Origin of the sequence: Streptomyces mirabilis, assembly GCF_018310535.1 — a bacterium.
In the GTDB taxonomy this organism is placed as follows: Bacteria; Actinomycetota; Actinomycetes; order Streptomycetales; family Streptomycetaceae; genus Streptomyces.
In genome coordinates this window covers 2238941-2295382 of record NZ_CP074102.1, presented here as the reverse complement: position 1 = coordinate 2295382, position 56442 = coordinate 2238941, and the positions used below count along the sequence as shown (strand labels likewise).

The following is a 56442-nucleotide window of genomic DNA, read 5'->3' as shown; positions in this document are numbered from 1 at the left end:
CGACCTGCGCCTCAACTCCCGTACGGGATCCGTCGACGTCGACCAGCGCACCGGCCTGGTCACCCTCGACGGTGACCCGCTGCGCTCCGAGCCCGCCGACTCGGTCTCCCTCAACCGCCTCTACTTCCTCTGATGAAGGTGCACGCCATGACCCCTGCCGCCGACGGTTTCCGGATGCCCGCCGAGTGGACCCCGCACGAGCGCACCTGGATGGCGTGGCCGGGCCCCAACCCCACCTTCGACAACCCCGACGACCTCGCCGAGGCGCGCGCGGCCTGGGCGGCGGTGGCGCGCGCGATCCGCCGGTTCGAACCGGTGACGGTCGTGTGCGGGCCGGGCCAGTCGCAGGCGGCCCGGGCGCTGCTCGGCCCGGACGTCGACACCGTCGAACGCGAACTCGACGACGCCTGGATGCGTGACATCGGCCCCACCTTCCTCACCAACGGAAAGGGCGAACTGGCCGCCGTGGACTGGACGTTCAACGGCTGGGGCGCCCAGGACTGGGCTCGCTGGGAGCACGACGCCAAGATCGGCGCGTATGTCTCGGACCTCGCGGGGGCGAAGACGTACGCCTCGAAGCTGGTCAACGAGGGCGGTGCGATCCACGTCGACGGCGAGGGCACCGTGCTCCTGACCGAGACCGTGCAGCTCGGCCCCGAGCGCAACCCCGACTGGACGCGCGAGCAGGTGGAGGCGGAGATCCACGCCCACCTCGGCACCCGCAAGGCGATCTGGCTGCCGCGCGGGCTGACCGGCGACTACCCCCCGTACGGCTTCGGCACGCTCGGCCATGTCGACATCGTGGCCGCCTTCGCCCGCCCCGGAGTCGTGGTCGCGCACTCCCAGCCGGACCCGGCGCACCCCGACCACGAGGTGACGAAGGAGGTCATCGGCCTGCTCAAGGCCGCGACCGATGCGCGCGGGCGCCGCCTGGAGGTCGTCGAGGTCCAGGCCCCGACGATCCTGGAGGCCGACGGCCACTGGGCCGACCACTCCTACATCAACCACTACCTCTGCAACGGCGGCGTGGTCCTGTGCGGCTTCGACGACCCGCGCGACGAGCTCGCGGCCGGCATCTTCCGACGGCTCTTCCCCGAGCGGACGGTGACACTGGTGGACGCACGTACGATCTTTGCCGGAGGCGGTGGCATCCACTGCATCACCCAGCAGCAGCCGAGGATCTGAACCAGGAGTCGCACGTGGCAGGGGACAGCGCGCCGCGGAGGAAGAACGCGCCTCCGCGCGAGGACGTGCTGGCCGCCGCCATGGACATGATCGCCGAGCGCGGTCTGGAGAAGCTCACCATGGCGGCGCTCGGCCGCGAGGTCGGTATGAGCAGCGGTCATCTCCTCTACTACTTCCACTCCAAGGACGAACTGCTGCTGCAGACCCTGGAGTGGAGCGAGGGGCGGCTCGGCGCCGAGCGCGGCCGGTTGCTCGCCGCGCGGGGCACCGCCCGGGAGCGGCTCGACGCGTACGTCGACCTGTACGTCCCCGACGGCCACCGCGACCCGCACTGGACGCTCTGGCTGGAGGTCTGGAACCGCTCGCAGAACGCCGACGACGACGCCCGCGAGCGGCAGGTCGCCATCGAGGGCGCCTGGCACCGCGACCTGGTCGCGCTGCTCGCCGAGGGTGTCTCGCGCGGCGAGTTCCGGCCGGTCGACCCGGACCGCTGCGCCGCCCGGCTGCGGGCCCTCCTCGACGGCTTCTCCATCCATGTGGCGATCGGACTGCGCGGCACGGACAGAGAGCGGATCCTGCTCCACGTAAGGGAGTTTCTGGACGAATCCCTGAGCTGACGGTCACTTGCCGTGGCTGCGCTCCCGCCTGTGAACGCAATGAACAAAACGTGAGGCGCCCTTGTCGCGGCCGTGATCAGCGGGCACGTTACGGCTCATGGCACTCACGGGACGAGAGCACTGGAAGAAGATCTGGGTCGGCTCGGCGGGCAACATGGTGGAGTGGTTCGACTGGTTCGTGTACGCGAGCTTCGCCACCTACTTCGCCGGAGCCTTCTTCCCCGACGACAACCCCACCGCCCAGCTCATGAACACCGCGGGCATCTTCGCGGTCGGCTTCTTCATGCGCCCGGTCGGCGGCTGGCTGCTCGGCCGGATCGCCGACCGCAGAGGCCGCAAGACCGCCCTGACGCTGACCGTCACCCTGATGTCGCTGTCGGCGCTCCTCATCGCCTTCGCACCGACCTACGCGGTGGCGGGCTACGGCGGCGCGGCCGTCCTGCTTGTCGCCCGCCTGCTGCAAGGACTCTCGGTGGGCGGCGAGTACGCGGCCAGCGCCACCTACCTCACCGAGGCCTCCGCCCCCGAGCGGCGCGGCTTCGCCTCCAGCTTCCAGTACGTGTCGATGACCGCGGGCCAGATCCTCGGCCTCGGCCTGCAGATCATCCTCCAGCGCACCCTGTCCGACGACGCGCTGCACAGCTGGGGCTGGCGCATTCCCTTCATCGTGGGCGCGCTCGGCGCGGCCGTCGTGTTCTATCTGCGGCGCACGATGCTGGAGACCGAGGTGTACGAGGAGGCCGCGTCCGACGAGGAGCGCGGCACGATGCGCGCGCTGTGGCAGCACCGGAGGGAGGCCTTCCTGGTCATCGCGCTCACGATGGGCGGCACGGTCGCCTACTACACGTACACCACCTACCTGACGAAGTACCTCTCCAACTCGGCGGGCCTGCCCAAGGAGACCGCGACCCTCGTCTCCTTCACCGCGCTGATCGTCTTCGCCTGTCTCCAGCCGCTCGCGGGCCGTCTCTCCGACCGTGTCGGCCGCCGCCCGCTGCTCATCACCTTCGCGGTGGGCTCGACGTTCCTGACGGTCCCGATCATGACGATGCTGCGGCACGTGGGCAGCTTCTGGCCCGCCCTCGGCCTGGCTCTGCTGGCCCTGGTGGTGGTCACCGGCTACACCTCCATCAACGCCTGTGTGAAGGCGGAGCTGTTCCCGACCGGCGTCCGCGCCCTGGGCGTCGCCCTCCCGTACGCCATCGCCAACGCCCTCTTCGGCGGCACGGCCGAATACGTCGCCCTGTGGTTCAAGGACGCGGGCATCGAGTCCGGCTTCTACTGGTACGTGGCGGGCTGCGCGGCGGTGTCGCTGGTGGTCTACGTCACCATGCGGGAGACCCGCGACCTGGACCTCAACCGGGCCGGCCCCGGCCAGGAACCCTCCTCGGAGCCCAGGGCGCGGCTCGCATCCTGAGACAACCCGTGAGCACGGGGGCGGTATGTGCCAGACTGCCCCCGTGCTCTCGTTCGCCATGATTATTGGCAGCAGGCGCGCCGGTCCGCAGTGACCGCCACGTACCACCACGTACGGGCGGACATCGTCGTCCTCGACCCGCGCGCAGACCTCTCGCACCCGCGAGAGGTTTTTCGTTTTCCTGGCCCACCTCAAGCCGGGAAGGGAGCGCGAGGGATCATTGGAGGACGGTGGAGCCGGTCATTCCGGTACAGACCGAGATCCAACATCAGGAGCCGAACACCATGACCGAAACCAGCGAGCTCGACGATTCGTTCCACGTCTTCGACACGACCCTGCGCGACGGCGCGCAGCGTGAGGGCATCAACCTCACCGTGGCGGACAAGCTGGCCATCGCACGGCACCTGGACGACTTCGGGGTGGGCTTCATCGAGGGCGGCTGGCCGGGCGCCAACCCGCGCGACACCGAGTTCTTCGCCCGCGCCCAGCAGGAGATCGACTTCAAGCACGCCCAGCTGGTCGCGTTCGGCGCCACCCGCCGCGCGGGCGGCAAGGCGAGCGAGGACCCGCAGGTCAAGGCCCTTCTCGACGCCGGCGCCCAGGTGATCACCCTGGTCGCCAAGTCCCACGACCGCCACGTCGAACTCGCACTGCGCACCACCCTCGACGAAAACCTGGAGATGGTCCGGGACACGGTCTCGTACCTGCGCGAGCAGGGCCGCCGGGTCTTCGTCGACTGCGAGCACTTCTTCGACGGCTACCGCGCGAACCCCGAGTACGCGAAGGCGGTCGTCCGCGCGGCCTGGGGGGCGGGCGCCGACGTCGTCATCCTCTGCGACACCAACGGCGGCATGCTCCCCGCCCAGGTCCAGGCGGTCGTCGCCACGGTCCTCGCCGACACCGGCGCCCGGCTCGGCATGCACGCCCAGGACGACACGGGCTGCGCGGTCGCCAACACCCTGGCCGCCGTCGACGCGGGCGCGACCCACGTCCAGTGCACCGCGAACGGCTACGGCGAACGGGTCGGCAACTCGAACCTGTTCCCGGTCGTGGCCGCCCTGGAACTGAAGTACGGCAAGAAGGTCCTCCCGGACGGCGCCCTGCGCGAGATGACGCGGATCTCGCACGCGATCGCCGAGGTCGTCAACCTCACCCCCTCCACGCACCAGCCGTACGTCGGCGTCTCGGCCTTCGCCCACAAGGCGGGCCTGCACGCTTCCGCGATCAAGGTCGACCCGGACCTCTACCAGCACATCGACCCCGAGCAGGTCGGCAACACCATGCGGATGCTGGTCTCCGACATGGCGGGCCGCGCGTCCATCGAGCTCAAGGGCAAGGAACTCGGCATCGACCTCGGCGGCGACCGCGAGCTGGTGGGCCGCGTCGTGGAACGCGTCAAGGAGCGCGAGCTCAAGGGCTACACGTACGAGGCGGCGGACGCGTCCTTCGAACTCCTGCTCCGCGAGGAGGCGGAGGGGCGGGCACGCACGTACTTCCAGGTCGAGTCCTGGCGCGCGATCGTCGAGGACCGCCCCGACGGCACCCACGCCAACGAAGCCACCGTCAAACTCTTCGCCAAGGGCGAGCGCATCGTCGCCACGGCGGAGGGCAACGGTCCGGTGAACGCGCTCGACCGTGCCCTGCGGGTCGCCCTCGAAAAGATCTACCCCCAGCTCGCCAAGCTGGAGCTCGTGGACTACAAGGTCCGCATCCTCGAGGGCAAGCACGGCACCCAGTCCACCACCCGCGTCCTCATCTCCACCTCCGACGGAGCGGGGGAGTGGTCCACGGTGGGCGTCGCGGAGAACGTGATCGCGGCGTCCTGGCAGGCGCTGGAGGATGCGTACACGTACGGCTTGCTGCGCGCGGGCGTAGAGCCGGCGGAGTAGCCGACCGCGCCCGCTCAGCTCCCCGCCCACCCGATTCGTTTGTCTGCGGGTGGGCGGGGGCTGGTCGCGCAGTTCCCCGCGCCCCTGGCGGGGTTGAAGGGGCGGAGCCCCTGGGGATGATGGGGGTCCCCCCTGCTCGAGCGAAGCCGAGAGCTTGGGGGAGGGTAGGGGCGGCGGGGGCGAGGAAAGAGGGCGAGCTCTGTCAGCGCAGCGCCCACTTCTGATTGGCCGCCCCCGTGCAGGACCAGATCTGCGCCCGAGCCCCATTCACCGCAGAGTTGTCCGTCACGTCCAGACACTTCCCCGCCGCCGCGTTGACCACGTCACCCGTCGACCCGTTGTACGACCATCGCTGCGCCCCGGTCCCATTGCAGTCGTAGAGCTGAACCTTCGCCCCATCAGCCGTGGACGCCGACGTGACGTCGAGGCACTTGCCCAGCGCCTGGACCGACCCGTCCCCCGCCACCGTCCACCGCTGGGCGTCCGAGCCATTGCAGTCGTACAGCTGAACCGCCGTACCGTTCGCCGACGACCCCCCGGCCACATCGAGACACTTGCCCGCGAGCCCCACGAACGCCCCGGTCTGTCCACCCCCACCGACCTGCTCCCCAGCCCAGGTGAACGTCGCGGACGTCTTCCCCGGCAGTGAGTACGTCGCGTGCTGCGAGCCCCAGTTGATGGTCACGGTCTTCGCGGACGAGGAGTCGTTGTAGGCGATCAGCGCCTTGGAGCCGTCAGGATTCCGCCACGCCACGTTCGGCACGGACGTACTCGCCGTAGAGGCCACCCGCTGCGCCCCCGGCCGCACGAACTTCGTCAACTGCCCCATCGTGTAGTACTCGATCGTGTAGTCGACCTGCCCACTCGCCCCGTCCCCGTTGTGAACGGTGATCAGCCCGGAGCATGTCCCGCACCCCCCGTTGTGCGGCCCCCGGTTCTGATCGACGGCCAGCGACCACTTCGTCACCGACTTCGCCCAGTTCCGTGTGTAGTCGACGATGTTGAGCATGTCCTCGCGCTGCTGGTTGGCGATCCAGGTGCCACCGGAGTGCTCGGTCCCGAAGGCGTCCACCCCCGGGTACTGGTTGTGCACGCTCGTCTGCTTGCCCACGTCCCCGCCGTACCCGTGCCAGGCGATCCCCCCGAAGTTCGGATGCGCGCGCACGGCCGCGTCGTCGACGGTCTGAGCGGCGTACGAGTCGTACACGTCCCAGTTCCAGTCGTGCGCCAGCACCTTCGTGGACAGCCCCGCGGCCTGCAGCTTCGGCAGCAGCTCACTCTTCGTGAAGTACGCGAGCCCCGACGCGTTCCAGCTCATCGACGGGTACCCCGAGCAGCACGTCGGCTCGTTCTGCGCGGTGACGTAGGAGACCGGCACCCCCTGGTCCCGGTACGCCTGGAGGTACTTCACGAAGTACGAGGCGTACGCCCCGTAGTCCTCCGCCTTCAGCCAGCCCCCGTTGAGCTGCCCGCTGTCCTTCATCCAGGCGGGCGCCGTCCACGGCGAGGCCATCACGGTGAGCGAGGGGTTCAGCTGGAGCGCCTGCTTGGTCAGCGGCACCACATCGGCCAGATCGTGCGCGATCGAGAACGACGAGAGGGACGGGTCGCTCTGCCCGGCCGGCACGTCGTCGTACGTGTACCCGTACCGGGCGAGATCGGACGCGCCCATCGGATTCCGCAGGAACGAGAGCCCGATGCCCTCCGTCGGCGAGAACAGTTTCCGCATCGTCGCGTCCCGGGTGGCCGCCGACAGCGCCCCGCTGCTGTTCATCAGCCAGGCCGCGGTGTCGGTGAAGGACGCGCCGCCACCCGTGAAGGTCTGGTAGCGGGTGTTCTCGTCGACGGTGATGTTCTCGCCGCTGCCACCGGTACCGGCCTGGAAGGCGAACGGCGTCTGGGCCTGCAGCCCGCGGACGACATGGCGTCCGCCGTCGTCGTCCGTCGTGGTCAGCCAGGCCGTGACGGGTTCGCCCGCGGCGTGCGCGGGCGCCGCCGTGACGGCGGTCAGCCCGGCGGTGGTGAGCAGTCCGGCGAGAAGAAGCCGGACCGCCCGTGTGGATCTCCTCATGACGCGTCGCCCTTCTGGGTGTGGGGGAGGGGGCGTGCGAGCCGTGAGTAAATGACGGCTTCGGGTCCACGTCAAGGGGTCTCGCGTTCAGGGCGTGAAAGAACAACTGCCCTGATCCGGCCGCACATTGCCCGTGTACCGGTTCTGACGTGAAGTCTTGACGGCCTCCCGGGACGCCAGTTAACTCACGCCGTGATCTAAGTCGTAAGAGACCAACCGGAGATGCCGTCAGGCGCCCGGTCAGGGAACACCAGGGACTACGTAGAGTCGAGGGAAGGTCCATGCGAAGAACCGCCCTGCTCGCCTCCGCCGCTTTGCTCACGGGGCTGCTGCCGCTCCTTTCGGCCGGAGCGGCCACGGCCGACGAACCGGCCCCCGTCCCCGTCGACCGCTTCGAGGGCGAGGTCCCCTTCGCCAATCCCCCCGCCGGGGGCCTGTTCACCTGGGGCGGCGACGCCGACGACCCGCCCGCGCTCGCGCTGACCACCCGCACCGACGCCCCTGAGGGCACCAAGGTCCTCACCGGCACTTACGACATCAGCGGCTACGGCGGCTTCACCCACGACTTCGCCTTCGACCAGCCGGCCCACGACTGGTCGGCCCACAAGGGCATCCGTTTCTGGTGGGACGGTCAGAACAACGCCAAGAAGGTCGCTTTCGAGATCAAGGACGGCGGCGCCAACGGCGAGGCCTCCGAGCTGTGGACGACGTCCTTCACCGACGACTTCACCGGCTGGAAGCAGATCGAGATCCCCTTCACCGACTTCACCTACCGCACGGACTACCAGCCCGTCGGCGGCATCGACCAGGTACTCGGCCTCACCCAGATGTGGGGGTACGCCCTCACGCTCCCGGTCGGCGTCAAGGGCCGGTTCGCCATGGACGACGTCGAGTTGTACGGCAAGGCCGACCAGTCCCTGCGCGCCTCCGTCACCACCGACTCCGCCGTCCACCCGGTGAAGGAGGGAGCGACGGCGACAGTGAAGCTCTCCGTCGCCACGACCGGAGCCGCCCCGATCGACGAACCTGTGACCGTCGCCTACGAGAGCGCGGGCGGCAGCGCTGAGCCCGGCAAGGACTACACACCGGTCAAGGGCGAGATCACCTTCCCGGCGGGCACGGCCTCCGGCGCCACCCGCACCATCCAGGTCCCGACGCTGCGCGACAAGTCCGCCGAACCCGCCGAGACGATCCCCCTGAAGCTCACGGTCACCGGCGCGAAGGCCCCCGCCGAGACCCCGCAGATCGTCATAGACGCCCACGGCCTGCCGTACCTGGACCCGAAACTGCCCGTGAAGAAGCGGGTCGCCGACCTCGTCTCCCGCATGTCCCTGGAGGAGAAGGCCGGGCAGATGACCCAGGCCGAACGCGGCGCGCTCACCGCGCAGGGCGACATCGCCACGTACGACCTCGGCTCGCTCCTGTCCGGCGGCGGCTCGACCCCGACGCCCAACACCCCCGAGGCATGGGCGAAGATGATCGACGCCTTCCAGCTTCGGGCACAGGCGACACGGTTCCAGATCCCGCTGATCTACGGCGTGGACGCGGTGCACGGCCACAACAACCTCACCGGCGCGACGATCATGCCGCACAACATCGGCATCGGCGCGACCCGTGATCCCCGGCTGGCCGAGCGGACAGGCTCCGTGACGGCGGCCGAGGTGCGCGCCACCGGCATCCCCTGGGACTTCGCCCCCTGCCTCTGCGTCACGCGCGACGAACGCTGGGGCCGCTCCTACGAGTCCTTCGGCGAGGACCCCGCGCTCGTCGAGTCCATGGAGACGATGATCCAGGGCCTCCAGGGCGCCGCCAACGGCAAGGACCTGAAGGACAACGACAAGGTACTGGCCACGGCCAAGCACTTCGTCGGCGACGGCGGCACGGAGTACGGCTCGTCCACGACGGGCTCGTACACCATCGACCAGGGCGTCACGAAGGTCACCCGGCAGCAGTTGGAGGCCGTCCACCTGGCGCCGTACCAGACGGCGGTCGACCGTGGCATCGGCTCGGTCATGCCCTCCTACTCCTCCCTCGACATCCTCGGCGACGGCCAGGGCCCGGTGAAGATGCACGCCCGGGCGGACATGATCAACGGCGTGCTCAAGGACCGCATGGGCTTCGACGGATTCGTCATCAGCGACTGGCAGGCCATCGACCAGATCCCCGGCGACTACGCGTCCGACGTCCGTACGTCGATCAACGCGGGCCTGGACATGATCATGGTTCCGTACGCCTACAAGGACTTCCGTACGACGCTGGTCGACGAGGTACGGGCGGGCCGTATCAGCGAGGCGCGGGTGAACGACGCCGTGTCCCGCATCCTCACCCAGAAGTTCAAACTCGGCCTGTTCGAGAAGCCGTACGCGGACACGAGCGGCGCGGCGGCGATCGGCTCCGCCGGTCACCGGGCGGTCGCCCGTGAGGCGGCGGCCAAGTCCCAGGTCCTCCTGAAGAACGCGGCCGGCGTACTGCCCCTGAAGAAGTCCCAGAAGGTGTACGTGGCCGGTTCGAACGCCGACGACCTCGGCAACCAGACCGGCGGCTGGACGATCACCTGGCAGGGCGCGTCCGGGAAGCACACGGACGGTACGACGATCCTGCAGGGCATGCGCAATGCCGGCGGTGACGTCACCTACTCGAAGGACGCCTCGGCGCCGACGTCCGGCTACGACGTGGGTGTGGTCGTCGTGGGCGAGACCCCCTACGCGGAGGGCGTCGGCGATGTGGGCAACGGCAACGACCTCGCCCTGACCCCCGCCGACCAGGCCGCCGTGGACAAGGTGTGCGCCGCCATGAAGTGCGCGGTCCTGATCGTCTCGGGCCGCCCGCAACTCATCGGCGACCGCCTGGGTGAGATCGACGCCCTGGTCGCCTCGTGGCTGCCCGGCACGGAGGGCGACGGCGTGGCGGACGTGCTGTACGGCAAGCGCGCCTTCACCGGCCAGCTTCCCGTCACCTGGCCCAAGTCGGAGAGTCAACTCCCGATCAACGTCGGTGACGCGTCCTACGATCCCCAGTTCCCCTACGGCTGGGGCCTGACCACACTCACGAAGGTCCCCGGGGGCGGCGAGGCCACGCTCAGGGCCCTCACCCTCCTCGCCCGGACCGCGGACCGAACCGGCTCGGCGCGACTGGGCCGCGCCGCGGTCACCCAGGCCCGCCTCCTGGTCCAGCAGAGCACGGGCTCAACCATCACCCCCGCACTCGCCAAACCCTTCGCGGAAGCCGATCACCTACTCCTGACCGCCCACTACACCCAGGCACTGACGAAACTCCTGGAGGCATACCGAGCCGGCTGACCCCACCGCCCCCACCCGCCCGCGCGGCCTTCGGGCTGCGGGCGAGTGGGGGCTGGTCGCGCAGTTCCCCGCGCCCCTGGAGGGGCGCTACGCGCTACGCGCATCCCCAGCCCGTCCGGCGTTCGAGGACGAGGCCGTTCAGGCCGATGTGGGGATCTGGGGGCGGAGCCCCTGGGGGTGGGAATCGATAGGGGCGGCGGGGGCGAGAACCCCTCGGGCCACCCCACCCCCACCGGCCCCGATGCCCAGTTTTGCGCACGTTCAGGTAGCTTCGGAGATATGAAGGCCGCACTGATCCGAGGGCTCCCCGGACTGCTGATCGCGCTGACACTCGCCGCCCTCACGGCACTCACCCTCACCGCACCCCCCGCCCACGCGGCCACAGACGTGGGAACAGTGGCGGCAGCCCTCCGCAAGAGCCCCGTCTACGTGGACCCGGCAGCCTCCGCACAACTCTCCAAGGCAGACGCCGACACCCTGGCCAAGAAGATCAAGAACGCGAACAAGCCCGTCTTCGTGGCCGTCCTCCCCGCGGACTTCCCCACCCAGAACCTCTTCCAGAACCTCCGCACCGACACCGGCATCACAGGCCTGTACGCCATCAGACTGGGCACCCGCTTCGACGCCCGCGCCGACACCGCGGTCACGCCCCGCACCGCTGTCCAGAACCTCGTCACCAGCGTCCAGGGCGAACCCGCGAAGACCCAGCTGAACAACTTCGCGGACCGCGCCCTGGCCAACATCAACGGCTCGGCCCCCAAGAGCTGGAGCTCGACCGACGGGAACGGCGTCTCCACCGGCGCCCTCATCGCGGTGGCCGCGGTAGCCGTGGCGGGCGGCGCGGGCGCCTACACCCTCGTACGCCGCAACCGCCGGCGCAAAGAGCGGGAACAACAGGAAGCACTGGACAAACTCCGCGTGGTCGTCGACGAGGACATCACCGCGTTCGGCGAGGAACTCGACCGGCTCGACTTCCACCCCGCCGAGGCCGGCGCCGACGACGCGATGCGCGCCGACTACGAACGCGCGCTCGACGCCTACGAACAGGCGAAGTCGTCCATGGCCGCGGCCCACCGCCCGGAGGACGTACGCGCCGTCACCCAGTCCCTGGAGGACGGCCGCTTCTCCCTCGCGCTCCTGTCCGCCCGTCGCGAGGGCAAGCCCCTGCCCGAACGCCGCGCCCCCTGCTTCTTCGACCCGCGACACGGCCCGTCGGTCGCCGACGCGACCTGGACCCCGGCAGGCGGCGCTCCCCGCGAGGTCCCGGTCTGCGCGGCGGACCAGGCCCGTCTGGCGGACGGCCGCGCCCCGGCGGTCCGCGAGGTCGACACCGACTACGGCCGCCGCCCGTACTGGGACGCCGGACCGGCCTACGGCCCCTGGGCGGGCGGCTACTTCGGCGGCGGCCTCCTCCCCGGACTCCTCGTCGGCACCCTGCTCGGCAGCGTGATGGCCACTCCTTCCTACGCGTCCGACTACGGCTCCGGTTACGGAGACTTCGGCGGCTACGGCGGCGGTGACGTCTCCGGCTCCGACTTCGACCCCGGCGACTTCGGCGGCGGCTTCGGGGACGGCGGTGGCGGCGACTTCGGCGGCGGCGGAGGAGGAGACTTCGGCGGCGGCTTCTGAAGCGGAGCCTCCCGAGAAGAAGGCCGCTAAAGCGAAGGCCTCCGAAGCTCGGCCGTCCCGGACGAAGGCTCCTGAGGCTCCGTATCCGCGAGGCGGTCCATCAGCGCCCCTGCCAGCCGCAGCACCTCGCGCTCGGTCTCGTTCAACGTGCCGAGCGCCGCCGCCAGCCAGGCATCCCGCTCAGCCATGTCCCACTCCAGCGCCCGCAGCCCCTCCACGGTGAGCGTCAGCACGGACTGGCGCCGGTCCGCGCTGTCGGCCGTCCGCGCGATCAGCCCGTCCGCCTCCAGCTCGGCGAAGACCCGGGTCAACGACTGCGGCCGCTGCCGCTCGGCCGCCGCGACCTCGCCGGGCGTCGCCGCCCCGTGCCGACGCAAGTGCCCCAGCACCCCCAGCTGATTCGGACTGAGGCCGCCCTCGCCCCGCTCCTGCCGCAGCCGCCGATTGAGGCGGACGACACCACGTCGGATCTGGGCGGCATAGGAAAGATGGTCCACCCTCTTATCGTAATCTAAAACTTACTATTTATCAGCCTTGATCCCTCTACTATCGGCACCATGCCCGTCAAACACATACGCAATGCTTACGAAGCAGCGCTGACCATGACGGCCGTGCTGCTCTCCTACTCCCTCGCCCTGTGGCTGGAGGACACCGCCGCACTGCACACGGACGTCCTCGTCCTCGCGGTCGCGCTGACCCTCACCCTGGCCCGCACCCAACGGACCGCCGGTGCCCGCGGTCGCCTCATGGCCTGCGTCCTGCTGCCCGCCCTGGCCGGTGCGGCGACCCTGCTCGGCCACCTGATCGCCGACCACTACGCACTCGGCGCCGCGGTGTTCACCCTCGCCATCTCCTTGCCCATCTGGATCCGCCGCTTCGGTCCGGCCGCGACGAAGGCGGGCACGCTGATGACGTTGCCGCTGGTCGCCCTGCTCGTCGTCCCCGGCCCCGCGCTGCCGCCCAGGGCCCAGAGCGCGCTGGTGAGCTGGGGCTGGTCGGCGGTGATCGGGCTGCTGGCATGCGGCTGCGTCTGGCTGGTCCAGATGTCCGCCGACCGCCTCGGCCCCTGGCAGCCCGACCCGGAGCCGCACCGCCTCCGACGAGCCTCCCGACTGCGCCCCGTCCCCAGCACCCGCATGGCATGGCAGATGGCCGCCGCCGTCGCCGCGGCCTTCACCCTCGGACGGCTCCTCTTCGACCACCACTGGCCGTGGATGGTCCTGACCGTGTACGTGGTCGCGAGTGGCAACCGCGGCCGCGACGACGTCATACGCAAGGGAGTCGAGCGCCTGGTCGGCGCCTGCGCCGGCACACTGCTCGCCACCGCGGTGGCCGCCGCCGGCATCACGGGCCGGACCTCCGTCGTCCTGATCTTCGCCGTACTGGCCGTCGCCCTGTGGCTGCGTCCGCTGAACTACGCCTACTGGGCCGCCGGCATGACCACCGCCCTCTCCCTCCTCCTTGGCTACTTCGGCCAGGACGCGCAGGACCTGCTGCCCACCCGTCTCGGGGCGATCGCGGTCGGCGCGGTCCTGGCGGTCGCGTCGGCCTGCTGCGTTCTGCCGGTCCCGCGCCGCCGCACACCGGCCCCCAGCCCCGCCTGACTAACCCCGCCACCCCTGTCCACGCAGTCCCTCCCCACTCGGTCTCATCCCACGCATGTCCTCCCCCCGCGGATCCTGGCGCCCGAACGCCTCCGGGGCCGCCGCACGCGGCACGACCAGCCCCGTCTCGTACGCCGTCACGACCGCCTGCGTACGGTCGCGCAGCCCCAGCTTGGACAGCACCCGGCTGACATGGGTCTTCACGGTCTCCTCGCCCACCTGAAGCCGCGCGGCGATCTCCGGGTTGGACAGCCCTTCCGCCAGCAGCCGCAACACCTCCGTCTCGCGCGGGGTGAGCACGCCGAGCGCCGTCCCCGTCGGCGCCCTGGGTTTGAGCCGGGCGAACTCGGCGATCAGCCGACGGGTGATGACGGGCGCGAGCAGCGCCTCCCCGGCGGCCACGACCCGTACCGCCTCGAACAGCCGCTCCGCCGTCACGTCCTTCAGCAGGAACCCGCTCGCCCCGGCCACGAGCGCGTCATACACATGCTCGTCCAGATCGAAGGTGGTGAGGATGAGTACGCGCGGCGCGTCCCCGGCCTCCGGCTCCATCAGCTCGGCGGTGGCCTGGATCCCGTCCATGACCGGCATCCGTACGTCCATGAGGACCACGTCGGGACGCCGCTCCCGGCAGACCCGCACCGCCTCGGCGCCGTCGCACGCCGTGCCGACGACGGTGAAGTCCGCCTGGGTGGCGAGAAGTCCGGCGTACCCGGCGCGCACCACCTCGTGGTCGTCGGCCACCACGATCCGCACGGCAGGGACCGGTCCTTCGGCTACCGAGGCCTCTGCGGCGGTCGTCATACGAGAGCCTCCGCCCGCACCGGCAGCCGCGCCTCGACCAGGAAGCCACCGCCACGCGCCGGCCCGGTGCGCAGGGTGCCTCCGACCGTGGCGGCCCGCTCGCGCATGCCGAGCAGGCCGTGCCCGGCGGTCGGGGACGCGGGCCCCGGCCCGTTGTCGCGCACACGGATCGCCAAGTCGTCCTCCCGGTAACGAAGTTCGACGTCGACGGCGGCACCCGGAGCATGTCGGCGAGCGTTGGTGAGGGCCTCCTGCACGATCCGGTACGCGGTGACCTCGATGCCCGGGTCGAGCGGGGCGACCGGCCCGCTGACGATCAGCCGCGTACGGGAGCCGGAGGCGTCCCGGGACTCGTCGATGAGCTCCAGGAGCTGGCGCAGCCCCGGCTGTGGACGCCGGTTGACCCCCGTGTCGGCGTCCTCCCGCAGCACCCCCAGCAGGCGCCGCATCTCCGTCAGCGCGGTCCGCGCGGTGTCCCCGATGGCGAGCAGCCGGGTGGCGCCGTCGGCCGGGAGCCCTGCGGTGGTCAGCCTGGCCGTCTCGGCCTGCACGGCGATCATCGAGATGTGGTGCGCGACCACGTCGTGCAACTCCCTCGCGATACGTGCCCGTTCACCCCGTGCGGCGTGGGCGAGGAGCGTGTCCGCGAAGGCCCGCTCCGTCGCGCTGTGGGCCAGCGCGGCGCTGCGGACGTGGTGCGTGATGCCCGTCGCGGCCGCCGCCGAGGCGAGCGTGGCCACCAGCACGGCCATCACCCGGGTGGTGAGGTCGTCCTGGCTGACGAGGGCCAGCACGACGTACGGCACGACGAGTATTCCGCTGAGCCGGGGCGCCCCCGCCCGTCCCAGCCAGTACACCGAGGCCAGCTGGGCCGCCACCCCCGCCAGCGTGAGGGTGCGGAACGGCGCCAGCGCCAGCACGCCCGCCGAGGTCACGGCCACGGCGGCCCCGGCCCGCGCCGGCAGGACCCGGTCGGCGCCCAGTACGAAGGTGAGCGGAAGGGTGGTGCAGACCCCGAGCAGCAGGGCGAGCGACAGGTTCTCGCGCAGGCCCCCGAGCCGGATCAGGACCTCGGCGCAGGCGAGGAGCGCGAGGGCAGCCGGGTAGGTCACGGAGGCGGGGAAGTGCCGCAGCAACTTCCGCACCCCCGCGATTCCTTCGCCGTGTCGCGCCGTGTCCTCGCCCATGCCGCCATTGTGCCGTCGGACGCGCCGCAGCGCGTCACCCTGGGGTTTCTCCCTCACACGGGGGACCCGGCCGACGGTCCGTCCCTCGTGACAGGGGCGCCGAAGACGGCTCCGTGGCGGGACGACGGCGAGGCCCGCCCGTCCCTAGTCTCGCTGGCATGAGCGATGCAACGATCGAAGTCCAGGACTTGCGCAAGCGGTTCGGGCGGACCGTCGCGGTCGACGGACTCACCTTCACCGTCCGGCCGGGACAGGTCACCGGTTTCGTGGGTCCGAACGGGGCGGGCAAGTCCACCACCATGCGGGCCGTGCTCGGCCTGGACACCCCCGACGAGGGGCGCGCGCTCATCGGCGGCCGTCCCTACCACGCCCTGCGCTCACCGCTGTTGGAGGTCGGCGCGCTCCTCGACGCGGCCGCCCTGCACCCGAGCCGGCGCGGACGCGACCATCTGCGCTGGCTGGCGCACTCGCACGGGCTGTCCCTGCGCCGGGTCGACGAGGTTCTCGAACAGGTCGGCATGGACCAGGCCGCCCGCCGCCGCGCGGGCGGCTACTCACTCGGTATGCGCCAACGCCTGGGCATAGCGGCCGCGTTGCTGGGAGACCCTCCGGTCCTCCTGCTCGACGAACCGGTCAACGGCCTTGATCCCGAGGGCATCCAGTGGATCCGCGGCCTGCTGCGCCGGCTGGCCGGGGAAGGCCGCGCCGTCCTGGTCTCCAGCCACCTCATGAGCGAGCTGGAGGACACCGCTCACCACCTCGTGGTCGTCGGCCGTGGCCGCCTCATCGCGGACACCTCTGTCGCCACCCTGCTCGCCGCCGCGTCCGGCGACCGCGTGGCCCTGCGCACGGGCGCCCGCACGGAGGCGATGGAGCTGCTCACCCGGGAGGGCGGCACGGTCGCGGTCACCGGAGCCGACACCCTCACGGTCACCGGTCTGCCCGCGGAGCGGATCGTCGCGCTGCTCGCCGCGGCCGGCGTCCCCTTCGCCGAGGTCGGCGCGCACCGGGCGTCGTTGGAGGAGGCGTACATGGAGCTCACCCGGGACGCGGCGGAGTTCACGTCGATTCCGGACCCGACGGACGGCGAGGTGCCCCGATGACCTCGACCGTCACTCCCTACCGTTCCCCGCTCAAGCCCGCCCGCGAGGGATTCGGGCGCCTGTTGCGCGCGGAATGGAGCAAGTTCTGGACGGTGCGCGTGTGGGTGCTGGCGCTCGTCGTGGCGGCGGCGGTCACGGTCGCCATCTCCCAGCTCGCCGCGAGCGGCTCCGTCGACGATTCCAACGAGCACCCGGTCACCGTCGGGCCCGACGGCACCCGCGTCAACGACAGCTTCCACTACGTCCACCAGTCCCTCCCGGCGGACGGCAGCGTGACGGTCCGCGTGTCCGACCTGAAGGGCGGCGCCGGCCGGGACCCGGAGCCGTGGGCGAAGGCCGGCGTGCTGGTCAAGGCGAGCACGAAGGCCGGCAGCCCGTACGCGGCCCTGATGCTCACCCCCGACCACGGCGTCCGCCTCCAGTGGAACTTCACGCACGACAAGGCGGGCAGTGCCGCCTCCGGTACGGCCCCGCACTGGCTGCGCATGACCCGCTCGGGCACCCGCCTGACCGGATACGAGTCCTCCGACGGCGCCCACTGGACGAAGGTCGGCTCGGTCACCCTGCCGGAGCTGCCGAAAACGGCACAGGCGGGACTGTTCGTCGCCTCACCGCTGCACAGCAACCTGCGCCGCTCGTTCGGCGGCACGTCGGAGACGGCCGGCGGCACGACCGCCGGAGCGACCTTCGACCACCTGGCCCTGAGCGGCGCCACCGCGACCGGCTCGGCCGCCTGGACGAGCACGGACGTGGGCGCCCCCGATCCGAGTGACCCGGACACCCCGCAATCCGGCCCAGCCCGCGCCGAGCCGGGCACCACCACCGTCTCCGCGACCGGTGTCTACACCCTCACCGGCCAGGGCGACATCGCCCCCGACGAGACCGGTGGCGACAGCGTCCAGATGAGCTTCCAGGGCGTCTTCGTGGCCGTCCTCTTCATGGTCGCCCTGGGGGCCCTGTTCATCACGACCGAGTACAAGCGCGGCATGATCCGTACGACGTTCACGGCGACCCCGCGCCGGGTGCGGGTCCTCGCCGCGAAGGCCCTGGTGATCGGGGGCGTCACCTTCGCCGTCAGCCTGCCCGCCACGGCGATCACCTTCCCCCTGGCCCAACGCACGATGCGTGCCCACGGCTTCGCGCCACCCGCCTACCCCGACCTGTCACTCCTCGACTCACCCGCCCTGCGGGCGGTGGTGGGCAGCGCGGCACTGCTGTCCCTGGTGGCAGTCCTCGCCCTCGCCCTGGGAGCGATACTCCGCAACAGCGCGGGCGCGATCACGGCCGTCGTGGTCCTTGTGATCCTCCCGCAGATCCTTGCCTTCGCCCTCCCGCTCCCGATCGCGAACTGGCTGCTGCGCGCGACCCCGGCGGCGGCCTTCGCGGTCCAGCAGGGCGTGACGTACTACCCCCAGGTGCAGCACAACTGCCTCCCGGAGAGCGGCTGTTACCCCATGGCCCCGTGGAACGGCTTCGCCGTTCTGTGCGCGTACGTGGCCGTGGCGCTCGCTCTCGCGGCCTGGCGCCTGCGCAGGAGGGACGTATGAGGCGCGCACGGCCGGTACTCCGCGCCCACCCCGCAGGGCCCTCGCTCCGTGCCCACCCCGCACAGGCCGCACTTCGCACACTCCACGCCGAGTGGACCAAACTCCGCACGCTGCCCAGCAGCTGGCTGCTGCTGGCCGCCACGGTGGCCCTGACCTTCGCCGTGGGCACGGCCGCGGTGTCCTCGGTCAGCACCCGCGAGTGCGCGAGTGCCGCGGCCTGTCACGAGGACACGGTGAAGCTCGCCCTGACGGGTATGTGGCTCGGCCAGGCGATCGTCCTCGTCCTGGGCGCCCTGTCGATGGGGGCGGAGTACGGCACGGGCACGGTACGGACGACGCTGACGGCGATCCCGCGCCGGGCGACGGTCCTGGTGTCGAAGGCGGCGGTGCTGGCCGCGGCGACGGGCATCGCGGCCGGCACGGCGATCCTCGCCTCCCTCGCCACGGCCCGCTGGATCCTCCTGGCCAACGGCTTCACCCCCGAGGCGGGCTACCCCCTCCTCTCCCTCACCGACACCCCCACCCTCCGCGCCGCCTTCGGCTCCACCCTCTGCCTGATCCTCATAGCCTTCCTGGGCCTGGGGCTGGCGGTGCTGCTCCGCGACAGCGCGGCGGCGATCACCACGGGCCTGGGAATCCTCTACGTGGTCCCGCTCATGTCCGACCTCCTGGGCTCACCCACCTGGAAGGTCCGCCTCGAGCGCTGGGCCCCCATGCCGGCGGGCCTCGCCATCCGCGCGACGAAGGACCTCACCCGCCTGCCGATCGGCCCCTGGCCGGGGCTGGGGGTTCTGGCGGCGTACGCGCTGGGGGTGCTGCTGGTGGGCGGTGCGATATTCGCACGCCGGGACGCGTAGCCGGGAAATGCGTGGCCCGGAGGGCGCCTTCACGCCTAGCCTCGATCTTCATGAGCACCCTGCAGACGATCCATGACGTGCCCGTGATGATGTGTGCCGCCGAGGGCGAGACCATCGGAGGCGAGGGCGACGCCCTGGATCTCATCGGGAACGCCGCCTACCAGGGTGCCCAGTGGGTGGTCATTCCCGCCGAGCGGCTCGACGAGACGTTCTTTCAGCTGCGTACCCGCGTGGCCGGTGACATCGTCCAGAAGTTCGCCAACTACCGAGTGGCACTCGTCGTCCTCGGAGACATCTCCCGTCACACGGAGGCCAGTTCGGCGCTGCGGGACTTCGTCCGTGAGTGCAACCGGGGGCGACAGACCTGGTTCCTCACCGATGTCGAGGAACTGCGCGAACGGCTGAAGGGCTGACGGCGGAAGGGCCACTGGCTGAAGGGCTGGGCGTGTTGTGCCGTGGCGTTGTCGGAATCCGACCTCATGACCGTTCCGGCTTTCGGGCGAGGAATGTGGCGACCGTCCTCTTGGCTCCTTCGCCGGGCTCCTGCACCAGCCGCGCGGTGACGACGAGCCCGGCCTGCTTCAACAGCTCGGCCACCCGGTCCGGCGGCACCAGGTAGGACTCGAAGGACACCGGATGGCCCCCGTACGCCTGCGTGGGACGCAGACGTTCTCCGGCCCCCACATAGCCGGCGATCATCAGACGGCCGCCGGGCGCGAGCGTGCGACGGAACTCGGCGAACACGACCGGCAACAACTCCGGTGGCGTGTGGTGGACGGAGTAGTAGGCGAGGATGCCGCCGAGTCCGTCGTCCTCGAGAGGCAGCTCGGTCATCGACCCGACGGTGAAACGCAGACCGGGGTTGGCCCGACGGGCCAGTTCGACCATCGCGGGGGAGAGGTCGATGCCGAACGTGGGCACCCCCAGCTCGGCGAGGTAGGCCGTCACCAGGCCGGGCCCGCATCCCAGGTCCGCGAGGGCGCCGGCGTCGGCCGTCCGCACCGTCTCGGCGAACGCGACGAGCATCGCGCGGGACAGCGGATCCAGCTGCGCCGGGGTCTTGACCTGTTCGGCGTAGTCGGCGGCCACCCTGTCGTACGACTCCCGGACGGCGGCAAGGTAGGCGAGATCAGTCACGCGGGCGACTGTAGGGGAGGGCCCGCTACCTCCGTAACCACCAGGGCGTATGCGGGAGGTGACGTCATCCCCCACGCGTGGCCCCGTGGTACCTCGGTACTACGGGCCGCACCTCATTGAGCTCCCGGGTACCACGGATCCCGGCCCGCGGGCCCCTAGCGTGGCGAGTGAGCAGTCTGGCGGGGTCAGACCCCCCGAGCGTGAGGGAAGAACGATGATCGAGGCACATCAGCTGACGAAGCGGTACGGGGAGAAGACGGCGGTCGACCGGCTCGACTTCGTCGTCAAGCCCGGCACGGTCACCGGCTTCCTGGGCCCGAACGGCGCGGGCAAGTCCACCACCATGCGCATGATCGTCGGACTGGACGCGCCGTCCGGCGGCAGCGTGACGGTCAACGGCAAGCACTACGCCGAGCACACCGCGCCGCTTCAGGAGGTCGGCGCGCTGCTGGAGGCAAAGTCGATCCACCCGGGCCGCTCCGCGTTCGACCACCTGATGGCGCAGGCCTACACCCACGGCATTCCGCGCCGCCGGGTGGAAGAGGTCATCGAGCTGACCGGTCTGCAGTCCGTGGCCAAGAAGCGCGCGGGCGCCTTCTCCCTCGGCATGGGCCAGCGGCTGGGCATCGCCGCTGCGCTCCTCGGCGACCCGGCCACCATCATGCTCGACGAGCCGGTCAACGGACTGGACCCCGAGGGCGTGCTGTGGATCCGCAACCTCCTGACCGGACTCGCGGCGGACGGCCGTACGGTCTTCGTCTCCTCGCACCTGATGAGCGAGATGGCACTGGTCGCCGACCACCTGATCGTCGTCGGCCGTGGTCGCCTGCTCGCCGACACCACCGTGCAGGAGCTGGTCCAGCAGGCGGGCGGTGACACCGTGACCGTGGCATCCGACCAGTCGGCCCGCCTGCGCGAGGTCCTGGCCGGCCCCGGCGTCGAGATCACCGGCGAGGTCGGCTCCGAGGAGCTGCACGTGACGGGCCTGTCCGCGCGGGCCATCGGTCTCAAGGCCGCCGAACACGGCATCCCCCTCTTCGAGCTCAGCTCCCGGACCGTCTCGCTGGAACAGGCGTTCATGGACCTGACCCGTGACGCCGTCGAGTACCACGCCACCGCCACCGTCGAGGCCCCCGGGAGGGCGGCATGAGCACCATCACCGTCACCGACAGCTCCGCGCCCGCACCGGCGCGGACGGCACGTCCGGAGTACAAGGTCACCGGCCGACGCGTACTGCGCTCGGAGTGGGCCAAGCTGTGGTCGCTGCGCTCCACGTGGATCACCCTCGGTCTGGGCCTGCTGTTCCTGGTCGCGTTCGGCGTGATCGCCGCCGCGCACTACAAGTCCCAGATCAACTCCGGTGAGCGGCTGCGCCCGGACGACGCCACGGCCACCGCGCTCAGCCTTTCCGTGTTCGGCACGAACTTCGCCCAGCTGGCGCTCGGCGTCCTGGGCGTGCTGGTCACCGCCGGCGAGTACTCCACCGGCATGATCCGCTCCACCCTGGCCGCCGTCCCGCGCCGCCTGCCGGTGCTGTGGTCCAAGGCGTCGGTGTTCGGACTGGTCGCCCTGGTCGTCTCCACCATCGGCGTCTTCGTCGCGTTCATGATCACCAGCGGGATAGTCTCCGGTACCCCCGCGGCCCTCACGATCTCCCACTCCGGTGTCGTGCGCAGCCTGCTGGGCGCGGGCCTCTACCTCGGCCTGGTCGGCGTGATCGGCACCGCCCTGGGTGCCCTGCTGCGCTCGGTCGCCGGCGGCATATCGGTCCTGGTCGCCTCGCTGATGCTGATCCCCGGCCTGATCTCGCTGCTGCCCACCTCGTGGCAGGACAACATCAGCCCGTACCTGCCCAGCAACGCGGGTCAGTCGATGTTCGCGCTCACCCACGACTCGACGACCCTCGCGCCCACGGCCGGGCTCCTGGTCTTCCTCGGCTGGACCGTGCTCGCCCTGGCGGGCGCCGCCTACCGCCTCCTGCGCACTGACGCCTGACGCCTGACGCCTGTTGGAGAGACACCCGGAGATACACGCGGACGGGAAGGCGGCCGGACACACAATGGACAGGTGATACCCATGAACGCGGACCAGTGACCCCCATGAGCATCGACGACACCGCCCACCCAGGGGCACCCTCCGACCTGCCCCTCGCGGAGGCGGAGCTCCCGTGGAACCACCCCCTGGCCCGTGGGCTGTCCCAGCTCGGCCGACGGCTCAAGCAGGGCGACCGGAACCATCCATGGGTCCTGGACACGAGCGTGATCGTGGTTGTGGCGCTGATGTTCTGCGTGCCGGACCTGGTGCACGACGGCGACGGCCGACGGCACGCCTTCGACACCCAGGTCACCCACCTGCCCTGGCCGGTGACCGTCGCGCTGCAGGCCGGACTGGTCCTGCCGCTGCTGTGGCGGCGCCGAAGGCCGTCACTCGCCTTCGTAGTGATCGCCGCGGTGCTCTTCCTCCAGGTGGCGCTGGGAGTCTGGCTGCGCGCCGATGTCGCCCTGCTGATCGCCCTCTACAGCCTGGTGCTGCACGGACAGCTCCGGCGGCTGCCCGTGGCCTGCGCGGTCACCGCGGCCGCCCTCGGCCTTGTCGCCCTGCGGCTGCCGTCCGCGGTGTCCGTCCTGGACGCGCTGTTCTTCCTGTTCAGCACGATCACCGCGGCGGTCGCGCTGGGTCTGGCCGTACGCATCCGGCGCGCCCAGCTCGCCGTCCTGCGCGACCGCGCGACCCGCCTGGAGATCGAACGCGACCAGCGCAGCAAGCTCGCCGCCGCCGCCGAACGCACCCGGGTGGCCCGCGAGATGCACGACATCGTCGGGCACAACCTCTCCGTCATCATCACGCTCGCCGACGGTGGCGCGTACGCGACCGACATCGCACCGGAACGCGGCAAGCAGGCCCTGCTGCTCATCGGTGACACCGGGCGTCAGGCACTGGGCGAACTGCGCCGCATGCTCGGCGTGCTGCGCGAGCAGACCCAGACCCCCGCCGCGCCCCAGCTCAGTCCCCAGCCGGGCATCGGGGACATCGACGCCCTGTGCGCCCGGATCCGCGCCGCCGGTCCCCAGGTCGTCTACCGCACGGGCGGCGAGCTGGACACCCTGGACCGCGGGGTCCAGCTGACGGTGTACCGCATAGTGCAGGAAGCACTCACCAACGCCCTCAAGCACGCGGGCCACGACACCCGCGTCGAACTCGCGGTCGGCGTCAAGGACACGCGGCTGCACATCGACGTCCACGACACCGGCCGGGGCGACGGTACCGTCCGTCCGGGGCCGCCTCAGGAGGAAGGACACGGACTCGCCGGCATGAGAGAACGCGCAGCCCTCTACAGCGGGACCGTCACCGCAGGACCCGCCCCGGGCGGAGGATGGACGGTGCGGGCCAACCTCGACCTCACTCCCCTGGCCGAGACCGAGACCGATGCCACCCCGCCGGCCGCCACGGGCGGTGCGGTGTGACCACCGTGCTCATCGTGGACGATCAGCCACTGCAACGTCTCGGCTTCCGGATGCTCCTGGAGAGCACCCCCGACACCGAGGTCGTCGGCGAGGCGGCCCACGGCGCCGACGCCGTGCGCAGGGCCGCCGAACTGCGCCCGGACGTGATCCTCATGGACGTACGGATGCCCGGCATGGACGGCATCGAGGCCACCCGTCGGGTGGTCGCCTCCGGTGACCGCTCCCGCGTCCTCATCCTGACCACGTTCGACCTGGACGAATACGCCCACGCGGCGCTGCGCGCGGGAGCCAGCGGATTCCTCCTCAAGGACGCCCACCCCGAGGAACTGCTGGCGGGCATCCGCGCGGTCGCGGCGGGCGACGCGGTGATCGCCCCCGCACTGACCCGCCGCCTCCTCGATACCTACGCCAAGCACCTGCCCCGGGATTCGCCGGGCCAGGCGGATCAGCCGGGTGGGTCGGGTCCAAGGACGGCGGACGACCCCCGGGTGCGCGCTCTCACCGAGCGGGAGTACGAGATCTTCGTCGCCATCGGCCAGGGCTGGAGCAACAGCGAGATCGCCGAGCGTCTGGTCGTCGCGGAATCCACCGTGAAGACCCATGTCGGCCGGGTCCTGGCGAAAGTGGGAGCCCGCGACCGCGTCCAGGCGGTCATCCTCGCCTACGACCTCGGCCTGGCCCACCCGAACCCACCCGATTAACTCGGCTTGACTCGGCGGCGGAGCGACGTACGCGGGCATGCCGAGCGCCCGCCCTCCCGCTGGGGGAGTCAGAGGGCGGGCACGCTCAGGGCACCGGCGGGAGTCGACGGATCAGGCCTTCTTGATCGCCGAGATGTCGAAGGTGAGCTTGATCTTGTCGGAGACGAGGACGCCACCGGTCTCCAGGGCCGCGTTCCAGGTGAGGCCCCACTCGGAGCGCAGGATCTCCGCCTTGCCCTCGAAGCCGACGCGCTCGTTGCCGAAGGGGTCCTTCGCGGAGCCGTTGAACTCCAGGTCGATGGAGAGCGGCTTGGTAACGCCGAGGATCGACAGGTCGCCGGTGATCCGGTAGTCGTCGCCGCCCAGGGCCTCCGCCTTGGTGGAGCGGAAGGTCATCGTCGGGAACTCGTCGATCTTGAAGAAGTCGGAGCTCTTCAGGTGGCCGTCACGGTCCGCGGAGCCCGTCTCGATGCTCTCCATCTTGACGTCGATCGTGGCGGTGGACTTGGACGGGTCCGTGCCGTCCAGGTGCAGGGTGCCGTCGAAGTCCTTGAAGTAGCCCTTGACGTTCGTCACCATCGCGTGACGGGCGACGAAACCGATCTCCGAGTGGGACGGGTCGATCGTGTAGTCGCCGGTGAGCGCCGCGAGTTCGGGGCTCACAGCGGCGGGGGTCGTGGTCGCGGCGGCGGGGGTCTCGGTGGTCTTGCGGCCGAAGATGCCCATGACGTGCTCCTAGGGGGACGGGTCGCGGTTTCGTCGGGAGTCGAGAGCCGCGGCAGAGAGTTTGTTGAAGATTCAACGAGGCCAACAAGGGAGACAGTAGACCTATTCCGTTCAAGTTTCAACATCATCCGCCATGTGTTTACGACGTTACGTCGCGGTTCGCCGACACGCTTCCTGATGGTCACCCCCCGCTCTCGCGCGGTGACGGCCGTGATCACGCGTGGGTGCTGGCCGCGCGGCGTCTTGTGGAAGCCGAAGAGGTCGTGACGGCCTGCGTATCCTCGCCTCCAAGGCCGCCCGGTACCGGCCGGTCCACGTTTCGGACCGCGGGCTGATACACCTGGACGCGGGTCGGGCCGATGGCCCGGTGTACGCCGAACGGGTCTCGTCCAAGGCTCCGTGTCACTCTAGGGATGGCATGGGACCCTCACGAATGTGAGCGGGCTCTCAGCCCGCGGCTTTGTGTGACCTCTACAAGCCAGATGCCCTCTGAGCAGTCAGATCGCCTGCATGCCGTCGCGGTTCTGTTCAGGGGTACCAGGAAAACAGGCCGGAGACTGTACGGAGTCGACGGCCCGCTTTTCTTGTTCGACTTCGTATGGTCGCTACATGACCGTTTTGGATGAGGCCGCACCCTCAGGCGAACCCACGGACGCACGCGGGCGCGTGGCCGAACTGCACGCGATTCGTGCGGCGGCGCTGCGAGGACCCAGCGAGAAGGCGACCGAGGCGCAGCACGCCAAGGGCAAGCTGACCGCCCGGGAGCGCATCGAGCTGCTTCTCGACCCCGGGTCCTTCCAGGAGGTCGAGCAGCTGCGCCGGCACCGGGCGACCGGGTTCGGCCTGGAGGCCAAGAAGCCGTACACCGACGGTGTCATCACCGGCTGGGGCACGGTGGAGGGCCGCACGGTCTTCGTCTACGCGCACGACTTCCGCATCTTCGGCGGCGCGCTGGGCGAGGCCCACGCCACGAAGATCCACAAGATCATGGACATGGCCATCGCGGCCGGCGCGCCGCTGGTCTCCCTCAACGACGGCGCGGGCGCCCGCATCCAGGAGGGCGTGAGCGCGCTCGCCGGGTACGGCGGCATCTTCCAGCGCAACACCAAGGCCTCCGGCGTCATCCCGCAGATCAGCGTGATGCTCGGCCCGTGCGCGGGCGGCGCCGCCTACAGCCCCGCCCTGACGGACTTCGTCTTCATGGTCCGCGAGACCTCGCAGATGTTCATCACCGGCCCCGACGTCGTCAAGGCGGTCACCGGCGAGGAGATCACCCAGAACGGGCTCGGCGGCGCCGACGTCCACGCGGAGACCTCCGGCGTCTGTCACTTCGCGTACGACGACGAGGAGACCTGCATCGCGGAGGTCCGCTACCTCCTGTCGATGCTCCCGCAGAACAACCGCGAGAACCCGCCGCACGTGGCTTCGCAGGACCCCGCGGACCGCCGTTCGGACGTCCTCCTGGACCTGGTCCCGGCGGACGGCAACCGGCCCTACGACATGACGAAGGTCATCGAGGAACTCGTCGACGACGGCGACTACCTGGAGGTCCACGAGCGCTGGGCCCGCAACATCATCTGCGCGCTGGCCCGTCTGGACGGCCAGGTGGTGGGCATCGTCGCCAACCAGCCGCAGTCCCTCGCGGGCGTGCTGGACATCGAGGCCTCCGAAAAAGCTGCGCGCTTTGTCCAGATGTGTGACGCTTTTAATATTCCGATCGTCACCCTCCTGGACGTTCCCGGATTCCTGCCCGGGGTTGACCAGGAGCACGGCGGGATCATCAGGCACGGCGCCAAGCTGCTGTACGCGTACTGCAACGCGACGGTGCCGCGGATCTCGCTCATCCTGCGCAAGGCGTACGGAGGTGCCTACATCGTCATGGACAGCCAGTCCATCGGGGCCGACCTCACCTACGCCTGGCCCACCAACGAGATCGCCGTGATGGGTGCGGAAGGTGCGGCCAACGTCATCTTCCGCCGGCAGATCGCCGAGGCCGCCGACCCCGAGGCCATGCGCGTACGCATGGTCAAGGAGTACAAGGCCGAACTCATGCACCCCTACTACGCGGCAGAGCGGGGCCTGGTCGACGACGTCATCGACCCGGCGGAGACCCGCGAGGTGCTGATCCGCTCCCTGGCCATGCTGCAGTCCAAGCACGCGGACCTGCCCTCCCGCAAGCACGGCAACCCCCCGCAGTAACCCTGCGGATCCTCCGCGGTACCGCCGCGGAAACCTCTCTCACGGAGACTGAAACCTATGGACACCCCTGACATCCGCGTCGAGAAGGGCCACGCCGAGCCCGAGGAAGTCGCCGCCATCACGGCCATCCTCCTGGCCCGCGCCGCCGCCCAGCCGGACATCACCCCGACCCACCGTGGCCGTGCGAAAGCCGGCTGGCGCCGTCTGGAGCGCGAGCCCGGCTTCCGCGCCCCGCACAGCTGGCACGGCTAGCCCGCGGCGCCTCAGCAACGGGGAAGGGCCCGCTCTGTGAAGAGCGGGCCCTTCCCTTTGTCTTCGTCCCGGAGCAAAAGAAGGGGCGCCCCCTCCATTCGGTGGAGGGGGCGCCCCTTCTTTTGCTCCGCCGCGCGCAGGCGCTACCGCAGACGTGCCATCAGAGCGTGCTCGACCAGCGTGATCAGCGCCGACTTCGCGTCGGCGCGGTGCCGGGCGTCCGTCGTGATGATCGGCGTGTCGGGGCCGATCTGAAGGGCTTCACGCACCTCGTCCGGGTTGTAAGGCTGATTGCCGTCGAAGCCGTTGAGGGCGATGACGAACGGCAGGCCGCTGTTCTCGAAGTAGTCGACCGCGGGGAAGCAGTCGGCGAGACGGCGGGTGTCGACCAGGACGATCGCGCCGATGGCGCCGCGGACCAGGTCGTCCCACATGAACCAGAAGCGGTCCTGACCGGGGGTGCCGAACAGGTACAGGATCAGGTCCTGGTCCAGGGTGATGCGGCCGAAGTCCATGGCGACGGTGGTCGTCGTCTTGTCTCCGGTGTGCGTGAGGTCGTCGATGCCCGCGGACGCGGACGTCATGACGGCCTCGGTACGCAGCGGGTTGATCTCCGAGACGGCCCCGACGAACGTGGTCTTGCCCACGCCGAAGCCGCCCGCCACCACGATCTTCGCGGACGTGGTGGAGCGGGAAGGCCCTCCGCTAGAGCTTGCGAAGTCCACTGAGCACCCTTTCGAGCAAAGTCACGTCTGGCTGGCCGCCGGCGTTCTCGTCGCCGCCGGGCTGATGGATGGCGACCAGGCCCGCCTCCGCCAAGTCGGCGACGAGAATCCTGGCCACGCCGAGAGGGATCGTCAGCAGCGCCGAGATTTCGGCCACCGACTTGATCTCCCGGCAGAGGTTGCAGATCCGCTGATGTTCGGGCAACTGGCCCTGCATCTGGTGCGGTTGTGCGGTGGTGTGCACCAGTGCCTCGATGGCGAGCTGGTAGCGGGGCCTGGTGCGGCCGCCCGTCATCGCGTACGGGCGCACCAGAGGGTTGTTCGACGATCCCGCGGGCGCCGCCTCGGGAGTGCGTCGCTGCGGTTGCACAGGCTGGATGCGCGGCGCCGGCGGCTGGTCGTACGGCGAGGGGCCGGGGCCCTGCGGTGCGTACGGCTGCTGGCGCCGGTGGCTCGGTGCGGAGGGGAAGTTGAATCGGTTCGGGTTCTGAGAACCGTCGCCCTGGCCCTGCCCCTGGCCGGGGCCGTACGACCAGTTGCCCGAAGACGAACCGCCTGGGGGTGTTGCCACTTTCTCCTCCTCCGACTGTGCCGGGCACCCATCACTGTGGGACCGCGTCCCGAAACCTTACGGCCCCGGGACGCCAATACGCACGGTCTGTCTGTTAGTTGAGAAGGCTCCCTTGGAGCTCCGCTCGAAGATCCGGGGTCAGAACCGTACCCGCACGGTCCACCAGAAGGGCCATCTCGTACCCGATGAGACCGATGTCCGCTTCGGGATGTGCAAGGACCGCGAGCGAGGAACCATCGGAAATGGACATGAGGAAGAGGAATCCTCGCTCCATCTCCACAACTGTCTGGTTCACGCTGCCGCCCTCGAAGATGCGGGACGCGCCCGCGGTCAACGAGGTCAGCCCGGACGCGACGGCCGCGAGCTGGTCGGCGCGGTCACGGGGAAAGCCTTCGGACATCGCCAGAAGGAGTCCGTCGGCGGAGACCACCACCGTGTGGGACACCCCGGGGGTGTTGTCCACGAAGTTGGTGATCAACCAGTTGAGGTTCTGCGCCGCCTGGCTCATCGGGCTCACACTAACGCTCCTGGTTGTAGGTGCTGTCAGGACCGAAGCCCTGGCCGTTCGTGTCACTACCTGCATTGCGTCCCTGCTGGACGCCGCGGCGCAGGTTGCTCAGCCTGCCCCGGATGTCCTCGGGAGCGCGGGAGACCTGGGGGCCGCCCTGTGGGGTCGTTTCCGCGGTTCCCTCGACCAGATTGGCCTTGGGCACCCGCCGGGGGAGACCGGACGAGGTGACCCCGCCCGCCTTGGGCTTCTTGAGCTGCTCGGCGCGCTGCCAGCGGTTGTCGTTGGACGTACGCCAGTCGCCGTCGCCATTGCTCGCGGTGGCCGCGGGCGGTGCCTGAACCCCCTGGGTGCCATGGTCCACGGGCCGCTGGCCGTTGGTGCCGCTCGCGGTGGATCCGCGGCGCGGCAGTCCTGCGTCGGTCAGCTCGTGGGGGGCGGAGGAGGTCGGTCCCGGACGGCTGAAGCCTACGCGGTCCTGCTCACTCACGTCAGCGGCCTGCGAAGATTCCGCTTCGGGAGCGTACTCGGACGGGTAGCCGTTCCGGTACGAGTCCTGCTGCGGCCAGTCGTCCTGGTAGGACGGCTCGTCGAAGGTCGGGAAGGTGTCCGAAGCGGAACTCCGGGCTCCCGTGTGCTCCTCCTGGACCGGCTCCGCATACGCGGGTTCCGGGTAGCCGCCGTTCGACGGGAAGTACGTCTCGTCGTACGTCCCCTGCTGCGGCTCCTCGTACGCCGTCTGCTGGTCGTACGAGGCCTGCTGCTCCTCGTAGGCACCCTGGCCGTTGTCGTACCCGGGCTGCCCGTTGTCGTACGCGGGCTGGGGGGCCTCGAAGTCCTCCTGGTACCTCGGCGGCTCGATGGCCTCCGGCTGGCCCTGTGCCTGGGCCTCCAGGGCCGCACGGCGCTCCTCACGCATCAGCGAGCGCCCGACGGGGTCCAGCTCCCGGATGTCGTCGGGGACCTCCGTGTAGCGGCTGTCGTCGAATCCGAGTTCGGCGGCGGTGCGCATCGGCTGGGCCTGGGACTGGAAGGCCTGCTCCGGCTGGAAACTCTGCGGCTCCGGGATGATCTGCGAGACGGTGAACTCGTCGCGCTGGAGCTGCTGTTCGCCGCCGCCACCACCGTGGGTGATCGCGTCGGGGAGCATGACGAGCGAGGTCGTACCGGCCTGCTCGCCGGAGGGGCGCAGCTGGACGCGGATGCCGTGCCGGTCGGACAGTCGGCCGACCACGAACAGGCCCATGCGCTGCGAGATCGCGGCGTCCACGGTCGGCGGGTTGGCCAGCTTGTGGTTGATGTCCGCGAAGTCCTCGGCGGTGAGGCCGATGCCCTTGTCGTGGATCTCGACCATGATGCGGCCGTCGGGCAGCCGGGTCGCGGTGACGCGGACCTTGGTCTGCGGGGAGGAGAACGTGGTGGCGTTCTCCAGGAGCTCGGCGAGCAGGTGCACGAGGTCGGTCACGGCGCGGCCGTGGATCTCGGCCTCCGGGACGCCGGAGAGCTCGATGCGCTCGTACTGCTCCACCTCGGAGGAGGCGGCGCGCAGCACGTCCACGAGGGGCACAGGCTGGTCCCAGCGGCGGCCGGGCTCCTCGCCCGCGAGGACGAGGAGGTTCTCGCCGTTGCGGCGCATACGGGTCGCGAGGTGGTCCAGGCGGAAGAGGTTCTCCAGCTGGTCCGGGTCGGCCTCGTTGTTCTCCAGGTCGGTGATCAGGGTCAGCTGGCCCTCGATCAGGGACTGGTTGCGGCGCGACAGGTTGGTGAAGATCGCGTTGATGTTGCCTCGCAGGAGGGCCTGCTCGGCGGCGAGCCGGACGGCCTCGCGGTGGACCTGGTCGAAGGCGCGGGCGACTTCGCCGATCTCGTCCGTGGTGGTGATCGGGATCGGTTGGACGCGGGTGTCGACGCGGCCCGGGTCGGTGCGCGAGAGCTGGTCGACCAGCATCGGCAGACGCTGCTCGGCGACCCCGAAGGCCGCGTTGCGCAGCTGGCGCATCGCGCGGCTCATCTGGCGGGCCATGAGGCCGGCCAGGATGAAGGCGGCGAGCAGGGCGATCACAACGATCGCGCCGTTGATGTAGGCCCGGCGCTGGGCGTCGGAGGCGATGCTTCCGGCGTCGTTGACGGCCCGGTCGATGAGTTCCTTCTCGACCTGGCTGTAGCCCTGGAACTTGAGGGTGGCGGCAGCCATCCAGGTCTCGGGAGTGATGCCCTGAGCGGCGAGCTGGGTGGGCGTGGCGCCGCTGGCGATCGCCTGGATCATCTTGTCCATGGCGGGCGGCGTCACGAAGGTCCCGCCCGCGGCCTCGGTCTTGCTCTTGGCCGCGGCCAGCTGGCTCTTGCCCTCGGCGGTCTTCTGCTCCATGACCGTGGTGAGCCGGGCGTAGTCCGCCTCGGTACCACCGGAGACGTACTCCTGAAGAGCGATGTTCTCCAGGTACGCGTACGAGGTGAAGGAGGTGACCTGCTGCGCGTGGTTCTTCGTGTCGGTGCTGGGCTTGACCAGCAGGTGGGTGCCGATCGAGCGCTGCAGCGACTCGGCGCCCTTGGCGAGCGCGATGGCGTACACCGAACGGCCGTAGCTCGTGATGTTGCCCGTGCCGAGGCCGAGTTCGTTCGAGAACTCCATCAGCAGGTGCTCGACGGTGACGTAGCCCTCTTCGGTCTTCACCGGGTCCATGGACTTGGTGAAGGCGGCCTTGCGGATCTGGTCCAGCTGGGGCTCGGCCTTGATCACCAGGCCCAGCCGACGCTCAAGGCCCTGCTTGGCCGGCATGCCGACGACTTCCTTGTGGAAGGCGTCGGCCATCTGGTCGGTGGTCGCGCGGACCGTCTTGACCGTGGCGTTGTTCCGGTCACCCTTGAGCAGTGGCTCGGCGGACACGTCGCGCTCGTTGAGCAGAGCCTCGGCGTAGTCGCTGGAGGCCGCCACGATCTTGGCGACCTTCTCGGCGTCGCGCGCCTCCTGCCAGGTGTCGATCGAGTTCTTCACCTGGAAGCCGCCCATGATGAGGCCGACGATCACGGGTATGAGCAGGATCGCGTTCAGCCTGGTGGGTACGCGCCAGTTACGGGGGGACAGACGACCGCCGCTCGGCGCGGGCGCCGGCGTGGGCTCCGGGACGGGCACCTGTGCGGGCGCCGCGCCGCGCGGCGGCGGGGTGAAGTTGCCCCGTGCCGACGGCTCGGGACCGTTCTTGCTTCGCCTCACTCGACCAACAACCTCTCGGCGTCGGCACCTACGTTGTGCCGCGGTGTCTCCAGCGCCCTTGACTACTGGGCAGTTCAGCGCATTCCAGCACGTCAGGCAGCGCCCTTCCAAACACTCGGAACGGCTGGTTCCGGGTGACGTATCCCCTAGATAAAACGGTCATAAAGAGCGAGCCCCGTCAAAAGACGGGGCTTTTGTGAGCGCAGCGACACCGAATGAACGCGATGCGTGTCGGTGTCCACCGAATTCCATGTCGAAACGTTATGAACACTGTGGCCGACCGTGTCAAACGACACAGCCGGCTCCAATGTCCCTACGACAACTGTCTTATGAAGCTGTCGACTTGAGTGCTACCGCAGACGTGCCATGAGCGCGTGCTCGACCAGCGTGATCAGCGCGCTCTTCGCATCCGCACGGTGCCGGGCGTCCGTCGTGATGATCGGGGCGTCCGGTCCGATCTGGAGCGCCTCGCGCACCTCTTCGGGGTTGTAGGGCTGGTGTCCGTCGAAGCCGTTGAGGGCGATGACGAACGGCAGGCCGCTGTTCTCGAAGTAGTCGACCGCGGGGAAGCAGTCGGCCAGACGGCGGGTGTCGACCAGGACGACGGCGCCGATGGCGCCGCGGACCAGGTCGTCCCACATGAACCAGAAGCGGTCCTGACCGGGGGTGCCGAAGAGGTACAGGATCAGGTCCTGGTCCAGGGTGATGCGGCCGAAGTCCATGGCGACGGTGGTCGTCGTCTTGTCTCCGGTGTGCGTGAGGTCGTCGATGCCGGCGGACGCGGACGTCATGACGGCCTCGGTGCGCAGCGGGTTGATCTCCGAGACGGCGCCGACGAACGTGGTCTTGCCCACGCCGAAGCCGCCCGCCACCACGATCTTCGCGGAGGTGGTCGTACGACCTCCGTCAGAGCTTGCGAAGTCCACTGAGCACCCTTTCGAGCAAAGTCACGTCCGGCGCGCCGCCGTTGTTCTCATCGCCGCCAGGCTGGTGAATGGCGACGAGTCCGGCCTCCGCGAGGTCCGCGACGAGGATCCTGGCCACACCGAGCGGCATGGACAGGAGGGCCGATACCTCGGCCACCGACTTGACCTCACGGCACAGGTGGCAGATCCGCTGGTGCTCGGGGAGCAGCCCCATCAGCTGCGCGGGGTCGGCCGTAGTGCTGATCAGCGCCTCGATGGCGAGTTGGTACCGCGGCCGGGTCCGGCCGCCGGTCATCGCGTACGGACGTACCAGCGGCTGGTCGCCCTCGTCCCCGTACGGCTGTGCGTACGGATCATGAGAGGCGGTGGGCGGGGTCATGAATCCTCCGGGCGGGACAGCAAGTCGGTCATTCGTGCCGTCTGTTGGGGCCGGTGGGGGGATTGTGGCGGCCGGACGGTGATTTCGTGCAGTCTCTAGAACCAGGGCCCTTTAGTGGAGCAGACTTCCCTGGAGTTCAGCGCGCAGGTCCGGCGTGAGTACGGCACCCGCCCGATCGACGAGCAGCGCCATCTCATAGCCGACGAGCCCGATGTCGCATTCCGGGTGGGAGAGGACCGCCAGGGACGAGCCGTCCGAGACGGACATGAGGAAGAGGAAGCCGCGCTCCATTTCCACGACCGTCTGAGCCACCGTGCCGCCCTCGAAGATCCGGGAGGCCCCGGCGGTCAGCGAGGTCAGACCGGAGGCGACGGCCGCAAGCTGGTCGGCGCGGTCGCGTGGGAATCCTTCGGACATGGCCAGAAGGAGCCCGTCGGCGGACACGACGACGGTGTGGGACACCCCGGGGGTGTTGTCCACAAAGTTGGTGATCAACCAGTTCAGGTTCTGTGCCGCCTGGCTCATCGGGCTCAACTAACGCTCCTGCTGGTGAGTGGGGCTGGGGAAGCTGCCGGTCTGGCCGGTACCGGCCTGTCGACCCTGCTGAATGCCCCTACGGAGATTGGTCAGCCGGCCGCGTACGTCATCAGGCGCACGGGAGACCTGCGGACCAGTTTGGTGCTGTTGCTGCTGTGCCGTGCCCGCGACGAGGTTGGCTCGCGGGACGCGGCGCGGCAGGCCTGAGGTGGTGACCCCGCCCGCCGACGGTTGACGGACGCGTTCTGCCTGCCGGACGAGGTCGTCGTTCGGCGAGGTGCGCCAGTTGGCGGAGGCCGGTGCGGCGGCCGGCCGTTGCGGTGGTGCTGTGGGGGTCTGCGGCGGCTGCTGCGAGGGCTGCGAGCCGTTGGTGTGGACGCCGTTGTTCTGGGCGCCGTTGTGAGCTCCGTTGAGGGAGCCGTTCTGGGCGCCGTTCGCCTGACCGTGGAACCAGTTGGTCTCCAGCGTGTCGTACAGCGGCGTACGTCCGTCACCGGGGCCCGTCGCCGGAGGCAGCGCCTCGGGCTCCTGCGGACGCGTGGGCCGCTGCTGCGGAGGCGCCGGACGCTCGAACTGGCCGGTGGACGAGGGGTCCTGGCGGTTGCCGTAGCCGGGCGTCGCGAACTGGCCGGTCGACGACGGGTCCTGGGAGGCGCCGTAGCCGGGCGTCGCGAACTGGCCCGTGGACGACGGGTCCTGGGAGGCGCCGTAGCCCGGGGTGGCGAACTGGCCCGTCGTGGACGGGCTCGGGGCGGCCGGAGCCGTGCCCGAGGGGCCGTACACGTCGGGGCGGACGAACTGACCGCTGCTTTGCCCGTTGTTCTGCGACGCGTTCATGCCGGGGCGCGGGGCGTCGAAGTCGGGACGGGGGAATCCCGAAGTGGCGGCGGGACCCTGGCGGTCGTCGATCCGCGGCATCTCCGAGGTCGCGGCCGGGTCCTGCCGGTCGTCGATCCGGGGCATGCGCGAAGTGGAGTCGGGTTCCTCGTGACCGCGCGGGGCGTCGAGGGATGCGCGCGGCACCGGCGGCTGCGCGTTGTCGTCGCTCCAGCTCGGCCGGGACTGCTGCGGGCTGCCGCCCGGCAGCTCGGCACGCGGACCACCGCGTCCGGGCAGTTGCGGCCTGCGGCGGCCGCCGCCCTTGTTGCCCGCGGGCTGCTGCGGAGGAGCGGCTGCGGGGCCGCTGTTGTCACCGAAGTCGAAGCCCTGGCGTGGAGCGGGTCCGTCTCCGAAGCCCTGGGGGGCACCGGTTCCGGCGGCCTGCAGGCCCTGCGGACCCTGTCCGAAGGCACCCGCACCGGCCGGGGCCGGCCTGCCCTGCTGCTGGTTGCCGGGACTCTGCGGTCCACGCGCTCCACCCGGGGCGCCGCCAGGACGACCGCCCTGGTTGCTGCCGGGGAGCGCGGCCCGCGGACCCTGACCGGCGCCGACCTGTCCGCGCTGCGGCGGGGCGCCGAGGAGACCGCCACCGCCACCGGCGGGGGCACCCGCCCCGAGGGACGGACCGCCGCCCTGGCCGCCGCGGCGGGCCGCCGCGACACCGGCCGAGGCCTGTGCGGCGGCCGGACCACCGGAACCACCCGGACCCGGCTTGCCCGGAGCCTTCTTGCCGCCCTGGGCGACATCGACGGGGAGCATGACGAGCGCGGTGGTGCCGCCGGAGTCGGACGGACGCAGCTGGATACGGATGCCGTGGCGCTGCGACAGACGACCGACCACGAACAGACCCATGCGGCGGGAGACGGAGACGTCCACGGTGGGCGGCGAGGCGAGCCGCTCGTTGATCGCGGCCAGGTCCTCGGGGGAGAGGCCGATACCGGTGTCGTGGATCTCGATCAGCACGCGGCCGTCGGGCAGCGCGTGACCGGTGACCTTGACCTTGGTCTGCGGGGAGGAGAACGAGGTGGCGTTCTCGAGGAGCTCGGCGAGCAGGTGCACGAGGTCGTTGACGACCCGGCCGGCGACCTGCGTCGTCGGGACCGAGGCCAGCTCGATGCGCTCGTACTGCTCCACCTCGGAGGCGGCGGCGCGGAGCACGTCGACCAGCGGAACCGGGCGGGTCCAGCGGCGGCCGGGCTCTTCACCGGCGAGAACGAGGAGGTTCTCACCGTTACGGCGCATGCGGGTCGCGAGGTGGTCGAGCTTGAAGAGGGAGGACAGCTGGTCCGGGTCGGCCTCGCGGGACTCCAGCTCGGAGATGAGCGAGAGCTGACGCTGGATGAGGCCCTGGGAGCGGCGCGAGAGGTTGGTGAACATCGCGTTGACGTTGCCTCGCAGGAGGGCCTGCTCGGCGGCCAGTCGGACGGCCTCGCGGTGCACGTCGTCGAAGGCCGCGGCCACCTGGCCGATCTCGTCCCGGGAGTGCACACCGACGGACTCGACGGAGGTGTCGACGTCCTGCGGGTCGGACTCGGAGAGCTGCTTGACCAGCTCGGGCAGACGGTCCTGGGCGACCTTGGTCGCGGTGTCCTGGAGCCGACGCAGCGAGCGGATCATGGAGCGGGCCACGACGAAGGCGCCGACGAGAGAGACGCCGAGGACCAGCAGGATCAGCGCACCGGAGATGATCGCCTCCTGCTGGGAGGCGTTCTTCAGCTCACGGGCCTTCTGCTCCATCTGGTTGAGCAGCGTCAGCTCGATCTTCGACATCTGCTCGATCTTGGCCGTGTCGTCGTCGACCCAGTCCTTGTACGAGCGCTTGTCCTGGGTGTTCAGACCGCCCGTCGAGCCGAGTACGCGGTTGGAGTACGCGTCGGCGGCCTGGATGGTCGGGTTGCCCTGGTCGATCGGCTTGGTGAGGTCTTCCGCCCCGGTGCCGTAGATGCTCGCGAAGCTCGTGCGCTCGGAGGCCTCGCTGTCCTGCGCGGAGTTCGCGTACAGCCGGTCGTTCTCGGAGAGCTGGCCGAAGGTGGTGTTGCCCGCGGGCAGCGCGGCGGCGATGACGGCGCGCTGGACGGAGGCGTACTCCTTGGCGGAGGAGAAGGCCGACAGGGCGCGGGTGCGCGAGATCATCTCCGGGTTGCTGGTCGCCTCGGCCATGTCCTGGGAGAGGTTGATCAGCTGGGTGATGAGGCGGTGGTACCCGTCGACCGTCTGCGAGGAGTTCTTGGCGTCACTGTAGGCGCCGTTGCGGATGGTGCTCAGCTTGTTCAGCTCGCCCGCGATGGCCACGAGGCTGTCACGGACACCGGTGAGCTGTCCGTTCGCGCTGGCGGTGTCGATCTCCTGGGTGCCCTCGATGAACTGCTGCTTGGCGACGTCCGTCGCGTCGCGGACTCCCTTGACCGTGATGTCGGTGGGCTTCGCGCCGTGCGCGAGCGGGCCGGCCGACTGGTCGCGCTCCTTCTGGAGGGCGGCGGCGAGCTCGGTCGCCTGCTTGGTCATGTCGGTCAGCAGCTTCATGTTGTCGAGCTGCTGGATGTCGTCCATCGACTGGTTGATGCGCAGGGCACCCAGCGTGGTCGCGGCGACCACGGGGAGCGCGAGCAGCGACACCAGACGCGTGGAGATGCGCCAGTTGCGCAGGGCTATTCGGGAGCCGGGGCCGGGGGGACCGTTCGGCTTCGCGGGTGGTTGGTCGGGAGCCTTCGCGCCGGGGCGCGCGGAGCGCTCACCGCCGCCGAGTTCTGATTGTCCCGGGTTCTGGGCGTGCTGGGGCGAGGAACCGCGGTCGGTCCCGCCGTGCGGCTCCGGCTCCGCCGAAGCGCTGCCATCCCTCTTGAAACGTCCCTGCACTAGCGTCGCAACCTCTGGACCAGGCGCCCCTCCGCGAAAACGGCGGGACGGTGTCGGCGTCGTTCAGGGGCGCAGGCGCACCCCCAGGTGTGGTCGTGAGTGACCGGCGCTGCTCCCCCTTCCCGCCGCCACCCGGCGCTGAGTCGCGCCTCCTGTGCGCCGGTTCGATCCCGCGGCGGTCCGTGGAATTCCAGCACAGTGCAGGATCTCCAACAAGGCCCGTGTACCAGGCTGTGACCACCGTGACACCTTGTGAGGGATGCGTTACGAGATGTAGAAAGTGATCTCGTACATAAAGGGCGTATGCCTACGAGCCATGGGTGCGCGGGGGGTGTCCCAGTCGCGATGATCAGGAGCGGAATGTTGGGTTCAGTGGAGCAATGTCCGTTTCGCCGAGGTGAGTTGGCGGCCTGAATTGACCGGTTTGCCTGCTAGTAAGTGAGCAAACTCACATGGCGATCATGAGTCCTTCACGGCTTCGGCCGGGAATTGCATGTTTAGCCTGGCGCTTTACAGGGATGGCAAATCCGACAACCCGCGCCGACCCGGCGGTCCTTGACCCCCCGCGGCGCCCACCAAGACGAGGTCTGGGACAACAGTGAAGACGACGATGATGTTCCGCAACATAGCCAACCCGCGACGCACCACGCTGGCGCACCTCGAGGACGCCGACGCGCTGCAGACGCCGGAGCAGCCGGAGCACTCGGTCGACCTCCCCGCCCAGACCGCCAACCCCCGCCGCACCATCCTGATGGAAGCCCCGGTCACGGCCGCCGTCGCCGAGTAATACGCACGCGGACCGCCGCCGACTCACTGCGCCGGGGGTCGGCCGCCGCGCACGGCCGAGGGTCGCGCGACGCAGGTGGCTGATGGGTCGCCCGACGCCGACGGCCCGGCGGACGGCACGCATGGTCGACGGTCGCCCCGCGCACTTGGTCGGCGGCCCACCGCCACATACGTCCGATGGCCGGCGGGGCATGTGGATGATGGCCCCCCGGCGCTGGTGGCCGGCGGCGGCCACAAACGGCGGACGGCCAACCGGCGCACACGGCGGACATCCGCCCGGCACACATGGCTTGCGGCCCACCGGCGGATATACGCGAAGCTCGGCCCCCTCCCCGCGTTAGCCTGGAGCGTCAGACTCCAGCCAGCTCAGTGAGGGGCGCAAGGATCCCGTGCGCATCGCCAGGTTCTCCATCGACGGCAACGTCGCTTTCGGCGCGGTCGAGGGCGACAAGCCGGACGAACTCGTCCTCGACATCATCAAGGGCATTCCGTTCGCGGACTTCGAGCTCTCCGGTACGAAGGTCCCGCTGAGCAAGGTGCGGCTGCTGCCGCCGGTGCTCCCGAACAAGGTCGTGGCCTTCGGCCGCAACTACGCGGAGCACGCGAAGGAGCTCGGCAACGAGGTGCCCGACGCCCCGTTCGCCTTCTTCAAGCCGTCGACCTCGGTGATCGGCCCCGGCGACGACATCCAGTACCCCTCCTTCTCCAGCGAGCTGCACCACGAGGCCGAGCTCGCCGTGGTCATCGGCCGCATGTGCCGCGAGGTTCCGCGCGAGCGCGTCAAGGACGTCATCCTCGGTTACACCTGCGCCAACGACGTCACCGCGCGTGACGTCCAGAAGCGCGAGAAGCAGTGGGCCCGGGCCAAGGGATTCGACAACTCCTGCCCGCTCGGCCCCTGGGTGGAGACGGACCTTGACCTCGCCTCGATCGCCGAGGGCATCACGATCCAGTGCACGGTCAACGGCGCGCAGCGCCAGCTCGGCCGCACCAGCGAGATGATCCACTCCGTCGAGGACCTGATCGTCAACATCACCGAGGCCATGACGCTGCTCCCCGGCGACGTGATCCTCACCGGCACCCCGGCTGGGGTCGGCCCCCTGAACGTCGGCGACGAGGTCGCCGTCACCATCGAAGGCATCGGCACTCTCACCAACAAGGTGATCAAGCGTGGCTAACGCGAACTCCCCCAAGTCCTCGACTCCGCTCGGACAGGGGGTGCCCCCACGCGTACGTTTCTGTCCGTCCCCGACCGGCAACCCCCACGTGGGCCTGGTCCGCACCGCCCTGTTCAACTGGGCGTTCGCCCGGCACAACGAAGGCACCCTGGTCTTCCGCATCGAGGACACCGACGCGGCCCGCGACTCCGAGGAGTCGTACAACCAGCTGCTCGACTCGATGCGCTGGCTGGGCTTCGACTGGGACGAGGGCCCCGAGGTCGGCGGCCCGCACGCGCCGTACCGCCAGTCGCAGCGCATGGACATCTACAAGGATGTCGCCCAGAAGCTGCTGGACGCCGGCCACGCGTACCACTGCTACTGCTCCACCGAGGAGCTGGACGCCCGCCGCGAGGCCGCCCGTGCCGCCGGCAAGCCCTCCGGCTACGACGGCCACTGCCGCGACCTCACCGACGAGCAGAAGGCCGCCTACGTGGCCGAGGGCCGCACGCCCATCGTCCGCTTCCGGATGCCCGACGAGGCGATCACCTTCGACGACCTGGTCCGCGGCGAGATCACGTACCTCCCGGAGAACGTCCCGGACTACGGCATCGTCCGTGCCAACGGCGCGCCGCTGTACACCCTGGTCAACCCGGTGGACGACGCCCTGATGGAGATCACCCACGTCCTGCGCGGCGAGGACCTGCTCTCCTCCACCCCGCGGCAGATCGCCCTCTACAAGGCGCTGACCGAGCTGGGCATCGCCAAGGAGACCCCCGCCTTCGGCCACCTCCCGTACGTGATGGGCGACGGCAACAAGAAGCTCTCCAAGCGCGACCCGGAGTCCTCGCTCAACCTCTACAGGGAGCGCGGTTTCCTCCCCGAGGGCCTGCTGAACTACCTCTCCCTGCTCGGCTGGTCGCTCTCGGCGGACCGCGACATCTTCTCCATCGACGAGATGGTCGCCGCCTTCGACGTCACGGACGTGAACCCGAACCCGGCCCGCTTCGACCTGAAGAAGTGCGAGGCGATCAACGCCGACCACATCCGCCTGCTCGACGTGAAGGACTTCACCGAGCGCTGCGCCCCCTGGCTGCGGGCCCCGTTCGCCCCCTGGGCGCCGGAGGACTTCGACGAGGCGAAGTGGCAGGCGATCGCCCCGCACGCCCAGTCGCGGATGAAGGTGCTCTCCGAGATCACGGACAACGTCGACTTCCTGTTCCTGCCGGAGCCGGCCGTCGACGAGGCCTCCTGGACGAAGGCCATGAAGGAGGGCAGCGACGCCCTGCTCCGCACGGCCCGCGAGAAGCTGGACGCCGCCGACTGGTCCTCCCCGGAGTCCCTCAAGGAGGCCGTCCTGGCCGCCGGTGAGGAGCACGGCCTCAAGCTCGGCAAGGCCCAGGCCCCGGTCCGCGTCGCCGTCACCGGCCGCACGGTGGGCCTGCCGCTCTTCGAGTCGCTGCAGATCCTGGGCAAGGAGAAGACCCTGGCCCGCATCGACGCGGCGCTGGCGAAGCTGTAGCCGCACGTCGTACGACGAGACGAGGGGGCGACGTCCGGTTCGGACGCCGCCCCCTCGTCGTGTGCCCTGGCGCCGCGCCCGGCCCAACTTCCGCCCGTGGGGCGGCGTTCGAGGTCGTCGCCGACGGTTCACCGGAGCGACAAGCGTCAACCGGCCGACACGGGAGCCGCACTCCGGGATACCGTCGAACCATGACCATCAGGGCCGTGATCTGGGACGTGGACGACACCCTCTTCGACTACACCACCGCCGACCGCACCGGCATGCACGGTCACCTGGCCGCCGAGGGGCTGCTCGACGCGTACGAGTCCGCCGAGCAGGCCCTCGCGCACTGGCGGGAGATCACCGACCAGCAGTGGGCGCGCTTCTCGGCGGGGGAGACCGACTTCGAGGGGCAGCGCCGGGACCGTGTCCGGGTCTTCCTGGGCGAGCGGCTGACGGACGCCGAGGCCGACGCCTGGTTCCAGCGGTACCTCACGCACTACGAGGCCGCCTGGACCCTCTTCCCGGACGTGCTGCCCGTCCTGGACGCCCTCGCCGCCAGTCACCGGCACGGGGTGCTGTCGAACTCCAGCCTCACCGTCCAGGACCGCAAGCTGCGCGTCCTCGGCGTGCGCGACCGCTTCGAGGCCGTCCTGTGCGCCGCCGAGCTCGGCGTCTCCAAGCCGGACGCCCAGGCCTTCCACGCGGCCTGCGAGGCACTGGAACTCGCCCCGCGGCAGGTCGCGTACGTCGGCGACCACCCGGAGATCGACGGGCGGGGAGCCTCCGACGCCGGTCTGCTGTCGGTCTGGCTCGACCGCGAGGGCGGCCGGGCTGCCGTCGACACGCCCATCGACACGCCCGTCGGCCCGCACCGGATCGCCTCGCTGGCCGAACTCCCCGCGATCGTCGGCGCCGATACCCGTTTTGGAGCGCCGTCCACCTTCAGGTAATGTTCTTCCTGCGCCGCCGGAGAGCGGGCCGAAAGGTCCCGAACCGGAGGCGCAAGCTAAAACAAGATCCCCGCAGGGGATTGAGTTTCAGTGGCCTATGGTGTAATTGGCAGCACGACGGTTTCTGGTTCCGTTAGTCTAGGTTCGAGTCCTGGTAGGCCAGCTCGCAGAGCTCATCTGCAAACGCGGAGGTCAACTCCGCAACGCCCCCGTTGTGTAGCGGCCTAGCACGCTGCCCTCTCACGGCAGTAGCGCCGGTTCGAATCCGGTCGGGGGTACAGATCCTTCCCAGGAAGGCAGTCAGGGTCGCACCCGCTGCCTCTCATGCAGGATCGCTAGGGCCCCCGTTGTGTAGCGGCCTAGCACGCCGCCCTCTCAAGGCGGTAGCGCCGGTTCGAATCCGGTCGGGGGTACTCGGTGGTCTAGACCACCTTTGGGCTATGGTGTAATTGGCAACACGACGGTTTCTGGTTCCGTTGTTCTAGGTTCGAGTCCTGGTAGCCCAGCTGGATCAGTTGTGATCCTTGCCCCCGTTGTGTAGCGGCCTAGCACGCCGCCCTCTCAAGGCGGTAGCGCCGGTTCGAATCCGGTCGGGGGTACGTGAGTCCGATGGGCCTCCACTTCGGTGGGGGTCCATCGGTGTGTGCGGGGTCCGGAGCCGGCGGTGCCGCCCGCTGGGTTCACGGACTCCGCCGCCCCGGATGTCGTACGCGTCACTCGATGCCGTAGCGCCGGGCCGACTCCTCCTCCTGGGCCAGCCGGTGCAGCGCCTTGAGGACCGGCTCGAAGAGAATCGCCGCCGCGACCGCTGTCTCGACCTTCTCCTCCTCCGAGGGATGCTTCTCCAGGAAGTCCAGGTCGCGGACAGCAGCCTGGTGCATCAACTGCGCGTACGGCGCCATGAGTTCGGCGTCCCAGGCGTAGCCGAGCCGGATGAGCGTGGCCACCGCCGACACCAGGGAGCGGTGCACGGGGGAGAGGGTGCTCAGCTCTCGGGCGGTCTCCCAGCCCAGCGACTCCAGGAGCCGGTCCACCTCGTGGCGCGCGGACTGGACGGCCGGGTCCCGCTCGTCCGGTTCGGGCTCCTGCGGCAGCGCCCACAGGGCCGCGCCCAGCCGGATGGTCCGGCCCAGGGACTCGTCGTCGACGTGACCGAGGATCTCCTTGGCCGTCGCCACGGGGACCCGGCCCGCCTGGATCAGTGCCCGCACCAGCCGCAGCCGACGCAGATGGCTCTCGTCGTACTCCGCCGTCGTCGCACTGATCCGGCGGCCCGGAGCCAACAGCCCCTCGCGCAGGTAGTACTTGATCGTCGCGGTGGACACCCCGCTGCGCTCGCTCAACTCCGACAGCCGCATCCCTTGCGCCCTTCCTTGGGTGGCGGCACTATCCAAACAGACGCCATCGGATAGTGCCGCTAACCAACAGGGGGACGACATGTTCGGGAAGCCCGTGGCCGCAGGCCGTACCACCGCGGCAGCCGAGGGGGACGTGGTGGTCCTGTTGATCGGTATGCGTGTCAACCGCTTCTGGGCGGTGCACCAGTGGGTACCGGTGTTCTTCGCCATGCTGCGCATGGTGCGGGATCTGGAGAAGGACGGCAGCCGCGGCCTGCTCGGCCGGGTGCTGCTGACGGCGTCACCGCGGACGTACTACGTCGTCCAGTACTGGGAGTCCAAGGAGAAGCTGTACGCGTACGCGTCGGCGCCCGACATGTTCCATCACAAGGTGTGGGCGATCATCAACCGTAAGGAACGGGCGGGGAAGGTGCGGCAGCACGTGGGGATCTGGCACGAGGCGTATGTGGTGCCGGAGGGGTCGTACGAGTCGATCTACGCGGACATGCCGCCCTTCGGGCTCGCGGCCGCGTATGGGGCGTTGCCCGTGGAGAAGCGGGGGCGGCGGGCGGCGGACCGGTTCGCTCACCGGTCGCCCAAGGCGGAGGCGGAGGCCGGGGGAGCGGCGGGTTGATCGGATCCTGCGGGTAGGTGTCCGGGGGATGAGCCTGCCGCGGCGTTGAGGCCGGCTCGTCCCCCGGTGTCGACCTGGAGGTGTGGCTCAGCCCGTGCGGCGAAGGGCCTCGGAGAGGCGGGCGGCGGCGTCGATGACCGCCTGGGCGTGCATACGGCCCGGGTGCCGGGTCAGGCGCTCGATGGGACCGGAGACCGAGACGGCGGCCACCACCCGGTTCGAGGGACCGCGTACGGGCGCGGAGACCGACGCGACGCCCGGCTCGCGCTCGCCGATCGACTGGGCCCAGCCCCGGCGCCGTACGCCCGAGAGCGCCGTGGCGGTGAAGCGGGCGCCCTGGAGACCGCGGTGCAGGCGCTCCGGCTCCTCCCAGGCCATCAGGATCTGCGCCGAGGAGCCGGCCTTCATCGTCAGCGTCGAGCCGACCGGGACCGTGTCCCGCAGGCCGGACAGACGCTCGGCCGCGGCGACGCAGATGCGCATGTCGCCCTGGCGGCGGTAGAGCTGGGCGCTCTCGCCCGTGACGTCGCGCAGGTGCGTGAGCACCGGGCCGGCCGTCGCGAGGAGACGGTCCTCGCCCGCGGCCGCGGCCAGCTCGGCGAGGCGGGGGCCGAGAATGAAACGGCCCTGCATGTCACGCGCCACCATGCGGTGGTGTTCAAGTGCCACGGCGAGGCGATGTGCCGTGGGTCGTGCCAGTCCGGTCGCCGCGACCAGTCCCGCGAGGGTGGCCGGACCGGACTCCAGAGCGCTCAGGACAAGGGCTGCCTTGTCCAGAACGCCGACGCCGCTACTGTTGTCCATGCAACGATACTCGCGTCTCACTCTGTGAAACGCAAGTTCAATTTTCGGTGGAACGCGCCACCCTTGTAGACACAGCGGCCCGCGGACCAACGGGCCCGGTGGAGGGCGTCCGGACGAGGGGTACGGATGCCGCCGCCCCGGAAATCTCTAGTTGGGCCGGCGCCACACAGGCCGGCCGGAGGGAAAGCGATGGGTAGGACACTCGCGGAGAAGGTCTGGGACGACCATGTCGTCCGGCGCGCCGAGGGCGAGCCCGACCTCCTCTTCATCGATCTGCACCTGCTGCACGAGGTGACCAGCCCGCAGGCCTTCGACGGCCTCCGCCAGGCGGGGCGTCCCGTGCGCCGTCTCGACCTCACCATCGCCACCGAGGATCACAACACCCCGACCCTCGACATCGACAAGCCCATCGCGGACCCAGTCTCCCGGGCCCAGCTGGAGACCCTGCGCAAGAACTGCGCCGAGTTCGGTGTACGGCTGCACTCGCTGGGTGACGTCGAGCAGGGCGTCGTCCACGTGGTGGGACCGCAGCTGGGTCTGACCCAGCCCGGCACCACCGTGGTCTGTGGCGACTCCCACACCTCCACGCACGGCGCCTTCGGCGCGCTGGCGTTCGGCATCGGCACCTCGCAGGTCGAGCATGTGCTGGCCACCCAGACGCTGCCGCTGGCCCGCCCCAAGACCATGGCCATCACGGTCGACGGCGAGCTGCCCGACGGCGTCACCGCCAAGGACCTGATCCTGGCGATCATCGCCAAGATCGGTACGGGTGGCGGCCAGGGCTACATCCTGGAATACCGCGGCTCCGCCGTCGAGAAGCTCTCGATGGAAGCCCGGATGACCATCTGCAACATGTCGATCGAGGCCGGCGCCCGCGCGGGCATGATCGCCCCCGACGAGACCACCTTCGAGTACCTCAAGGGCCGTGCGCACGCCCCCGAGGGCGAGGAGTGGGGCGCCGCGGTCGCGTACTGGAAGACCCTGAAGTCGGACGAGGACGCGGTCTTCGACGCCGAGGTCGTCATCGACGGCCCGTCGCTGGCGCCGTTCGTCACCTGGGGCACCAACCCCGGCCAGGGAGCGCCGCTTTCGGCGTCCGTCCCCGACCCGGCTTCGTACGAAGACGCTTCGGAGCGCATGGCCGCCGAAAAGGCCCTGGAGTACATGGGGTTGACCGCCGGACAGCCGCTGCGCGACATCAAGGTCGACACCGTCTTCGTAGGTTCCTGCACCAACGGCCGCATCGAGGACCTGCGCGCCGCCGCCGCGATCGTCGAGGGCCGCAAAGTCGCCGACGGCGTACGGATGCTGGTGGTCCCCGGTTCCGCGCGGGTCGGTCTGCAGGCCGTCTCCGAGGGCCTGGACGTGGTCTTCAAGGAGGCCGGCGCCGAGTGGCGGCACGCGGGCTGCTCGATGTGCCTGGGCATGAACCCCGACCAGCTGGCCCCCGGTGAGCGCTCCGCGTCCACCTCGAACCGTAACTTCGAGGGCAGGCAGGGCAAGGGCGGCCGTACGCATCTCGTATCGCCGCAGGTGGCCGCCGCGACCGCGGTGCTGGGCCACCTGGCCTCCCCGGCCGACCTGTCCGACGCCCCCGTGCCCGCTGGAGTCTGAGAAGTCATGGAAGCATTCATCACGCACACCGGCCGGGCCGTTCCGCTGCGCCGCAGCAACGTCGACACCGACCAGATCATCCCCGCCCACTGGCTCAAGAAGGTGACCAGGGACGGTTTCGAGGACGGGCTGTTCGAGGCCTGGCGCAAGGACTCGTCCTTCATCCTCAACCAGCCCGAGCGCAAGGGCGCCACGGTCCTGGTCGCGGGCCCCGACTTCGGCACCGGCTCCTCCCGCGAGCACGCCGTCTGGGCGCTGCAGAACTACGGCTTCAAGGCCGTCATCTCGTCCCGGTTCGCGGACATCTTCCGGGGCAACTCGCTCAAGAACGGCCTGCTCACGGTGGTTCTGGAGCAGAAGGTCGTGGACACGCTCCAGGAGCTGACGGAGAAGGACCCCGAGGCCGAGATCACGGTCGACCTGGAGGCCCGCGAGGTGCGCGCCGAGGGCATCACCGCCGCCTTCGAGCTCGACGAGAACGCCCGCTGGCGGCTGCTGAACGGCCTGGACGACATCTCCATCACCCTCCAGAACGAGGGCGACATCGCGGAGTACGAGGCCAAGCGGCCGTCGTACAAGCCGAAGACGCTCCAGGTCTGACGCCCGGGCCGCTTCGCGGCTGAGGCAGGGCTGATTTCAGCCACCGCAACACCCCTCTGTACCCCCAATCGTGGACGGTTGGGGGTACAGCTGTGTCTGCCTCCGAACGCCCCCGGAGCGCCCTTTCGGGGGGCCTCAACTCCCCTAGTTACAAAGGAGATTGCCTGGGTACGCGCCTCTTGGGGCCGCGGCGCTCCGGGGCGCTCAGGACCCTCTCCAGGGACGGCAGTTACCCCCTGGGCAGGCGACAACTCGCCCCAGATGGCACAATCTGTGCATGGAACACGACGGCCAACTCGAGCTCTATGCGGCAGTCGCGGCCCAACTGAAGGAAGCGCACACAAGAGTGCGCGCACTGCAAGTCCCGGAGGGCGTACGGATGGCGCTGACCCGGAAGCTGCTGGTCATTACGGCCGTGGCCAAGCACGATCTCGCCGACGCGACAAGGCGGCTGGAGCGGTTCACCACCGACCTCGACGAGGGTCGATTCCTCGAAGGGGAACGCTGAGGAACTCCGCGACAGCCCGAGTTCGTTGCGGCACAAGGGTGATTAGCCCGTTTCGTGTTTGATTTGCGGTATATATCTGCCTAACGTGCGAAAAAGCTTGAACGCATTCGTTCGGGCAATGTCTCCGAAGGGGAAGACGTGAACAAGGCGCAGCTCGTAGAAGCGATTGCCGACAAGGTCGGCGGGCGTCAGCAGGCCGCCGACGCGGTCGACGCCGTACTGGACGCGATCGTCCGTGCCGTTGTCGGCGGGGACCGGGTATCGGTCACCGGCTTCGGTTCCTTCGAGAAGGTCGACCGTCCGGCTCGTTACGCCCGCAACCCGCAGACCGGTGAGCGTGTTCGGGTCAAGAAGACCTCTGTGCCGCGCTTCCGCGCGGGTCAGGGCTTCAAAGACCTGGTGAGCGGCTCGAAGAAGCTCCCGCGTGGTGGCGAGGTCGCGGTCAAGAAGGCGCCCAAGGGCAGCCTGACCGGCGGCGCCGCGGCGACCGTGAAGAAGGCCGCGGCCAAGAAGGCCACCACCGCCAAGAGGGCGACGGCCGCGAAGAAGACCACCGCCGCCGTGAAGAAGACGGCCGCGAAGAAGACCACCACCGCGGCGAAGAAGACCACGGCGACCGCGAAGAAGACGACCGCCAAGAAGACCACGGCGACCGCCAAGAAGACCGCGGCGAAGAAGACCACCGCCAAGAAGGCGACGGCCAAGAAGGCCCCGGCGAAGAAGGCGACCGCCAAGAAGGCCCCCGCCAAGAAGTCGACAGCTCGCAAGACCACCGCCAAGAAGGCCACCGCCCGCTAGAAGCAGGGGCTCAGGGCAACTCACGCGCCGGGCCGGACTCCCACGGGGAGCCCGGCCCGCGGCGTGTCCGGGACCTGGTGAGAAGGCCTGGTCAGACGGTACGGCGAAGGTCTGGCGAAGGTGCGGTCGGAAGGTCCGGTCAGAAGGTCTGGAGCGTCACCAGGGTGATCCGGCGGGCCTCGCCGTCACCCTCGGTCTCGATGCGCACGCGCTGTCCCGGGCGCAGCAGCCTGAGCCCGCCGGCGTCGAACGCCGCGCCGTCGAAGGGCACCGGCGTGCCGTCGTCGAGCAGCACCTGTCCGCTACGGGTGTCGGGGTCGTACGTGTACGCGGTCGCCTGCATGCCGAAAGCCTATCCAGCGCCGGTGCGCGCCGCCGGTGGGTCCGGCGGACCTGACCGGGCCCCGGTGAACGCCGGTTCGCGCGGCAAGGTGCGTTCAGGTGCCGGGTTGGCCCGGGATCAGGAGTTTCGCCGCCAGTGTGGCCGTGCGCGGGCCCACCCCCAGGGCGAGCGCCGCGCGCAGATCGTCGCCGGTGTCCACGTCCTGGCGTACGGAATCCACCGCGGTGAGGAGGAGTTCCGCGGCTCCCGAGGCGCGATGACGGGCTCGGGAATCGGTGCCGAAGGCGGGGCGCAATTCCCGGCCGGGGGATGCGGCCAGCAGAGTGGTGCCGATTGCGGCCGCATCGGAGAGAAAAGCACGCGGGAATTCGGCGGCGGCATCGAGTACCCGGGTCAATTCCAGGGGACGCAACGCGGGCAGATCGGCGTTCAGGGCGGCCACGGCGCATTCGGGACTTCGGGAGCGTACGGCCGCCGTCCCGTGCGCCAGCGCGGCGTTCAGACCGCCTCCCGGCTCGTCCGGCACGATCCACGCCCCCAGTGCGGCCAGCTCCCGCCCGGCCAGCGCGTCGTCCGTGACGACCGCCACATCGCCGACCGCCGTGCAGGCCAGCGCGGCCGCCACGGTGTCCTGCGCGAAGGCGAGGGCGAGTCCGGGGCGCACCGCGTCGGCGGCGGTGTCCGAGAGCCTGCTCTTGGCCCGCGCCAAGGCTTTGAGGGGGATGACCAAGGTCCACTGCACGAGCGCTCCGTTCCTCCCTTGTCGCGCCCATTGTGACCCGGCACCCCTGGCGGTCCGGACGCCGGGGCGTACGGTGTTCTCGACAGACAGGCGGCCTGGGGCGACACTTGTGCGGCCCCCCAGGCCCTAAGAGGAAGGTGTCCGCGTGCCCCGCCGCAGAATCGGCTTCTGGTACCGCTTCGCAGCGGTCCTCTGCAAACCACCACTAGTGGTTCTGATCAAGCGGGACTGGCGCGGAATGGAGAACATTCCGGCCGAGGGCGGATTTATCACCGCGGTGAACCACAATTCGCATGTGGACCCGTTCGCGTATGCCCACTATCAGTACAACACTGGGCGTGTTCCGCGTTTCCTGGCCAAGGCCGGGCTTTTCAGGAAGGGATTCGTGGGGGCCGCGATGCGCGGCACCGGACAGATCCCCGTGTACCGCGAGAGCACCGACGCGCTGAGCGCGTTCCGGGCCGCGATCGACGCCGTGGAGCGCGGCGAGTGCGTCGCGTTCTACCCCGAGGGCACCCTCACCCGCGACCCCGACGGCTGGCCGATGACCGGCAAGACCGGCGCCGCCCGGGTCGCCCTGCAGACCAAGTGCCCGGTGATTCCGGTCGCCCAGTGGGGTGCCAACGAACTGCTGCCGCCGTACGCCAAGAAGCCCAACCTCCTTCCGCGCAAGACCCACCACGTTCTCGCGGGCCCTCCGGTTGACCTGTCGCGTTTCTACGACAAGGAGATGAGCCCGGACCTCCTGAAGGAGGCCACCGAGGTCATCATGGCCGCCATCACCGCGCAGCTGGAGCAGATCCGCGGCGAGAAGGCCCCTGAGACGCCCTACGACCCGCGCCAGGTACGGATCGAACAGCGCAGGCGTACCAGGGCCCAGGAGAGGGCTCAGGAGCGGGCACAGGCCCAGCAGCAGGCACAGGCACAGCAGGAAGAGGGGCAGAGCACGTGAGCAAGCCGGTCAAGGCGGCCGTCTTCGGGACCGGATCGTGGGGTACGGCCTTCGGCATGGTGCTCGCCGACGCGGGGTGCGAGGTCACCCTGTGCGCGCGGCGCGCCGAGCTCGTCGAGGCGGTCAACTCCACGCGTACGAACCCGGACTACCTGCCGGGCGTCGAACTCCCCGAGAACCTGCGGGCGACGACCGACGCCGCCGAGGCCGCGCGTGACGCCGATTTCACCGTGCTCGCCGTGCCCTCGCAGACTTTGCGCGGCAATCTCGCCGAGTGGACGCCGCTGCTGGAGCCCGACACGGTCCTGGTCTCCCTCATGAAGGGCGTCGAACTCGGTTCCGCGATGCGGATGAGCGAGGTGATCGAGGACGTCGCCAAGGTCGGCGCCGACCGTATCGCCGTGGTCACAGGACCGAACCTGGCCCGTGAGATCGCCGCCCGGATGCCGGCCGCCGCCGTGGTCGCCTGCACCTCCGAAGCGGTCGCCCAGCGCCTCCAGGCAGCCAGCCACAACCCGTACTTCCGCCCGTACACCAACACCGACGTGGTGGGCTGCGAGCTGGGCGGCGCGGTGAAGAACGTGATCGGTCTCGCCGTCGGCATCGCGGACGGCATGGGTCTGGGCGACAACGCCAAGGGCTCGCTGATCACGCGCGGACTCGCCGAGACCACCCGACTCGGCATCGTCATGGGCGCCGACCCGCTGACCTTCTCCGGACTCGCGGGCCTCGGCGACCTGGTGGCCACCTGCTCCTCGCCGCTGTCGCGCAACCACACCTTCGGCACCAACCTCGGCAGGGGCATGACCCTCCAGGAGACCATCGCGGTCACCAAGCAGACCGCCGAGGGCGTCAAGTCCTGTGAGTCCGTGCTGGATCTGGCCCGCAGGCACGGCGTCGACATGCCCATCACCGAGACGGTCGTCGGCATCGTCCACGAGGGCAAGTCGCCGGTCGTCGCGGTCAAGGAGCTGATGGGGCGCAGCGCCAAGCCCGAGCGCCGCTGAGGATCCGCGTCGCGGCGCCGGGAATCAACGCTCCGCAACGGCTCGTACGACGCTGAGCGACCACCCGTGCGACGTTGGACAACGGCCGCGGTGGGGCGCTGACTCAGCGCCGTACCAACGGGTACTCTCAACGCGATATGAGCACCGAGAACCTCCCCCAGAGCCCTGAGCAGCCGCCTCGCAAGCCGCGCGTGGCCGTCGTCTTCGGCGGCCGCAGCTCCGAACACGGGATCTCCGTGGTCACGGCCGGCGCCGTCCTGCGCGCCATCGACCGGACGAAGTACGACGTCCTGCCGATCGGCATCACCCGGGACGGCCGTTGGGCACTCACCGCCGACGAACCGGACCGGATGGCCATCGTCGACCGGCGCCAGCCGGACGTGGAGCAGCTCGCCGAGTCGAACGAGGGCGGCGTGATCCTCCCCGTCGACCCGGCCAACCGCGAAGTCGTCTACAGCGAGCCCGGATCGGTCCCCAAGGCCCTGGGCGAGGTCGACGTCGTCTTCCCCATGCTGCACGGCCCCTATGGCGAGGACGGCACCCTCCAGGGCCTCCTGGAGCTCTCCGGAGTCCCGTACGTCGGTGCGGGTGTGCTCGCCTCGGCCGTCGGCCAGGACAAGGAGTACATGAAGCGGGTGTTCACCTCCTTCGGGCTGCCCGTCGGCCCGTACGTGGTGATCCGGCCCCGTGAGTGGGAGCGCGACGAGTCCGCAGCCCGCAAGAAGATCATCGACTTCGCGGGTGAGCACGGCTGGCCGCTGTTCATCAAGCCCGCGCGCGCGGGCTCCTCGATCGGCATCACCAAGGTCGACTCCCTCGAAGGCCTCGACGAGGCGATCGAGGAGGCCCAGCGCCACGACCCGAAGATCATCGTGGAGGCGTTGCTGCGCGGCCGCGAGATCGAGTGCGGGGTGCTGGAGTTCGAGGACGGTCCGCGCGCCAGCGTGCCGGCCGAGATCCCGCCCGTGCAGTCGCACGCGTACTACGACTTCGAGGCGAAGTACATCGACTCGACGCCCGGCCTCGTGCCCGCCCCGCTGACCCCCGAGCAGACCGCCGAGGTCCAGCGGCTCGCGGTCGACGCGTTCGAGGCCGCCTCCTGCGAGGGCCTGGTGCGCGCGGACTTCTTCCTCACCGAGGACGGCGAGTTCGTGATCAACGAGATCAACACCATGCCGGGCTTCACGCCCATCTCCATGTACCCGCAGATGTGGGAGGCGAGCGGCGTGGCCTACCCGGAGCTGGTGGACCGCCTGATCCGGGCGGCGTTGCGCCGCTCGACGGGGCTTCGGTAGACCTGGGGCACCGGGGCTCCGCTCCAGGGCACACGCCCCCGCGCGCACGTGTGTACGTCAGTCGGCGATCCCTTCGGGGATCGCCTTCTTGATGGGCGAGGCCAGGTCGACGAGCGAGTCCGACCCGTCCCGCTGGACCCACTTCTTGGGCACGCTGACCTCGACGTACGCGCGCCGCAGGCTCGTGGTGAAGCGGTACGACCCGTCGTCCTGCTTCTCCATGAGCCAGCCGACGCCGTTCACCTCGCCGCTGAGCGCGTTCTGGTCGCTCATCTTCGCGGGTCGTTCGACACCGCAGCGCAGTATGATCGCCGGGCTTCCCCAGCCCGCGGTCAACGCGGACCGGGGCTCGGGATCGTTCCGGTCGAGGCCGTCGATCTTCTTCGGCAGCACCTTGTCCAGGTTCTGACACAGCCCGGTGACCTTCGCCCCCGGGCTGGGAACCACGGCCGATCCGCCGTCGTCTGCTGAGGAGCAGCCTGTGGCGGCGATCAACAGGGCGAGAACGGGCAGCCCGAAGAGAGCGGTGTGCCGGTGACGGGAGAAGTTCACCGGCCAAGGGTAGACGGGGGCTAGAGGTGCACCACCGGGCAGGTCAGCGTACGGGTGATGCCGTCCACTTGCTGGACTTTCGCGACCACCATGCGGCCGAGTTCGTCGACCGTGTCGGCCTGGGCGCGCACGATCACGTCGTACGGTCCTGTCACGTCCTCGGCCTGGATCACCCCCGGGATCTTGCTGATCGTCTCGGCGACGGTCGACGCTTTGCCGACCTCCGTCTGGATCAGGATGTACGCCTGTACCACGGAACCTCCAGGGCGGCCACGAGGATCATGTGGGGAAAAGGAACGCCACGGTATCGCGTCGCCGCTCGCCACGGGGAGACCCGCGGTGGCTGGGGCTTGCGCGCCGGGGTGCACGGACTGCACAAGTTGACGGTCAACTCGACCGTACCGAGTACAGAGACGGCTCGCGACCGGGCACGGGTAGCGGCAGAGGGAGCAGTACGATCATGAAGGGCACCGTGGGCGAGTTGGGGGAGTTCGGGCTCATCAAGGAGCTCACCTCGCGTCTCACCACCACCCCGGCGGTCCGGGTCGGCCCGGGCGACGACGCCGCGGTGGTGGCCGCGCCCGACCGCAGGGTGGTGGCGAGCACCGACATCCTCCTGGAGGGGCGGCACTTCCGCCGTGACTGGTCCACGGCGTACGACGTCGGGCGCAAGGCGGCCGCGCAGAACCTCGCGGACATCGCCGCGATGGGCGCCGTACCGACCGCGCTGCTGCTCGGTCTGGTCGTCCCGGCCGAACTCCCGGCCACCTGGCCCTCCGAGATGATGGACGGGCTGCGCGACGAGTGCCAGGTCGCGGGCGCGTCCGTGGTCGGCGGCGATGTCGTGCGCGGTGACACCATCATGATCTCGATCACCGCGCTCGGCGATCTGCGCAACCACGAGCCGGTAACCCGGGGCGGCGCGCAGCCCGGTGACGTGATCGCCGTGACGGGCTGGCTGGGCTGGTCCGCGGCCGGGCACGCGGTGCTCTCCCGCGGCTTCCGCTCACCGCGCGCCTTCGTAGAGGCCCACCGCCGCCCCGAGCCGCCGTACCACGCGGGTCCCGCCGCCGCCGGGCTCGGCGCGACGGCGATGTGCGACGTGAGCGATGGGCTGATCGCCGACCTGGGCCACATCGCCGAGGCGAGCAAGGTGCGCATCGACATCCGTTCGGGCGCGATCGACATCCCCTCGCAGATGAACGACATCGGCCAGGCCGTCGGCGTCGACCCCATCCAGTGGGTGCTGACCGGCGGGGAGGACCACGCGATCGTGGCGGCCTTCCCGCCGGACGTGAAGCTGCCCGCGCGCTGGAAGGTGATCGGCGAGGTCCTCAACCCCTCGGCGCTGCCCCAGGTCACGGTGGACGGCGCGCCTTGGACCAGCAAGGGCGGCTGGGACCACTTCGGGGACATCGAGTCGTAGCCGCCCACCCCGTCAGGCGGGGTATTCGCGGAGTTTGATGCCGGTGGCCGCCTTCTCGGTGAGCTTCTTGAAGAAGCCCGCCAGGAGGCGGGAGCTGAGCAGCCGGTACGTGCGGTCCCGGCCGCGGATCCGCCGCTCGGTCGGCGGCGCGAAGAACGGCCCCGCGTTGCCCGAGATCTTTTGGCAGCCCTTGGCGAAGTCCCGGACACGGGTCTCGTACTCGGCGAAGGCGGTGCGGTGGTCTCCGCCCGCGAGGGCCAGCTCGCCGGCCAGGACGTACGCCCCGACGATCGCCACTCCGGTGCCCATGCCGCCCATCGTGGCCCCGTACCCGGCGTCCCCGAGCAGCACCACGCGCCCCTGGGTGAGCCGGTCGACATGGATCTGGGCGATCGCGTCGAAGTACAGGTCGTCGGCCCGCTCCAGGGCCTTGAGGACTCCTGGTGTCTCCCAGCCCATCCCCGCGAACCGTTCCGCCAGGATCCGCTTCTGCGCGGCCACGTCACGGCGGTCGAACTCCAGCTTCTCGGACCGGAAGACGAGTAGCGCGCCCGCCCGGTCCGGGTCGCCGTCGTAGTTGCCGACGACCACCGCCCGCCCCGGTTCGCAGTACAGCCGCCCGGTGCGGTCGAGCCCCAGGTCGTTGGGGACGCCGAAGGCCGCCACGTAGTGGTCGAGGAAGCGCAGGTGACGGGACTCCTCACCGAAGACGAGCCGACGGGTGAGGGAGTGCAGTCCGTCGGCGCCCACGACGAGGTCGAAGCGGCGCGGGGCGCCGCGCTCGAAGGTCACGTCGACGCCTTCCGGGGTCTCGGTGAGGGTGGCGATCGAGTCCCCGAAGACGTAATCCACCTTGTCCTTGGTGCGTTCGTACATGATCCGCGCCAGCTCACCGCGGAAGATCTCCACGTCGCCGCTCATCATCTCGGCCGGCAGGTCCACGCGCGGGGTGCCGTCGGCGTCGACGACGGTCTGACGGCCCATGTGCGTCTGATGGGCGTGGATCTCGTCCCAGAGGCCCATGGCGGTCAGGACGGTCCGGTGGACGTGCCCCCGGAAGTCGACCGCGAATCCGCCGGGCCGCAGGTCGGGTGCCTTCTCGACGACGGTGACGTGGGCGCCGTACCGGATCAGGTTGAGGGCGACG

At 70.0% G+C, this 56442-nt stretch carries 52 protein-coding genes and 5 tRNA genes (2 of these 57 only partly in view); 36 read left to right on the top strand and 21 right to left on the bottom strand.

Annotated elements, in window-relative coordinates:
- The 5 genes from SMIR_RS09930 to cimA form a co-directional block, all read left to right on the top strand.
- Positions 1 to 133, top strand: the end of a protein-coding gene (locus SMIR_RS09930) for an urease subunit alpha (protein WP_168495840.1). The gene continues 1544 nt to the left of window position 1, outside the view; the window shows 133 of its 1677 coding nt (coding positions 1545-1677); its start codon lies beyond the left edge, outside the window; it ends in the stop codon at positions 131 to 133.
- 14 nt (positions 134 to 147) lie between these two features.
- Complete coding sequence (locus SMIR_RS09925; RefSeq protein ID WP_168495842.1) at positions 148 to 1185, top strand: agmatine deiminase family protein; 1038 nt, start codon at positions 148 to 150, stop codon at positions 1183 to 1185.
- Positions 1186 to 1265: 80 nt separating this feature from the next.
- Positions 1266 to 1802, top strand: coding sequence for a TetR/AcrR family transcriptional regulator (locus SMIR_RS09920; RefSeq protein WP_248003706.1), 537 nt, complete (start codon positions 1266 to 1268; stop codon positions 1800 to 1802).
- Between the two features lie 97 nt (positions 1803 to 1899).
- Positions 1900 to 3219, top strand: a complete 1320-nt coding sequence (locus tag SMIR_RS09915; RefSeq protein ID WP_212726887.1) for an MFS transporter — start codon at positions 1900 to 1902, stop codon at positions 3217 to 3219.
- A 284-nt stretch (positions 3220 to 3503) separates the two neighbouring features.
- Positions 3504 to 5108 carry a citramalate synthase gene (gene cimA / locus SMIR_RS09910; RefSeq protein WP_168495844.1) on the top strand — a complete coding sequence of 535 codons (1605 nt, stop codon included), beginning with the start codon at positions 3504 to 3506 and terminating at the stop codon, positions 5106 to 5108.
- A 202-nt stretch (positions 5109 to 5310) separates the two neighbouring features.
- On the opposite strand, the gene SMIR_RS09905 is transcribed toward cimA, so the two are convergent.
- Positions 5311 to 7179 carry a lectin gene (locus SMIR_RS09905; protein ID WP_168495846.1) on the bottom strand — a complete coding sequence of 623 codons (1869 nt, stop codon included), beginning with the start codon at positions 7177 to 7179 and terminating at the stop codon, positions 5311 to 5313.
- A gap of 281 nt (positions 7180 to 7460) precedes the next feature.
- Between SMIR_RS09905 and SMIR_RS09900 the strand changes: the two genes are divergently transcribed.
- Positions 7461 to 10478, top strand: coding sequence for a glycoside hydrolase family 3 protein (locus tag SMIR_RS09900; protein ID WP_212726886.1), 3018 nt, complete (start codon positions 7461 to 7463; stop codon positions 10476 to 10478).
- A 279-nt stretch (positions 10479 to 10757) separates the two neighbouring features.
- Positions 10758 to 12107 (top strand): hypothetical protein, encoded by a 1350-nt coding sequence (locus SMIR_RS09895; protein WP_168495849.1) that lies wholly within the window; start codon positions 10758 to 10760, stop codon positions 12105 to 12107.
- 26 nt (positions 12108 to 12133) lie between these two features.
- Here the strand turns inward: SMIR_RS09895 and SMIR_RS09890 are convergent, their stop codons facing one another.
- The gene (locus tag SMIR_RS09890) at positions 12134 to 12604 is read right to left on the bottom strand and encodes a MarR family winged helix-turn-helix transcriptional regulator (RefSeq protein WP_212726885.1); all 471 of its coding nucleotides are present in this window, start codon (positions 12602 to 12604) and stop codon (positions 12134 to 12136) included.
- Between the two features lie 60 nt (positions 12605 to 12664).
- Between SMIR_RS09890 and SMIR_RS09885 the strand changes: the two genes are divergently transcribed.
- Positions 12665 to 13711 (top strand): FUSC family protein, encoded by a 1047-nt coding sequence (locus SMIR_RS09885; RefSeq protein WP_168495853.1) that lies wholly within the window; start codon positions 12665 to 12667, stop codon positions 13709 to 13711.
- On the opposite strand, the gene SMIR_RS09880 is transcribed toward SMIR_RS09885, so the two are convergent.
- Positions 13712 to 14515 carry a response regulator gene (locus tag SMIR_RS09880; RefSeq protein ID WP_212726884.1) on the bottom strand — a complete coding sequence of 268 codons (804 nt, stop codon included), beginning with the start codon at positions 14513 to 14515 and terminating at the stop codon, positions 13712 to 13714.
- Positions 14512 to 15702 carry a sensor histidine kinase gene (locus SMIR_RS09875; protein ID WP_168495857.1) on the bottom strand — a complete coding sequence of 397 codons (1191 nt, stop codon included), beginning with the start codon at positions 15700 to 15702 and terminating at the stop codon, positions 14512 to 14514. The genes SMIR_RS09880 and SMIR_RS09875 overlap by 4 nt, the downstream gene beginning before the upstream one ends.
- A gap of 158 nt (positions 15703 to 15860) precedes the next feature.
- On the opposite strand from SMIR_RS09875, the gene SMIR_RS09870 reads away from it, so the two are divergent.
- From SMIR_RS09870 to SMIR_RS09855, 4 genes are read left to right on the top strand one after another with little or no spacing between them, the layout of a single operon-like run.
- The gene (locus SMIR_RS09870; RefSeq protein WP_168495859.1) at positions 15861 to 16805 is read left to right on the top strand and encodes an ABC transporter ATP-binding protein; all 945 of its coding nucleotides are present in this window, start codon (positions 15861 to 15863) and stop codon (positions 16803 to 16805) included.
- Positions 16802 to 18352 (top strand): DUF1349 domain-containing protein, encoded by a 1551-nt coding sequence (locus SMIR_RS09865; RefSeq protein WP_168495861.1) that lies wholly within the window; start codon positions 16802 to 16804, stop codon positions 18350 to 18352. Before SMIR_RS09870 ends, SMIR_RS09865 begins: the two co-directional genes overlap by 4 nt.
- Positions 18349 to 19209: an ABC transporter permease subunit gene (locus tag SMIR_RS09860; RefSeq protein ID WP_248003134.1), complete on the top strand. Its 861-nt coding sequence runs from the start codon at positions 18349 to 18351 to the stop codon at positions 19207 to 19209. The genes SMIR_RS09865 and SMIR_RS09860 overlap by 4 nt, the downstream gene beginning before the upstream one ends.
- A gap of 50 nt (positions 19210 to 19259) precedes the next feature.
- On the top strand, positions 19260 to 19622 hold the full coding sequence (locus SMIR_RS09855; RefSeq protein ID WP_168495863.1) for a DUF4180 domain-containing protein: 363 nt from the start codon (positions 19260 to 19262) through the stop codon (positions 19620 to 19622).
- A 64-nt stretch (positions 19623 to 19686) separates the two neighbouring features.
- Here SMIR_RS09855 and SMIR_RS09850 read toward each other — a convergent pair whose 3' ends face one another.
- On the bottom strand, positions 19687 to 20346 hold the full coding sequence (locus tag SMIR_RS09850; protein ID WP_168495865.1) for a class I SAM-dependent methyltransferase: 660 nt from the start codon (positions 20344 to 20346) through the stop codon (positions 19687 to 19689).
- 214 nt (positions 20347 to 20560) lie between these two features.
- Here SMIR_RS09850 and SMIR_RS09845 point away from each other — a divergent pair, with 214 nt between their 5' ends.
- From SMIR_RS09845 to SMIR_RS09830, 4 genes are all read left to right on the top strand, one after another.
- Positions 20561 to 21496, top strand: a complete 936-nt coding sequence (locus tag SMIR_RS09845) for an ABC transporter ATP-binding protein (RefSeq protein ID WP_168495867.1) — start codon at positions 20561 to 20563, stop codon at positions 21494 to 21496.
- Positions 21493 to 22341 carry an ABC transporter permease gene (locus SMIR_RS09840; protein ID WP_168495869.1) on the top strand — a complete coding sequence of 283 codons (849 nt, stop codon included), beginning with the start codon at positions 21493 to 21495 and terminating at the stop codon, positions 22339 to 22341. The genes SMIR_RS09845 and SMIR_RS09840 overlap by 4 nt, the downstream gene beginning before the upstream one ends.
- Before the next feature lie 104 nt (positions 22342 to 22445).
- Positions 22446 to 23810, top strand: a complete 1365-nt coding sequence (locus SMIR_RS09835) for a sensor histidine kinase (protein ID WP_168495871.1) — start codon at positions 22446 to 22448, stop codon at positions 23808 to 23810.
- On the top strand, positions 23807 to 24511 hold the full coding sequence (locus tag SMIR_RS09830) for a response regulator (RefSeq protein ID WP_168495873.1): 705 nt from the start codon (positions 23807 to 23809) through the stop codon (positions 24509 to 24511). Before SMIR_RS09835 ends, SMIR_RS09830 begins: the two co-directional genes overlap by 4 nt.
- Positions 24512 to 24622: 111 nt before the next feature.
- Here SMIR_RS09830 and SMIR_RS09825 read toward each other — a convergent pair whose 3' ends face one another.
- A complete protein-coding gene (locus SMIR_RS09825) occupies positions 24623 to 25237 on the bottom strand; it encodes a YceI family protein (protein ID WP_168495875.1) in 615 nt (204 codons plus the stop codon).
- Between the two features lie 609 nt (positions 25238 to 25846).
- On the opposite strand from SMIR_RS09825, the gene SMIR_RS09820 reads away from it, so the two are divergent.
- Together SMIR_RS09820 and SMIR_RS09815 are read left to right on the top strand one after the other, a co-directional pair.
- Positions 25847 to 27436, top strand: coding sequence for an acyl-CoA carboxylase subunit beta (locus SMIR_RS09820; RefSeq protein ID WP_168495877.1), 1590 nt, complete (start codon positions 25847 to 25849; stop codon positions 27434 to 27436).
- Between the two features lie 57 nt (positions 27437 to 27493).
- Positions 27494 to 27688, top strand: coding sequence for an acyl-CoA carboxylase subunit epsilon (locus tag SMIR_RS09815; protein WP_168495879.1), 195 nt, complete (start codon positions 27494 to 27496; stop codon positions 27686 to 27688).
- A gap of 143 nt (positions 27689 to 27831) precedes the next feature.
- On the opposite strand, the gene SMIR_RS09810 is transcribed toward SMIR_RS09815, so the two are convergent.
- The 8 genes from SMIR_RS09810 to SMIR_RS09775 form a co-directional block, all read right to left on the bottom strand.
- Positions 27832 to 28413 carry a GTP-binding protein gene (locus SMIR_RS09810; protein WP_026248371.1) on the bottom strand — a complete coding sequence of 194 codons (582 nt, stop codon included), beginning with the start codon at positions 28411 to 28413 and terminating at the stop codon, positions 27832 to 27834.
- Positions 28394 to 28984, bottom strand: coding sequence for a DUF742 domain-containing protein (locus SMIR_RS09805; RefSeq protein ID WP_095852426.1), 591 nt, complete (start codon positions 28982 to 28984; stop codon positions 28394 to 28396). The genes SMIR_RS09810 and SMIR_RS09805 overlap by 20 nt, the downstream gene beginning before the upstream one ends.
- Positions 28985 to 29078: 94 nt before the next feature.
- Positions 29079 to 29492 (bottom strand): roadblock/LC7 domain-containing protein, encoded by a 414-nt coding sequence (locus SMIR_RS09800; RefSeq protein ID WP_030948713.1) that lies wholly within the window; start codon positions 29490 to 29492, stop codon positions 29079 to 29081.
- A gap of 10 nt (positions 29493 to 29502) precedes the next feature.
- Positions 29503 to 32706, bottom strand: coding sequence for a sensor histidine kinase (locus SMIR_RS09795; protein WP_212726883.1), 3204 nt, complete (start codon positions 32704 to 32706; stop codon positions 29503 to 29505).
- Between the two features lie 350 nt (positions 32707 to 33056).
- Positions 33057 to 33632 (bottom strand): GTP-binding protein, encoded by a 576-nt coding sequence (locus SMIR_RS09790; protein WP_054235412.1) that lies wholly within the window; start codon positions 33630 to 33632, stop codon positions 33057 to 33059.
- Positions 33613 to 34011 (bottom strand): DUF742 domain-containing protein, encoded by a 399-nt coding sequence (locus SMIR_RS09785; RefSeq protein ID WP_054235411.1) that lies wholly within the window; start codon positions 34009 to 34011, stop codon positions 33613 to 33615. Before SMIR_RS09785 ends, SMIR_RS09790 begins: the two co-directional genes overlap by 20 nt.
- A gap of 111 nt (positions 34012 to 34122) precedes the next feature.
- Positions 34123 to 34536, bottom strand: a complete 414-nt coding sequence (locus SMIR_RS09780; RefSeq protein WP_010984127.1) for a roadblock/LC7 domain-containing protein — start codon at positions 34534 to 34536, stop codon at positions 34123 to 34125.
- A 9-nt stretch (positions 34537 to 34545) separates the two neighbouring features.
- Positions 34546 to 38283, bottom strand: a complete 3738-nt coding sequence (locus SMIR_RS09775; RefSeq protein ID WP_212726882.1) for a sensor histidine kinase — start codon at positions 38281 to 38283, stop codon at positions 34546 to 34548.
- 598 nt (positions 38284 to 38881) lie between these two features.
- Here SMIR_RS09775 and SMIR_RS09770 point away from each other — a divergent pair.
- From SMIR_RS09770 to SMIR_RS09730, 9 genes are all read left to right on the top strand, one after another.
- On the top strand, positions 38882 to 39070 hold the full coding sequence (locus SMIR_RS09770) for a hypothetical protein (protein ID WP_075031166.1): 189 nt from the start codon (positions 38882 to 38884) through the stop codon (positions 39068 to 39070).
- 388 nt (positions 39071 to 39458) lie between these two features.
- Positions 39459 to 40247, top strand: coding sequence for a fumarylacetoacetate hydrolase family protein (locus tag SMIR_RS09765; protein WP_168495883.1), 789 nt, complete (start codon positions 39459 to 39461; stop codon positions 40245 to 40247).
- On the top strand, positions 40240 to 41748 hold the full coding sequence (gene gltX, locus SMIR_RS09760; protein ID WP_211118816.1) for a glutamate--tRNA ligase: 1509 nt from the start codon (positions 40240 to 40242) through the stop codon (positions 41746 to 41748). The genes SMIR_RS09765 and gltX overlap by 8 nt, the downstream gene beginning before the upstream one ends.
- Positions 41749 to 41939: 191 nt before the next feature.
- Positions 41940 to 42683 (top strand): HAD family hydrolase, encoded by a 744-nt coding sequence (locus SMIR_RS09755; protein ID WP_168495885.1) that lies wholly within the window; start codon positions 41940 to 41942, stop codon positions 42681 to 42683.
- A 91-nt stretch (positions 42684 to 42774) separates the two neighbouring features.
- Positions 42775 to 42846 (top strand) — tRNA-Gln (locus tag SMIR_RS09750).
- Between the two features lie 42 nt (positions 42847 to 42888).
- A tRNA-Glu gene (locus tag SMIR_RS09745) sits at positions 42889 to 42961 on the top strand.
- Positions 42962 to 43023: 62 nt separating this feature from the next.
- Positions 43024 to 43096, top strand: a tRNA-Glu gene (locus SMIR_RS09740).
- Positions 43097 to 43117: 21 nt separating this feature from the next.
- A tRNA-Gln gene (locus tag SMIR_RS09735) sits at positions 43118 to 43189 on the top strand.
- A gap of 20 nt (positions 43190 to 43209) precedes the next feature.
- Positions 43210 to 43282, top strand: a tRNA-Glu gene (locus tag SMIR_RS09730).
- A gap of 114 nt (positions 43283 to 43396) precedes the next feature.
- Here the strand turns inward: SMIR_RS09730 and SMIR_RS09725 are convergent.
- Complete coding sequence (locus SMIR_RS09725) at positions 43397 to 44041, bottom strand: MerR family transcriptional regulator (protein WP_101400872.1); 645 nt, start codon at positions 44039 to 44041, stop codon at positions 43397 to 43399.
- Positions 44042 to 44120: 79 nt separating this feature from the next.
- Between SMIR_RS09725 and SMIR_RS09720 the strand changes: the two genes are divergently transcribed.
- Positions 44121 to 44654 carry a DUF4188 domain-containing protein gene (locus SMIR_RS09720; RefSeq protein WP_212726881.1) on the top strand — a complete coding sequence of 178 codons (534 nt, stop codon included), beginning with the start codon at positions 44121 to 44123 and terminating at the stop codon, positions 44652 to 44654.
- Positions 44655 to 44741: 87 nt separating this feature from the next.
- On the opposite strand, the gene ndgR is transcribed toward SMIR_RS09720, so the two are convergent.
- The gene (gene ndgR / locus SMIR_RS09715; RefSeq protein WP_015036427.1) at positions 44742 to 45458 is read right to left on the bottom strand and encodes an IclR family transcriptional regulator NdgR; all 717 of its coding nucleotides are present in this window, start codon (positions 45456 to 45458) and stop codon (positions 44742 to 44744) included.
- A gap of 189 nt (positions 45459 to 45647) precedes the next feature.
- Here ndgR and leuC point away from each other — a divergent pair, with 189 nt between their 5' ends.
- The 4 genes from leuC (at position 45648) to SMIR_RS09695 (ending at position 48978) form a co-directional block, all read left to right on the top strand.
- Entirely contained in the window at positions 45648 to 47072 is a 1425-nt protein-coding gene (leuC, locus tag SMIR_RS09710) for a 3-isopropylmalate dehydratase large subunit (RefSeq protein WP_212726880.1), read from the top strand.
- A 6-nt stretch (positions 47073 to 47078) separates the two neighbouring features.
- Entirely contained in the window at positions 47079 to 47672 is a 594-nt protein-coding gene (gene leuD / locus SMIR_RS09705) for a 3-isopropylmalate dehydratase small subunit (protein WP_168495893.1), read from the top strand.
- 277 nt (positions 47673 to 47949) lie between these two features.
- Positions 47950 to 48180, top strand: a complete 231-nt coding sequence (locus tag SMIR_RS09700) for an SCO5555 family protein (RefSeq protein ID WP_101400876.1) — start codon at positions 47950 to 47952, stop codon at positions 48178 to 48180.
- A 138-nt stretch (positions 48181 to 48318) separates the two neighbouring features.
- Positions 48319 to 48978 (top strand): HU family DNA-binding protein, encoded by a 660-nt coding sequence (locus tag SMIR_RS09695; protein WP_054235399.1) that lies wholly within the window; start codon positions 48319 to 48321, stop codon positions 48976 to 48978.
- 139 nt (positions 48979 to 49117) lie between these two features.
- Here SMIR_RS09695 and SMIR_RS09690 read toward each other — a convergent pair whose 3' ends face one another.
- Positions 49118 to 49321, bottom strand: a complete 204-nt coding sequence (locus SMIR_RS09690; protein ID WP_054235398.1) for a hypothetical protein — start codon at positions 49319 to 49321, stop codon at positions 49118 to 49120.
- Positions 49322 to 49415: 94 nt separating this feature from the next.
- Positions 49416 to 50063, bottom strand: a complete 648-nt coding sequence (gene cofC, locus SMIR_RS09685) for a 2-phospho-L-lactate guanylyltransferase (protein ID WP_168495895.1) — start codon at positions 50061 to 50063, stop codon at positions 49416 to 49418.
- Between the two features lie 145 nt (positions 50064 to 50208).
- On the opposite strand from cofC, the gene SMIR_RS09680 reads away from it, so the two are divergent.
- The 3 genes from SMIR_RS09680 to SMIR_RS09670 all read left to right on the top strand — a co-directional run bounded on the left by SMIR_RS09680 (position 50209) and on the right by SMIR_RS09670 (position 53317).
- Complete coding sequence (locus SMIR_RS09680; protein WP_168495897.1) at positions 50209 to 51015, top strand: lysophospholipid acyltransferase family protein; 807 nt, start codon at positions 50209 to 50211, stop codon at positions 51013 to 51015.
- Positions 51012 to 52022, top strand: coding sequence for an NAD(P)H-dependent glycerol-3-phosphate dehydrogenase (locus SMIR_RS09675; RefSeq protein ID WP_212726879.1), 1011 nt, complete (start codon positions 51012 to 51014; stop codon positions 52020 to 52022). Before SMIR_RS09680 ends, SMIR_RS09675 begins: the two co-directional genes overlap by 4 nt.
- A 137-nt stretch (positions 52023 to 52159) precedes the next feature.
- Complete coding sequence (locus SMIR_RS09670) at positions 52160 to 53317, top strand: D-alanine--D-alanine ligase family protein (protein ID WP_168495901.1); 1158 nt, start codon at positions 52160 to 52162, stop codon at positions 53315 to 53317.
- Positions 53318 to 53374: 57 nt separating this feature from the next.
- On the opposite strand, the gene SMIR_RS09665 is transcribed toward SMIR_RS09670, so the two are convergent.
- The gene (locus SMIR_RS09665) at positions 53375 to 53869 is read right to left on the bottom strand and encodes a DUF3515 domain-containing protein (protein ID WP_168495903.1); all 495 of its coding nucleotides are present in this window, start codon (positions 53867 to 53869) and stop codon (positions 53375 to 53377) included.
- Positions 53870 to 53889: 20 nt separating this feature from the next.
- Positions 53890 to 54123, bottom strand: coding sequence for an Lrp/AsnC family transcriptional regulator (locus SMIR_RS09660; protein WP_028802415.1), 234 nt, complete (start codon positions 54121 to 54123; stop codon positions 53890 to 53892).
- Positions 54124 to 54329: 206 nt separating this feature from the next.
- Here SMIR_RS09660 and SMIR_RS09655 point away from each other — a divergent pair, with 206 nt between their 5' ends.
- Positions 54330 to 55295 (top strand): thiamine-phosphate kinase, encoded by a 966-nt coding sequence (locus tag SMIR_RS09655; RefSeq protein WP_054235392.1) that lies wholly within the window; start codon positions 54330 to 54332, stop codon positions 55293 to 55295.
- 12 nt (positions 55296 to 55307) lie between these two features.
- On the opposite strand, the gene SMIR_RS09650 is transcribed toward SMIR_RS09655, so the two are convergent.
- Positions 55308 to 56442, bottom strand: partial view of an FAD-dependent monooxygenase gene (locus tag SMIR_RS09650; RefSeq protein ID WP_168495905.1) — the 3' portion only. 110 nt of this gene lie beyond the right edge of the window; the window shows 1135 of its 1245 coding nt (coding positions 111-1245); the start codon falls outside the window, past its right edge — the gene reads right to left on this strand; it ends in the stop codon at positions 55308 to 55310.

Bases quoted from the DNA above. Each gene is read 5' to 3' on its own strand.
- SMIR_RS09925 (WP_168495842.1), top strand. From the start codon at position 148: ATGACCCCTGCCGCCGACGGTTTCCGGATGCCCGCCGAGTGGACCCCG.
- SMIR_RS09920 (WP_248003706.1), top strand. From the start codon at position 1,266: ATGGACATGATCGCCGAGCGCGGTCTGGAGAAGCTCACCATGGCGGCG.
- SMIR_RS09915 (WP_212726887.1), top strand. From the start codon at position 1,900: ATGGCACTCACGGGACGAGAGCACTGGAAGAAGATCTGGGTCGGCTCG.
- cimA (WP_168495844.1), top strand. From the start codon at position 3,504: ATGACCGAAACCAGCGAGCTCGACGATTCGTTCCACGTCTTCGACACG.
- SMIR_RS09905 (WP_168495846.1), bottom strand. From the start codon at position 7,179: ATGAGGAGATCCACACGGGCGGTCCGGCTTCTTCTCGCCGGACTGCTC.
- SMIR_RS09900 (WP_212726886.1), top strand. From the start codon at position 7,461: ATGCGAAGAACCGCCCTGCTCGCCTCCGCCGCTTTGCTCACGGGGCTG.
- SMIR_RS09895 (WP_168495849.1), top strand. From the start codon at position 10,758: ATGAAGGCCGCACTGATCCGAGGGCTCCCCGGACTGCTGATCGCGCTG.
- SMIR_RS09885 (WP_168495853.1), top strand. From the start codon at position 12,665: ATGCCCGTCAAACACATACGCAATGCTTACGAAGCAGCGCTGACCATG.
- SMIR_RS09880 (WP_212726884.1), bottom strand. From the start codon at position 14,515: ATGACGACCGCCGCAGAGGCCTCGGTAGCCGAAGGACCGGTCCCTGCC.
- SMIR_RS09875 (WP_168495857.1), bottom strand. From the start codon at position 15,702: ATGGGCGAGGACACGGCGCGACACGGCGAAGGAATCGCGGGGGTGCGG.
- SMIR_RS09870 (WP_168495859.1), top strand. From the start codon at position 15,861: ATGAGCGATGCAACGATCGAAGTCCAGGACTTGCGCAAGCGGTTCGGG.
- SMIR_RS09865 (WP_168495861.1), top strand. From the start codon at position 16,802: ATGACCTCGACCGTCACTCCCTACCGTTCCCCGCTCAAGCCCGCCCGC.
- SMIR_RS09860 (WP_248003134.1), top strand. From the start codon at position 18,349: ATGAGGCGCGCACGGCCGGTACTCCGCGCCCACCCCGCAGGGCCCTCG.
- SMIR_RS09855 (WP_168495863.1), top strand. From the start codon at position 19,260: ATGAGCACCCTGCAGACGATCCATGACGTGCCCGTGATGATGTGTGCC.
- SMIR_RS09845 (WP_168495867.1), top strand. From the start codon at position 20,561: ATGATCGAGGCACATCAGCTGACGAAGCGGTACGGGGAGAAGACGGCG.
- SMIR_RS09840 (WP_168495869.1), top strand. From the start codon at position 21,493: ATGAGCACCATCACCGTCACCGACAGCTCCGCGCCCGCACCGGCGCGG.
- SMIR_RS09835 (WP_168495871.1), top strand. From the start codon at position 22,446: ATGAGCATCGACGACACCGCCCACCCAGGGGCACCCTCCGACCTGCCC.
- SMIR_RS09825 (WP_168495875.1), bottom strand. From the start codon at position 25,237: ATGGGCATCTTCGGCCGCAAGACCACCGAGACCCCCGCCGCCGCGACC.
- SMIR_RS09820 (WP_168495877.1), top strand. From the start codon at position 25,847: ATGACCGTTTTGGATGAGGCCGCACCCTCAGGCGAACCCACGGACGCA.
- SMIR_RS09815 (WP_168495879.1), top strand. From the start codon at position 27,494: ATGGACACCCCTGACATCCGCGTCGAGAAGGGCCACGCCGAGCCCGAG.
- SMIR_RS09800 (WP_030948713.1), bottom strand. From the start codon at position 29,492: ATGAGCCAGGCGGCGCAGAACCTCAACTGGTTGATCACCAACTTCGTG.
- SMIR_RS09785 (WP_054235411.1), bottom strand. From the start codon at position 34,011: ATGACCCCGCCCACCGCCTCTCATGATCCGTACGCACAGCCGTACGGG.
- SMIR_RS09780 (WP_010984127.1), bottom strand. From the start codon at position 34,536: ATGAGCCAGGCGGCACAGAACCTGAACTGGTTGATCACCAACTTTGTG.
- SMIR_RS09755 (WP_168495885.1), top strand. From the start codon at position 41,940: ATGACCATCAGGGCCGTGATCTGGGACGTGGACGACACCCTCTTCGAC.
- SMIR_RS09725 (WP_101400872.1), bottom strand. From the start codon at position 44,041: ATGCGGCTGTCGGAGTTGAGCGAGCGCAGCGGGGTGTCCACCGCGACG.
- SMIR_RS09720 (WP_212726881.1), top strand. From the start codon at position 44,121: ATGTTCGGGAAGCCCGTGGCCGCAGGCCGTACCACCGCGGCAGCCGAG.
- ndgR (WP_015036427.1), bottom strand. From the start codon at position 45,458: ATGGACAACAGTAGCGGCGTCGGCGTTCTGGACAAGGCAGCCCTTGTC.
- leuC (WP_212726880.1), top strand. From the start codon at position 45,648: ATGGGTAGGACACTCGCGGAGAAGGTCTGGGACGACCATGTCGTCCGG.
- leuD (WP_168495893.1), top strand. From the start codon at position 47,079: ATGGAAGCATTCATCACGCACACCGGCCGGGCCGTTCCGCTGCGCCGC.
- SMIR_RS09700 (WP_101400876.1), top strand. From the start codon at position 47,950: ATGGAACACGACGGCCAACTCGAGCTCTATGCGGCAGTCGCGGCCCAA.
- SMIR_RS09690 (WP_054235398.1), bottom strand. From the start codon at position 49,321: ATGCAGGCGACCGCGTACACGTACGACCCCGACACCCGTAGCGGACAG.
- SMIR_RS09670 (WP_168495901.1), top strand. From the start codon at position 52,160: ATGAGCACCGAGAACCTCCCCCAGAGCCCTGAGCAGCCGCCTCGCAAG.
- SMIR_RS09655 (WP_054235392.1), top strand. From the start codon at position 54,330: ATGAAGGGCACCGTGGGCGAGTTGGGGGAGTTCGGGCTCATCAAGGAG.